The 57328-nt window shown below is 62.5% G+C and carries 51 protein-coding genes and 1 tRNA gene (2 of these 52 running past the window's edge); 21 read left to right on the top strand and 31 right to left on the bottom strand.

Annotated features, from left to right (window positions below):
- The 6 genes from zwf to RT21_RS16115 all read left to right on the top strand — a co-directional run.
- A protein-coding gene (gene zwf, locus RT21_RS16140) for a glucose-6-phosphate dehydrogenase (protein ID WP_046163524.1) crosses the window boundary here: on the top strand, positions 1–398 show its end. It extends 1045 nt beyond the left edge of the window; the window shows 398 of its 1443 coding nt (coding positions 1046–1443); its start codon lies off the left edge, out of view; its stop codon occupies positions 396–398.
- Positions 399–1054: 656 nt separating this feature from the next.
- Positions 1055–1588, top strand: coding sequence for a diaminobutyrate acetyltransferase (ectA, locus tag RT21_RS16135; protein ID WP_046163523.1), 534 nt, complete (start codon positions 1055–1057; stop codon positions 1586–1588).
- Entirely contained in the window at positions 1585–2859 is a 1275-nt protein-coding gene (gene ectB, locus RT21_RS16130) for a diaminobutyrate--2-oxoglutarate transaminase (protein WP_046163522.1), read from the top strand. The genes ectA and ectB overlap by 4 nt, the downstream gene beginning before the upstream one ends.
- A gap of 10 nt (positions 2860–2869) precedes the next feature.
- Entirely contained in the window at positions 2870–3268 is a 399-nt protein-coding gene (locus RT21_RS16125) for an ectoine synthase (protein ID WP_046163521.1), read from the top strand.
- A 69-nt stretch (positions 3269–3337) separates the two neighbouring features.
- Complete coding sequence (gene thpD / locus RT21_RS16120; protein WP_046163584.1) at positions 3338–4246, top strand: ectoine hydroxylase; 909 nt, start codon at positions 3338–3340, stop codon at positions 4244–4246.
- Between the two features lie 98 nt (positions 4247–4344).
- Positions 4345–5775, top strand: coding sequence for an aspartate kinase (locus tag RT21_RS16115; RefSeq protein ID WP_046163520.1), 1431 nt, complete (start codon positions 4345–4347; stop codon positions 5773–5775).
- A gap of 32 nt (positions 5776–5807) precedes the next feature.
- Here the strand turns inward: RT21_RS16115 and RT21_RS16110 are convergent, their stop codons facing one another.
- A complete protein-coding gene (locus RT21_RS16110) occupies positions 5808–6620 on the bottom strand; it encodes a cytochrome c oxidase assembly protein (protein WP_052724757.1) in 813 nt (270 codons plus the stop codon).
- Positions 6621–6623: 3 nt separating this feature from the next.
- Positions 6624–7091 carry a DUF2243 domain-containing protein gene (locus RT21_RS16105; RefSeq protein WP_046163519.1) on the bottom strand — a complete coding sequence of 156 codons (468 nt, stop codon included), beginning with the start codon at positions 7089–7091 and terminating at the stop codon, positions 6624–6626.
- A gap of 186 nt (positions 7092–7277) precedes the next feature.
- Here RT21_RS16105 and yegQ point away from each other — a divergent pair, with 186 nt between their 5' ends.
- Positions 7278–8648: a prephenate-dependent tRNA uridine(34) hydroxylase TrhP gene (yegQ, locus tag RT21_RS16100; protein WP_046163518.1), complete on the top strand. Its 1371-nt coding sequence runs from the start codon at positions 7278–7280 to the stop codon at positions 8646–8648.
- 93 nt (positions 8649–8741) lie between these two features.
- On the opposite strand, the gene RT21_RS16095 is transcribed toward yegQ, so the two are convergent.
- Positions 8742–11582, bottom strand: a complete 2841-nt coding sequence (locus RT21_RS16095; protein WP_046163517.1) for a putative bifunctional diguanylate cyclase/phosphodiesterase — start codon at positions 11580–11582, stop codon at positions 8742–8744.
- Between the two features lie 286 nt (positions 11583–11868).
- Here RT21_RS16095 and uvrD point away from each other — a divergent pair, with 286 nt between their 5' ends.
- From uvrD to RT21_RS16065, 6 genes are all read left to right on the top strand, one after another.
- Entirely contained in the window at positions 11869–14058 is a 2190-nt protein-coding gene (gene uvrD, locus RT21_RS16090) for a DNA helicase II (protein ID WP_046163582.1), read from the top strand.
- A gap of 56 nt (positions 14059–14114) precedes the next feature.
- The gene (locus RT21_RS16085) at positions 14115–15224 is read left to right on the top strand and encodes a TRAP transporter substrate-binding protein (protein ID WP_046163516.1); all 1110 of its coding nucleotides are present in this window, start codon (positions 14115–14117) and stop codon (positions 15222–15224) included.
- A 134-nt stretch (positions 15225–15358) separates the two neighbouring features.
- On the top strand, positions 15359–16204 hold the full coding sequence (locus RT21_RS16080) for a Tim44 domain-containing protein (protein ID WP_046163515.1): 846 nt from the start codon (positions 15359–15361) through the stop codon (positions 16202–16204).
- Positions 16205–16595: 391 nt separating this feature from the next.
- On the top strand, positions 16596–18005 hold the full coding sequence (gene selA / locus RT21_RS16075) for an L-seryl-tRNA(Sec) selenium transferase (RefSeq protein ID WP_046163514.1): 1410 nt from the start codon (positions 16596–16598) through the stop codon (positions 18003–18005).
- Positions 18002–19918: a selenocysteine-specific translation elongation factor gene (gene selB, locus RT21_RS16070; protein ID WP_046163513.1), complete on the top strand. Its 1917-nt coding sequence runs from the start codon at positions 18002–18004 to the stop codon at positions 19916–19918. Before selA ends, selB begins: the two co-directional genes overlap by 4 nt.
- A 37-nt stretch (positions 19919–19955) precedes the next feature.
- Positions 19956–20051 (top strand) — tRNA-Sec (locus RT21_RS16065).
- A gap of 33 nt (positions 20052–20084) precedes the next feature.
- On the opposite strand, the gene RT21_RS16060 is transcribed toward RT21_RS16065, so the two are convergent.
- The gene (locus RT21_RS16060) at positions 20085–20297 is read right to left on the bottom strand and encodes a DUF6434 domain-containing protein (RefSeq protein ID WP_046163512.1); all 213 of its coding nucleotides are present in this window, start codon (positions 20295–20297) and stop codon (positions 20085–20087) included.
- A 267-nt stretch (positions 20298–20564) separates the two neighbouring features.
- Between RT21_RS16060 and cfaB the strand changes: the two genes are divergently transcribed.
- Entirely contained in the window at positions 20565–21746 is a 1182-nt protein-coding gene (gene cfaB / locus RT21_RS16055; protein WP_046163511.1) for a C17 cyclopropane fatty acid synthase CfaB, read from the top strand.
- Between the two features lie 210 nt (positions 21747–21956).
- On the opposite strand, the gene RT21_RS16050 is transcribed toward cfaB, so the two are convergent.
- From RT21_RS16050 to RT21_RS16040, 3 genes are all read right to left on the bottom strand, one after another.
- Complete coding sequence (locus RT21_RS16050) at positions 21957–22808, bottom strand: universal stress protein (RefSeq protein WP_046163510.1); 852 nt, start codon at positions 22806–22808, stop codon at positions 21957–21959.
- A 14-nt stretch (positions 22809–22822) separates the two neighbouring features.
- Entirely contained in the window at positions 22823–24310 is a 1488-nt protein-coding gene (locus RT21_RS16045) for a SulP family inorganic anion transporter (RefSeq protein ID WP_046163509.1), read from the bottom strand.
- A gap of 373 nt (positions 24311–24683) precedes the next feature.
- The gene (locus RT21_RS16040) at positions 24684–25883 is read right to left on the bottom strand and encodes an HD-GYP domain-containing protein (protein WP_082082168.1); all 1200 of its coding nucleotides are present in this window, start codon (positions 25881–25883) and stop codon (positions 24684–24686) included.
- Between the two features lie 207 nt (positions 25884–26090).
- Between RT21_RS16040 and RT21_RS16035 the strand changes: the two genes are divergently transcribed.
- Complete coding sequence (locus RT21_RS16035) at positions 26091–27854, top strand: sensor histidine kinase (protein ID WP_046163580.1); 1764 nt, start codon at positions 26091–26093, stop codon at positions 27852–27854.
- Between the two features lie 27 nt (positions 27855–27881).
- Entirely contained in the window at positions 27882–29237 is a 1356-nt protein-coding gene (locus tag RT21_RS16030) for a sigma-54-dependent transcriptional regulator (RefSeq protein ID WP_046163508.1), read from the top strand.
- Positions 29238–29802: 565 nt separating this feature from the next.
- On the opposite strand, the gene RT21_RS16020 is transcribed toward RT21_RS16030, so the two are convergent.
- The 6 genes from RT21_RS16020 to RT21_RS15995 all read right to left on the bottom strand — a co-directional run bounded on the left by RT21_RS16020 (position 29803) and on the right by RT21_RS15995 (position 36449).
- On the bottom strand, positions 29803–31092 hold the full coding sequence (locus RT21_RS16020) for an RNA polymerase sigma factor (RefSeq protein WP_046163506.1): 1290 nt from the start codon (positions 31090–31092) through the stop codon (positions 29803–29805).
- 3 nt (positions 31093–31095) lie between these two features.
- A complete protein-coding gene (locus RT21_RS16015) occupies positions 31096–31452 on the bottom strand; it encodes a YciI family protein (protein WP_046163505.1) in 357 nt (118 codons plus the stop codon).
- 62 nt (positions 31453–31514) lie between these two features.
- Positions 31515–31982 carry a YybH family protein gene (locus tag RT21_RS16010; RefSeq protein WP_046163504.1) on the bottom strand — a complete coding sequence of 156 codons (468 nt, stop codon included), beginning with the start codon at positions 31980–31982 and terminating at the stop codon, positions 31515–31517.
- A 49-nt stretch (positions 31983–32031) separates the two neighbouring features.
- Complete coding sequence (locus RT21_RS16005; protein WP_046163503.1) at positions 32032–32388, bottom strand: YciI family protein; 357 nt, start codon at positions 32386–32388, stop codon at positions 32032–32034.
- A 78-nt stretch (positions 32389–32466) separates the two neighbouring features.
- Entirely contained in the window at positions 32467–35226 is a 2760-nt protein-coding gene (locus RT21_RS16000; RefSeq protein WP_046163579.1) for a response regulator, read from the bottom strand.
- Positions 35227–35294: 68 nt separating this feature from the next.
- Positions 35295–36449 (bottom strand): acyl-CoA dehydrogenase family protein, encoded by a 1155-nt coding sequence (locus RT21_RS15995; protein ID WP_046163502.1) that lies wholly within the window; start codon positions 36447–36449, stop codon positions 35295–35297.
- A gap of 243 nt (positions 36450–36692) precedes the next feature.
- On the opposite strand from RT21_RS15995, the gene RT21_RS15990 reads away from it, so the two are divergent.
- Positions 36693–37871 (top strand): lactonase family protein, encoded by a 1179-nt coding sequence (locus RT21_RS15990; RefSeq protein WP_046163501.1) that lies wholly within the window; start codon positions 36693–36695, stop codon positions 37869–37871.
- A 26-nt stretch (positions 37872–37897) separates the two neighbouring features.
- Here the strand turns inward: RT21_RS15990 and RT21_RS15985 are convergent, their stop codons facing one another.
- The 12 genes from RT21_RS15985 to flgB form a co-directional block, all read right to left on the bottom strand.
- Entirely contained in the window at positions 37898–38929 is a 1032-nt protein-coding gene (locus RT21_RS15985; RefSeq protein WP_045422627.1) for a hypothetical protein, read from the bottom strand.
- 14 nt (positions 38930–38943) lie between these two features.
- Positions 38944–39858, bottom strand: coding sequence for a flagellar hook-associated protein FlgL (gene flgL / locus RT21_RS15980; RefSeq protein ID WP_046163500.1), 915 nt, complete (start codon positions 39856–39858; stop codon positions 38944–38946).
- A 37-nt stretch (positions 39859–39895) separates the two neighbouring features.
- Positions 39896–41263: a flagellar hook-associated protein FlgK gene (gene flgK / locus RT21_RS15975; protein ID WP_046163499.1), complete on the bottom strand. Its 1368-nt coding sequence runs from the start codon at positions 41261–41263 to the stop codon at positions 39896–39898.
- Positions 41260–42285, bottom strand: a complete 1026-nt coding sequence (locus RT21_RS15970) for a lytic transglycosylase domain-containing protein (protein WP_046163498.1) — start codon at positions 42283–42285, stop codon at positions 41260–41262. The genes flgK and RT21_RS15970 overlap by 4 nt, the downstream gene beginning before the upstream one ends.
- Before the next feature lie 62 nt (positions 42286–42347).
- Entirely contained in the window at positions 42348–43457 is a 1110-nt protein-coding gene (locus RT21_RS15965) for a flagellar basal body P-ring protein FlgI (RefSeq protein WP_371263617.1), read from the bottom strand.
- Between the two features lie 16 nt (positions 43458–43473).
- Positions 43474–44139, bottom strand: a complete 666-nt coding sequence (gene flgH, locus RT21_RS15960; protein ID WP_046163497.1) for a flagellar basal body L-ring protein FlgH — start codon at positions 44137–44139, stop codon at positions 43474–43476.
- Between the two features lie 5 nt (positions 44140–44144).
- Positions 44145–44930: a flagellar basal-body rod protein FlgG gene (gene flgG / locus RT21_RS15955; RefSeq protein WP_019340569.1), complete on the bottom strand. Its 786-nt coding sequence runs from the start codon at positions 44928–44930 to the stop codon at positions 44145–44147.
- Between the two features lie 14 nt (positions 44931–44944).
- On the bottom strand, positions 44945–45673 hold the full coding sequence (gene flgF, locus RT21_RS15950) for a flagellar basal-body rod protein FlgF (protein ID WP_046163496.1): 729 nt from the start codon (positions 45671–45673) through the stop codon (positions 44945–44947).
- Positions 45674–45682: 9 nt separating this feature from the next.
- Positions 45683–46870, bottom strand: coding sequence for a flagellar hook protein FlgE (gene flgE, locus RT21_RS15945; protein WP_046163495.1), 1188 nt, complete (start codon positions 46868–46870; stop codon positions 45683–45685).
- A 50-nt stretch (positions 46871–46920) separates the two neighbouring features.
- A complete protein-coding gene (locus tag RT21_RS15940) occupies positions 46921–47604 on the bottom strand; it encodes a flagellar hook capping FlgD N-terminal domain-containing protein (RefSeq protein WP_046163494.1) in 684 nt (227 codons plus the stop codon).
- Positions 47604–48032, bottom strand: coding sequence for a flagellar basal body rod protein FlgC (gene flgC / locus RT21_RS15935; protein WP_021209033.1), 429 nt, complete (start codon positions 48030–48032; stop codon positions 47604–47606). The genes RT21_RS15940 and flgC overlap by 1 nt, the downstream gene beginning before the upstream one ends.
- Positions 48033–48035: 3 nt before the next feature.
- Positions 48036–48401 carry a flagellar basal body rod protein FlgB gene (flgB, locus tag RT21_RS15930; protein WP_046163493.1) on the bottom strand — a complete coding sequence of 122 codons (366 nt, stop codon included), beginning with the start codon at positions 48399–48401 and terminating at the stop codon, positions 48036–48038.
- A gap of 236 nt (positions 48402–48637) precedes the next feature.
- On the opposite strand from flgB, the gene flgA reads away from it, so the two are divergent.
- The 4 genes from flgA to RT21_RS15910 all read left to right on the top strand — a co-directional run bounded on the left by flgA (position 48638) and on the right by RT21_RS15910 (position 52198).
- Complete coding sequence (gene flgA / locus RT21_RS15925; RefSeq protein WP_234463456.1) at positions 48638–49306, top strand: flagellar basal body P-ring formation chaperone FlgA; 669 nt, start codon at positions 48638–48640, stop codon at positions 49304–49306.
- A 275-nt stretch (positions 49307–49581) separates the two neighbouring features.
- Positions 49582–50493 (top strand): lateral flagellin LafA, encoded by a 912-nt coding sequence (lafA, locus tag RT21_RS15920; protein ID WP_046163491.1) that lies wholly within the window; start codon positions 49582–49584, stop codon positions 50491–50493.
- A 353-nt stretch (positions 50494–50846) separates the two neighbouring features.
- A complete protein-coding gene (locus RT21_RS15915; RefSeq protein ID WP_046163578.1) occupies positions 50847–51719 on the top strand; it encodes a transcriptional regulator in 873 nt (290 codons plus the stop codon).
- Entirely contained in the window at positions 51716–52198 is a 483-nt protein-coding gene (locus RT21_RS15910; protein ID WP_046163490.1) for a hypothetical protein, read from the top strand. The genes RT21_RS15915 and RT21_RS15910 overlap by 4 nt, the downstream gene beginning before the upstream one ends.
- Before the next feature lie 639 nt (positions 52199–52837).
- On the opposite strand, the gene RT21_RS15905 is transcribed toward RT21_RS15910, so the two are convergent.
- Positions 52838–53752 carry an OmpA family protein gene (locus RT21_RS15905; RefSeq protein WP_046163489.1) on the bottom strand — a complete coding sequence of 305 codons (915 nt, stop codon included), beginning with the start codon at positions 53750–53752 and terminating at the stop codon, positions 52838–52840.
- On the bottom strand, positions 53749–54621 hold the full coding sequence (gene motA, locus RT21_RS15900) for a flagellar motor stator protein MotA (RefSeq protein WP_046163488.1): 873 nt from the start codon (positions 54619–54621) through the stop codon (positions 53749–53751). Before motA ends, RT21_RS15905 begins: the two co-directional genes overlap by 4 nt.
- A 240-nt stretch (positions 54622–54861) precedes the next feature.
- Positions 54862–55641, bottom strand: a complete 780-nt coding sequence (locus RT21_RS15895; RefSeq protein ID WP_046163487.1) for a FliA/WhiG family RNA polymerase sigma factor — start codon at positions 55639–55641, stop codon at positions 54862–54864.
- A gap of 10 nt (positions 55642–55651) precedes the next feature.
- Positions 55652–56113, bottom strand: a complete 462-nt coding sequence (gene fliL / locus RT21_RS15890) for a flagellar basal body-associated FliL family protein (protein WP_046163486.1) — start codon at positions 56111–56113, stop codon at positions 55652–55654.
- Positions 56114–56149: 36 nt separating this feature from the next.
- Positions 56150–57328, bottom strand: coding sequence for a flagellar hook-length control protein FliK (locus tag RT21_RS15885; RefSeq protein ID WP_046163485.1), 1179 nt, complete (start codon positions 57326–57328; stop codon positions 56150–56152).
- Position 57328, bottom strand: partial view of a hypothetical protein gene (locus RT21_RS15880; protein WP_046163484.1) — a 1-nt sliver only. It continues 320 nt past the right edge of the window; only 1 of the gene's 321 nt is visible here; its start codon lies off the right edge, out of view; only part of the stop codon is in view: it crosses the right edge, with 1 base visible at position 57328. The genes RT21_RS15885 and RT21_RS15880 overlap by 1 nt, the downstream gene beginning before the upstream one ends.

Here is a 57328-nt window from a genome sequence, read left to right as displayed (position 1 = left end):
TCAAACAGGTGCCGCACATGCTGTTCACCAAAGGCGAGGTCAACCGCCTGGTGATCCGCCTGCAGCCGGAGGAGAGCATCAGCCTGCAGCTCATGGCCAAGGCACCCGGTAAAGGGATGCAACTGGAGCCCGTTGAGCTCGATCTGAATCTGGCCCATGCATTCAGCAGCACACGCCGCTGGGAGGCGTACGAGCGGCTGTTGCTGGACGTGATCGAAGGCGACTCGACACTGTTCATGCGCCGCGATGAGGTCGAAGCGGCCTGGAACTGGGTCGATCCGATCCTCTGCGGCTGGCAAAGTCACTACCGCAAGCCCAGGCCCTATCCGGCCGGGACGGACGGTCCTGAGCAAGCACACCAACTGATTGAGCATCAGGGTCGGCAATGGTGGCGCTGAGCCAGCCGACGCACCCAAGTGGCCGCACTGCAAAGTCGCTTCCAGCCTCGAGCTAGAGCGGTCCAATGTAAGTAGCGGCAACTAACAAACCGGGTGCTTGGCAACTATTGATTGAACTTTCAAGCATCATCAACTTGTCGCGCTGACAAAAAAAATTAACAGAACGCGACGAAGTCGCCATCTCCGCCGAGCAGATCGCCGATATCTAGGCATGATATCGGCGACTGAACTCGCTCGCTCTAGCCCGTCGAGCCGGGCTTAATCCAGCCGTAACTCCGGCTAGTTCTAGCCAGACTAATGCGCACGTTATCCACAACCAAACCGCTATCACCACGACCGGCTAAACGCCTTGTTTTGCGCGGGCTCTGTCAAATTTCGTAAGCACTGTGACGTACTCTTCTGCCGCGCCCGAAACAGGCCGCTCTATTCGCCCAGCAAATGGGCCAAATCCGACGCTCATATTTGGCTGTATATACACTCCAGATTTAGCCCCGTGACGGCGACTGACCGGCAAGTTCAACTTTCGCGATAAACGGCGAACTTCGGAGATATCAGCGGCGAATCACCGCCCATGATCGGCGACTGAGGTTGAGATTAATTTTTTGATGTGTTTATTCTAAAAAAGGATTTCAATCAGCAACCCCAAAGGTCTTGTTTTGAGTGTTCCTACCGTAACGCTCCGTCGCCCAACCGACGGCGACGGTTTTCCCCTCCATGAGCTGGTAGCACGCTGCCAACCTCTGGACACAAATTCGGCGTACTGCAACCTCCTGCAATGCTCCGATTTCGCCGACACCTCCATTGCCGCCACAGACGCGGATGGCCAATTGGTAGGTTTCATTTCCGGTTACTGCCCCCCTGCTCGCCCAGACACTTTGTTCGTCTGGCAGGTCGCGGTCGACGCTTCGATGCGCGGTCAGGGCCTAGCGCTGCGCATGTTGATGGCACTGGTCGCACGAGTCGCCAGAGAGCAGGGCGTCGCCAACCTGGAAACCACCATCTCGCCGGACAACGGGGCATCCCAGGCGCTGTTTAAAAAGGCCTTCGCCAAACTTGGCGTCGACTACAGCACCCGCACCCTGTTCTCCCGCGCCGAACACTTTGCCGGCAAGCATGAAGACGAAGTGCTCTACCGCGCCGGCCCGTTCGCCGCACCCAATTCAGAAGAAGAACTAGAGGAAAACGCATGAAAACTTTCGAACTGCACGAATCTGGCGTTCGCAGCTACTGCCGCTCCTTTCCAGTGGTCTTCAAGCAAGCCCGCGGCGCTGAACTCACCACCCGCGAAGGCAAGACGTACATCGACTTTCTCGCCGGTGCTGGCACGCTGAACTACGGCCACAACCATCCCGTGCTCAAGCAGGCGCTGCTCGATTACATCGAAGCCGACGGCATCACGCACGGCCTGGACATGTATTCCGAAGCGAAGGAGACCTTCCTCTCCACCTTCGATCGCCTGATCCTCAAGCCGCGCAACATGGACTACGTGATGCAGTTCACCGGCCCGACCGGCACCAACGCGGTGGAAGCCGCGCTGAAGCTGGCGCGCAAGGTGACCGGCCGCAACAACATCATCAGCTTCACCAACGGCTTCCATGGCTGCAGCATCGGCGCGCTCGCCGCGACCGGCAACAAGCATCACCGCGGTGCTGCCGGCGTTCCGCTGACCGACGTCAGCCGCATGCCCTATGCCAACTATTTCGGTGACAAAGTAAACACCATCGCGATGATGGACAAGCTGCTGACCGACCCGTCCAGCGGTGTCGACAAGCCGGCTGCGGTGATTGTCGAAGTGGTTCAGGGCGAAGGCGGCCTCAACGCCGCATCGGCTGAATGGGTCCGCAAGCTGGAAAAACTCTGCCGCAAGCACGAGATGCTGTTGATCATCGACGACATCCAGGCCGGTTGCGGCCGGACCGGCACCTTCTTCAGCTTTGAAGAGATGGGCATCAAGCCGGACATGATCACCCTGTCCAAGTCGCTGTCGGGCTATGGCCTACCATTCGCCATGGTGCTGCTGCGCAAGGAGCTGGACCAGTGGAAGCCGGGCGAGCACAACGGCACCTTCCGCGGTAATAACCACGCGTTCGTCACTGCTGCTGCTGCCATCGAACACTTCTGGAAGGACGACGAGTTCGCCAATAGCGTCAAGGCCAAGGGCAAGCGCATTGCCGACGGCATGAACAAAATCGTCCGCCGCTACGGCCCGGATTCACTGTTCGTCAAAGGCCGCGGCATGATGATCGGCATCAGCTGCCCGGACGGCGACACCGCCGCCGCGATTTGCCGCCATGCCTTCGAAAACGGCCTGGTCGTCGAAACCAGCGGCGCCCACAGTGAAGTGGTCAAGTGTCTCTGCCCGCTGATCATCAGCGAAGAGCAGATCGACAAGGCCATGAGCATCCTGGACAAGGCGTTCGCCGCCGTAATGTCCGATCAAGCCGCCAACCAAGCTTCTTGAGGATTGAAGAATGATCGTACGTACCCTGGCTGAATGCGAGCAGTCCAACCGCAAGATCAAGACCGATACCTGGGACAGCACGCGGATGCTGCTCAAGGACGACCAGATGGGCTTCTCGTTCCACATCACCACCATCTACGCCAACACCGAGACGCACATCCACTACCAGAACCATCTGGAGTCGGTGTACTGCATGAGCGGCAATGGCGAGATCGAGACCATCGCTGACGGCAAGATCTACAAGATCGAGCCCGGCACGCTGTACATCCTCGACAAGCACGACGAGCACCTGCTCCGTGGCGGCAGCGAGGAAATGAAGTTGGCGTGCGTGTTCAACCCGCCACTCAACGGCAAAGAAGTGCATGACGAAAGCGGTGTGTATCCGCTTGAGGCCGAAACCGTAGTCTGATGCGACTCCGCAGGGCGGCTGCACCCCGCCCTGCGACACCCGTTTCAAGGAGAGTTTAAAGTGAACCCCGTGCAAGCCGACCTGTACCCTTCGCGCCAGCACGACGAACCTAGCTGGCAAGAGCGTATGGACCCGGTCGTCTACCGCAGTGACCTGGCCAACGCCCCGATCGCACCAGAGATGATCGAACGCTTCGAGCGTGACGGCTATCTGGTCATCCCCAATCTGTTCAGCGCCGAGGAAGTCGCGGTATTCCGCGAAGAACTCGACCGCATGCGTCAGGACCCGGCCGTTGCCGAGTCCGGCAAGACCATCAAGGAACCCGACAGCGGCGCAATCCGCTCGGTGTTCGCCATCCACGCCGACAATCCGTTGTTTGCCCGTGTCGCCAGCGACGAGCGCATTGCCGCTATCGCCAGCTTCATCCTCGGTGGTGACATTTATGTGCACCAGTCGCGGATGAACTTCAAACCCGGCTTCACCGGCAAGGAGTTCTACTGGCACTCCGATTTCGAAACCTGGCACGTCGAAGACGGCCTGCCGCGCATGCGCACCCTGAGCTGCTCGATCCTGCTCACCGACAATGAGCCGCACAACGGCCCGCTGATGCTGGTGCCGGGATCACACAAGCACTACATCCGCTGCGTTGGTGCGACACCGGAGAACCACTACCAGAAGTCCCTGCGCAAGCAGGAGTTCGGTGTACCGGATCACGACAGCCTGACCCAGCTGGCGGACCGTTATGGCATCGAGACCGCTACAGGCCCGGCGGGCAGCGTGGTGTTCTTCGATTGCAACACCATGCATGGCTCCAACAGCAACATTACACCCAGCGCGCGCAGCAACCTGTTCTATGTCTACAACCATGTAGATAATGCCGCGCAGGCGCCGTTCTGCGGCCTCTCGCCACGTCCGGCCTTCGTCGGTGAACGCGAGAATTTCGAGCCCTTGCAGATCCAGAAGCAAAAGTATCTCTGACGTACCCGATCAGGCCCGACTACCGGGCCTGTTCTTTGTTGGCGGCCGAGAGGCGGCCCAGGGATGAAAATTCACCCCCAAGACGGGAAGTTGAATCGATGCATACCGTAGAAAAAATCGGCGGCACATCCATGAGCCGCTTTGACGAGCTACTGGACAATATCTTTATCGGCGGACGCGAAGGCGACGAGCTCTATCAGCGCGTCTTCGTCGTTTCGGCCTACAGCGGCATGACCAACCTGCTGCTGGAACACAAGAAGACTGGCGAACCCGGCGTCTACCAACGCTTCGCCGACGCTCGCAACGAGGGCGCCTGGCTCGATGCACTGGACATCGTCCGCGAGCGCATGCTCGGCAAGAACGCTGAGCTGTTCGCCAGCGACTTCGAGCTGCGTGCCGCCAACCAGTTCATCAACTCGCGCATCGACGATGCCCGCGAGTGCATGAGCAGTCTTCAGCGCCTCTGTGCCTACGGCCATTTCCAGCTCGACGAGCACTTGATGAAGGTGCGCGAGATGCTCGCCTCCCTCGGTGAAGCGCACAGCGCCTTCAACTCGGTGCTGGCGCTCAAGCACCGCGGCATCAATGCGAAGATGGTCGACCTCACCGGCTGGCACCGCGATGCACCGCTGCCCTTCGATGAGATGGTGCGCCACAGCTTCGAAGATGTGGACCTGTCCCGCGAACTGGTGGTTGCCACAGGCTACACGCACTGCAGCGAAGGCCTGATGAACACCTTCGACCGCGGCTACAGCGAGATCACCTTTGCGCAGATTGCCGCTGCTACCGGCGCCCGTGAAGCGATCATCCACAAGGAATTCCACCTCTCCAGCGCCGACCCGAACCTGGTCGGAGCGGACAAGGTGGTCACCATCGGCCGTACCAACTATGACGTAGCCGACCAGTTGTCGAACCTGGGCATGGAAGCGATCCATCCACGTGCCGCCAAGACACTGCGCCGCGCCGGCATCGAGCTGCGCATCAAGAACGCCTTCGAGCCGGAACACGCCGGTACGCTCATCAGCCAGGACTACAAGAGCGAGCGGCCCTGCGTCGAGATCATCGCCGGGCGCAAGGACGTCTTCGGTATCGAGGTGTTCGATCAGGACATGCTCGGGGACGTGGGCTACGACATCGAGATCAGCAAGCTGCTCAAGCAGCTGCGCCTCTACGTGGTGAACAAGGACTCCGACGCCAACAGCATCACCTACTACGCGTCGGGCTCGCGCAAGCTGATCAACCGCGCCGCGCGACTGATCGAGGAGAAGTATCCGGCTGCGGAAGTTACCGTGCACAACGTCGCCATCGTCTCGGCGATCGGCTCCGACCTCAAGGTCAAAGGCATCCTCGCCAAGACCGTTGCGGCCCTGGCCGGTGCCGGTATCAGCATCCAGGCGGTGCATCAGTCGATCCGCCAGGTCGAGATGCAGTGTGTGGTCAACGAGGAAGACTACGACGACGCCGTCGCGGCCCTGCACCGCGCGCTGATCGAGCCGGAAAACCACGGTGATGTGATCGCCGCAGCCTAAGCTACGGCTGCACCTGACCGCCGGCCTTGGCTCTAGCCAGGGTCGGCGGTTTGCTGTCCGCCGTCGCTGGCAGACCCGGCCAGCTTGCGCCGCCGATACCAGGTGGCGAAAAACACCAATGCCAGCAACAGCTCGGCGAAATCGCCGCCGTAATACATCAATTGTGCAGCCGCTTCGATTTCCGCCAGGTCGTGGCCGGCGTCGCGCGGAAAGCCGTAGGCATACATGAGCTTGCCCAGCACGGCATGAGCGGCAATGGCCACGAACAATACGATCAGCCGCAACCACATGCCGGGACGATGCGGCGCGGGGTCCGGCCCGGCAATCGACCAGCTGAAAAGATAGCCCGCCAGTACGAAGTGCAGGTGCAACCATACATGCAGGACGGGTTCGCTAAAGCTCAGCTGGTACAGCGGCGTGAGATAGAGGATGTACAGCGCGCCGACATTCAACATCAGTGCGGTCACCGGATGGCTCAGGCAGCGCACCGGCACGCTGCCCGCAAACTCGGTAATCCGCCGGGCGGTCACGACCGGCACACTGCGCAACAGCAGCGTGCCCGGCGAGCCGAGCATCATCGCAATGGGCGCGAACATGCCGAGCAGAAGATGCTGCGCCATGTGCCCGCGCAGGTCTGCATGGCCCCACTCGACCATAAACGGCGAAAACGCGGCCACCAGAAGCCCGCACCCCAGACTGAAACTGACGGTGCGCCAGCAATGCCAAGTCTTTCGACGCCGCCGTTGCGCGCGTACACCGAGAACATACGCAAACCAGAGGGCCAGCGTCAGCAAGACCAGCAGCGAGGTGCCAGCCAGGGTGAGTAGATGAGTATCGTGGGCCACCGGCTACCGGCCCCCTTGCAACGAGGCAAGGGATGACCGAGCTGTCCGCCAGATCATGAAGCCTATCGCCAGCAGCAGCGCGCCAAAGGCATTCCACGCCAGGTCGTAGAGCAGAAGGTTGTCCACGTAGCGCACCTGATGAAGCCGCAGAATCTTGTGATCGACGATCCCATCGAACAGCTGAAAGCCGCCTGCGCCAAGAAACAAACCGGCCCAGGCGTGCAAGCGCGACACCGCGCGGCGGCTGCTCAGCTGCACGAACAGGTAAAAGCCGGCGGCCAGCATCAGCAGCTCGGCTGAATGCAACAGACCGTCAGATATCAGCCCGACGGTTTGTGTGGATCGGTCGAAGAAATGGTGCCAGGCGAGGATCTGGTGAAAGACGATCTCGTCGATGGCGGCCATCAAACCAATCCCGAAAAAGCTCGTCGCGATCAGACTACCTCTGGCATCGACGGGGTGTTTGCTCACGATGGGCCTCCGGCTGATAACGGGTTGGCTTGCATCGGAACTCGGTACGCTCGACTCAAGCCCTGTCTATGAGTGACTGGGGTCAGCCTCAGGAGTTCTCCATCGGCTTGATCTGACGGGGCGAAAAGCGCCGGCCAACTCAGTAGAATCCGCACACTTTCTGCTGGTATACAGAGCCACCGCACCATGACCCACCCTCGCACCGAACTGCTGTCCCCCGCCGGCACCCTGAAATCCATGCGCTACGCCTTTGCCTACGGCGCCGACGCGGTCTACGCCGGGCAGCCGCGCTACAGCCTGCGCGTGCGCAACAACGAATTCGACCACGCTAACCTGCGCCTGGGCATCGACGAGGCGCATGCCCAGGGCAAGCAGTTCTATGTGGTGGTCAACATCGCGCCGCACAACGCCAAGCTGCGCACCTTCATCAAGGATCTCGAGCCGGTGGTCGCCATGGGGCCGGATGCGCTGATCATGTCCGACCCCGGTCTGATCATGCTGGTTCGCCAGCACTTCCCCCAGATGACCATTCACCTGTCGGTACAGGCCAACGCGGTGAACTGGGCCAGCGTCGAGTTCTGGCGTCAGCAGGGCCTCACCCGCGCCATCCTCTCGCGCGAGCTGTCGCTGGAAGAGATCGGCGAGATCCGTGAAAAGGTGCCGGGCATGGAGCTGGAGGTCTTCGTTCACGGCGCGCTGTGCATGGCCTATTCCGGGCGCTGCCTGCTCTCCGGCTACATCAACAAGCGCGACCCCAACCAGGGTTCCTGCACCAACGCCTGCCGCTGGGAATACAAGGCGCACGAAGGCAAGGAAGACGAGCTGGGCAATATCGTCCAGCAGTATCAGCCGATCCCCGTGCAGCAGCTTGGAGCAGGCGCCATCCAGCCGACCCTGGGTGCCGGCGCGCCGACCGATCAGGTCTTCCTGCTCGAAGACAGCAGCCGTCCTGGCGAAATGATGGAAGCATTCGAGGACGAGCACGGCACCTACATCATGAATTCCAAGGACTTGCGCGCCGTCCAGCATGTCGAGCGGCTGGTGCAGATGGGCGTGCATTCGCTGAAGATCGAAGGCCGGACCAAATCCCACTATTACGTGGCGCGCACCGCCCAGGTCTATCGCAAGACCATCGACGATGCGGTCGCAGGCAGACCCTTCGACAAGTCACTGATGGACACCTTGGAATCGCTCGCGCACCGCGGCTACACCGAAGGCTTCCTGCGTCGTCACGTGCATGACGAATACCAGAACTATGAGCGAGGCTTTTCGCTGTCGGAGCGCCAGCAGTTCGTCGGCGAGCTGACCGGCGAACGGCGCAACGGGCTGGCCGAAGTGATCGTCAAGAACCGCTTCGCCGTCGGCGATCGCCTGGAGTTGATGACGCCGCAGGGCAACCTGAATTTCCGCCTGGAGGCACTGGAAAACAAGCGCGGCGAACGTGTCGATGTGGCGCCCGGAGACGGTCACGTACTCCACCTGCCGGTGCCGGAACATGTCGACCTTCAGCATGCATTGCTGATGCGCGAACTGGAAGGCACCACCACCCGCGGCTAACAGCTAGATCCTTGTAGGGTGGGCTTCAGCCCACCGCTTGGGCTACGCCACCCTAACCGCTGGTGGGCTGAAGCCCACCCTACGAAGCAGTCCTCAGACCAATAGCTTCACGAACTCATCTGCCGGCACCGGGCGGCTGATCAGGTAGCCCTGCATCTCGTCGCAACCGTGGGCCTTGAGGAAATCCGCCTGTGCCTGGGTTTCGACGCCCTCGGCGACGACCTTCAGCTCCAGGCTATGGACCATGGCGATGATGGCCCGGACGATGGCTGAATCTTCTCCGACCTGATCCAGTTCGGAAATGAACGAGCGATCGATCTTCACGTAATCCACCGGGAAGCGCTTGAGGTAGCTGAGCGAGGAGTAGCCGGTGCCGAAGTCATCGATTGCCAGCTTCACGCCCAGCGCGCGTAATTGGCGGCTGATGTTGATCGCGTTGTCGATATCATCGAGCAGCTGACTTTCGGTCAGTTCCAGCTCGAGCCGGTCGGCGGGCAACCCGGTCTCCTCCAGTACCTGTCGCACCAGGCTGACGAAATTGCCTTGGCGCAACTGTTTGACGGACAGGTTCACCGACACCCGAATGGCGGCCAGTCCATCGAGTTGCCACTGACGCGCCTGCCGGCAGGCTTCGCGCAGAACAAACTCACCCAGCGGGATGATCAGCCCGGTTTCTTCGGCCAGGGGAATGAAAAAGCCTGGCGCGATCAGGCCTTTCTGCGGATGCCGCCAGCGCACCAGTGCTTCGGCCGCATCCAGGCTGTCTTCCGCCACGTTCAGTCGCGGTTGATAGAAGACTTCCAGCTGGCCTTCCTCGAGTGCGCGACGCAGTTGGTTCTCCAGCTTGAGATTTTCCAGGCTCGACACCTGCAAGCGCTCGGTGAAGAACTGCAGGGTGTTGCCGCCGAGATGTTTGGCATGTTGCATGGCCATATTCGCCTGCAACAGCAGCGAGGTCGCCTCGCGCGAGTTGTCTGGCATCAAGCTGACGCCGATGGACGCGGTGATGACCAGTTCCTGATCGTCGAGCCGAATGGGTTTGCTGATGCGCGACAGCAAGCGGCTGCCGCTGTGCGCCAGGCTGGCAAGGCTGCCGTAACCTTCGAGCACCACCACGAACTCGTCACCGGACAAACGGGCAATGGTGTCGGCGTCCGACAGCGTGTGGGACAGACGGCGGGAGACCTCACGCAACAGCTGATCAGCCGCCTCGTGCCCAAGGCTTTCATTGAGCGTCTTGAAACGGTCCAAATCGATATACAAAACCGCCAGCCCGCGATTGCTGCAACGGCTACGCTCGCAGGCGCTGTGCAGACGCTCCTTGAGCAAGCTGCGATTGGCCAGCCCGGTGAGCTCGTCGAAGTGGGTCAGGTAACGCAGACGTTCCTCGACCTGGCGTCTGACGCTGAGATCGGAAACGAACGCGACCACGTTGGTGACATTGCCGTGCCGGTCGTGCACCACTCGCATCTGTGCCCATTGCGGGTAGACCTCGCCATTCTTGCGGGTCTCGATCAGCTCGCCTTGCCAGATACCGTGCTGTGTCAGGCTTTCGCGAATAGCCGAATATTGCTGGCGGCTGTCCTCGGAACTCGCCAGCAGGGCGACACTTCTTCCGATCAGTTCTTCTCGGCTGAAACCGGACAATGTGCAGCAGGCCTGGTTGACTGCCAGCAGGTGGAATTCAGGATCCATGATCGCCATGCCCTCACCTGCCGCCTCGAACACCGTGGCCGCTAACCGCAATTGTTCGGCCTGACGATGGCTCTCGCTGATGTCTCGCCGGGTGCCGATCATGCGTAAGGCCCGGCCGTTAGCATCGCGCTCGGTGACACGCCCGCGGTCTTCGATCCAAATCGAACTGCCGTCGTTGAGCATGGCCCGGTATTGCACGGCATAGCTTTCGGTCTTGCCCTTCAGGTGGTCGATCATATCCTGGCGTACACGCGGGCCGTCTTCGGGATGCACTTCGGGACGCTGCTGCTCGGCCAGCAGCAGTCGATCACTCAGGCCGACACCAAAAACCACGTCCATCCTCGAGTGATGGACCTCGCCGTTGGCCATGTCCCAGTCCCACATGCCCAGCTCACTGGCTTCCAGCGCCAGGCTCAAGCGAGCCTCGCTTTCACGCAGCGCGGCAGTGCGCTCAATCACCCGCCGTTCGAGCCCGTCGAAGGCTTCTCGCATCCGGCCCTCGGCATGGCGCCGCTGCTCGACCTCACGGGCCAGCTCGCCATTCAGCTCGGTGGCTTCACCCCGCATGCGTTGCAATCGCCGTATCAGCAACTGGTTGTGCAGGCGTTGCGCCAGGCTGGCCGTCACCAGTCGGTTCATTTGCCAGGCAATCATGCTCAGCGTCAGCAGCACGATTGCCGCCAGCAGCCCCCAACCCTGCAGATGGGGCTCGCCGCTGCTTAACAGCACCGCCGCAGCGGGAAGCAGCCCTGGGATGGCAAAGGCGCCGAACGCGCGGAGCGATACGCCGCAGGCCACGCAGCCGGCAAAAAACACCGAGGCAAGCGAACCGAGCAGTACCGTTTGTTGCAGGAACGGCCCGTCTAGGGCCAGCTCGATGATGGCGTAGTCCAGGGTCACCGCGCTGGCGACACTGGCCATCAGGAAGGATCGATACCAGCGGGGATGCTGCTGCTCCTCGGCGCTAGCCTTGGCGAAGCTGCGCGTCTGCTGCAGCCTCAGCAGGGCGATTGCAAAGGTCACACCCGACCAAATCGCCAATTGCAGCTTCGGTCCTTCCGCCCAGAGTACGGCGGGGAATACCAGGCTGGTGATGATCATCAGCAGCAGTGCGAGCCGCGAGCCCTCATAGAGCAGCCGCGTGCGCTCGGCCCGCTGATCAGTCTCTGCAAGGTTGAAAGCGGCGTGGTCCTCCATGGCCATTGACGCCGACGGATTGGCTTGTGCGGAATCGGTCATCGGGTTGTTCTTGTAATGGATGTCTGGAGCGATAGGTGTGCATTTAGCACGCCTCGATAATGGCACGACGCTAGCGTCTGGTCATCGTCTCTCCGACCAAAGACCGTGGATGACGATACGCTGGTATCGATCAGGTGGATTTTCAACAGGTCGATGACACAACCCGCCCCGGCTCCCGGCGCGGTTTCTGTCCTCCCCCAACCAAGCCCTCTGTCTGCCCATGGCTTGACTGGCGCCCGTCCGTTGCACGAGCGGGTCGGCCGGATTTCCGGCTAGAATGGCGCCCATGCATGACGATCTCTCTCTCCTCCTGAACTCCCTCAACGATGCCCAGCGCCAGGCCGTGGCCGCGCCGCTGGGTCGTCAATTGGTCCTTGCCGGTGCCGGCTCGGGCAAGACCCGCGTATTGGTGCACCGCATCGCCTGGCTGCACCAGGTCGAGCGCGCATCTTTGCACTCGATCCTTTCAGTTACCTTTACCAACAAGGCTGCGGCCGAGATGCGCCAGCGCATCGAGCAGCTGATGAAGGTCAACCCGCAGGGCATGTGGGTCGGCACCTTCCACGGCCTTGCGCACCGCTTGCTGCGTGCTCACTGGCAGGAAGCGAAGCTGGCGCAGAACTTCCAGATCCTCGATTCGGACGACCAGCAACGCCTGGTCAAGCGTGTGATCCGCGAGCTCGGTCTCGACGAGCAGCGCTGGCCGGCTCGCCAGGCCCAGTGGTGGATCAACGGACAGAAGGACGAAGGTCTGCGGCCCAAGCACATCCAGCCCAGCGGCGACCTGTTTCTGGCGACGATGCTGAGCATCTACCAGGCCTACGAAGAAGCCTGCGCCCGCGCCGGCGTCATCGATTTTTCCGAGCTGCTGTTGCGCGCGCTGGATCTGTGGCGCGACAACCCAGGCCTGCTCGATCATTACCAGCGCCGCTTCCGCCACATCCTGGTGGACGAGTTCCAAGACACCAACGCCGTTCAGTACGCCTGGTTGCGTTTGCTGGCAAAGGGCGGCGACAGCCTGATGGTGGTCGGCGACGATGACCAGTCGATCTACGGCTGGCGCGGCGCACGGGTCGAAAACCTGCACCAGTTCAGCGAAGACTTCCAGGACGCCGTAACCATCCGCCTGGAACAGAACTACCGCTCCACCGCCTGCATCCTCAAGGCCGCCAACGCGCTGATCGCCAACAACCAAGGCCGTCTGGGCAAGGAACTGTGGACCGAAGGCTGCGAAGGCGAGCCGATCAGCCTGTATGCCGCGTTCAACGAGCACGACGAAGCGCGCTACGTGGTCGAGAGCATCGAGAAAGCGATCCGCGACGGCATGAGCCGCAGCGAGATCGCCATCCTCTATCGCTCCAACGCCCAGTCGCGGGTACTCGAAGAAGCCTTGCTGCGTGAACGCATCCCCTACCGCATCTATGGCGGCCAGCGCTTCTTCGAGCGCGCCGAGATCAAGAACGCCATGGCCTACCTGCGCCTGATTCAGGCACGGGACAACGATGCGGCGCTGGAGCGGGTAATCAACGTGCCGGCCCGTGGCATCGGCGAGAAGACTGTCGAATGCCTTCGCCAGCTGGCCCGGCAGCAGGAAAGCTCGATGTGGGCCGCGCTGCATCAGGCGGTCGGCACCAAGGTGGTGTCGGGCCGTGCGGCGAGCGCGCTGAACGGCTTTGTCGAGTTGATCGACACCCTCGCCCTTAAAGTCGAGGGCATGCAGCTGCACAACATGGCGCAGCTGGTCATCGAGCAGTCCGGGCTGCTGGCCTACCATCGTGACGAAAAAGGCGAGAAGGCTCAGGCACGAGTGGAGAACCTCGAAGAACTGGTCTCCGCTGCGCGTGCTTTCGACAATTACAGCGAAGATCAGGAAGACGAGCAAACCCCGCTCGCCGCCTTCCTCGATCACGCCTCGCTGGAGGCCGGCGAACAGCAGGCCGGCGACCACGAAGACAGCGTGCAGCTGATGACCCTGCACAGCGCCAAGGGCCTGGAGTTTCCGTTGGTGTTCCTGGTCGGCATGGAAGAAGGCCTGTTCCCGCACAAGATGAGCCTGGAAGAACCGGGCCGCTTGGAAGAGGAGCGCCGCCTGGCCTACGTCGGCATCACCCGCGCCATGCAGCAGCTGATCGTCACCTACGCAGAAACCCGTCGGCTCTACGGGAGCGAGACCTACAATAAAATCTCGCGCTTCATCCGCGAATTGCCGCCAGCGCTGATCAGCGAAGTCCGTCTGAGCAATACAGTCAGCCGCAGCTTCAACACACGCGGCATGGGTGGCGGCTCGCTGTTCGACGGCGCCAATGTGCCGGATACCCCGTTCAACCTCGGTCAGCGCGTCCGCCATTCGCTGTTTGGCGAAGGCACCATCCTCAACTTCGAAGGCTCCGGCGCCCAAGCGCGGGTGCAGGTGAATTTCGAAAGTGAAGGAAGCAAGTGGTTGATGCTCAGTTATGCCAAACTGGAACCGCTATGACGTTTACGTCAACCTATACCGATACTAATAAAATTCGCCAAAGGAAATAGCCATTCATGAAACGCCGTCACTTGTTTGGTGCCGCCGCTGCCCTGCTTGCCTCCCTCAGCCTCGCAGGCTGCAACGACGAAAAGAAAGTCGAACCCTCCGCCGAGCCGAAGGCCGCCGCCAGCGAAGCACCCGAGACCTACAACTGGAAAATGGTCACCGCCTGGCCGAAGAACTACCCGGGCCTGGGCACTGCCGCCCAGCGCCTGGCCGACCGCGTCAACACCATGAGCGACGGCCGGTTGACCATCAAGGTCTACGCTGGCGGTGAGCTGGTCCCTCCGCTCGAAGTGTTCGATGCCGTCTCGCGCGGTACCGCCGAGCTAGGCCATGGCGCGGCCTACTACTGGAAGGGCAAGGTGCCCACCGCGCAATTCTTCACCTCGGTACCGTTCGGCCTGTCGACCAGCGAAATGAACGCCTGGCTGACCCGCGGCGGCGGCCAGGCGTTCTGGGACGAAGCCTACGCACCCTACGGCGTCAAGCCGATGGTCGTGGGTAACACCGGCATGCAGATGGGCGGTTGGTTCAACAAGGAAATCAACTCGCTGCAGGACCTGCAGGGCCTGAAGATCCGCACCCCAGGCCTGGGCGGCGAAGTGCTGACCCGTCTCGGCGCGACCACCGTCAACATGCCTGGCGGCGAAGTGTTCACCGCGCTACAAACCGGCGCGATCGATGCCACCGACTGGGTCAGCCCGTACAACGACCTCGCCTTTGGTCTGCACAAGGCCGCCAAGTACTACTACTACCCCGGCTGGCAGGAACCCCAGGCTGTGCTGGAGCTGTTGATCAACCAGAAGGCGCTCGAGACCCTGCCGGACGACTTGCGCGCCATCCTCACCGAGGCGGCCGGTGCCGCCAGCCGCGACATGATCGACGATTACGTTTATAACAACGCCATGGCGCTCGAGCAGCTCAAGCAACAAGGTACGCAACTCAAGCGCTTCCCTGACGAGGTGCTGAACGCCATGCGCGAGCAGTCCGACGTCGTCCTCGGCGAACTGGCCGCACAAAGCGAGCTGAATGGCCGCATCTGGGCCTCGATGAAGGCCTTCCAGGCGCAGGTCAAGCCGATGCATGAAATCTCCGAGAAAGAGCTGTACAACTGGCGTTGAGTCAGACGATCCGTTGCGCTTGTCGGTGAGCCGGCAAGCGCAACGAAGCAAAAGCCCGAAACACTCTACAACTGGCGCGCCCGCGCCGGGCCGTGCACCATCCGCTCAGTTTGTTCATTACTCAGGAATACCAAATGCAACGTGTGCTCAGCATATTCATGGCGCTGTGTATCAGCCTGACCTTCAGCCTTGACGTCCACGCCAAGCGCTTCGGCGGCGGCAAGAGCTTCGGCTCGGCGCCCAGCCATCAGACTCGCCAGGCACCCCAACAAACTCAAGCGGCGCCCAACCAGGCTGGCCGTCAAACTCCCGCAGCTGCCAGTGGCGCGTCGCGTTGGCTCGGCCCGCTGGCCGGTCTCGCCGCAGGTGGCCTGTTGGCTTCGATGTTCATGGGAGATGGCTTCGAAGGCATCCAGTTCATGGACATCCTGATCTTCGGCGGCATCGCCTTCCTGTTGTTCCGATTCCTTGCGGCGCGTCGTCGCCAGCAGCAACCGGCCATGGCTGGACACGGAAACGCACCGATGCAGCGCGAAATGCCTGCCCAGCAATCGATTTTCGGCGGCGCCAGCGCTGCACGTCCGGCTGCCGCACCGGTGATCAACGCGCCGGCCTGGTTCAACGAGCAGAACTTCGTGGCGGCCGCTCGCGAACATTTCCTCTCGCTGCAGCAGCACTGGGATGCCAACGAGATGGACAAGATCAGCGAGTTCGTCACGCCGCAGCTGTTCGAATTCCTCCAGCGCGAACGTGCCGAGATCGGCGACGCCTATCAATCCACCTACGTTGACGACCTGCAGATTCAGCTCGATGGCGTGGATGATCAGGCCGACAAGACCGTCGCCACCCTGACCTTCGTAGGCGTGTCGAAGAACTCACGCTTCGACCAGGGCGAGCCGTTCAGCGAAAGCTGGCGCATGGAGCGTGCACAGGGCGAGAACCAGCCTTGGCTGGTGGCCGGTATTCGCCAGAACGCCTGAGCTGAGGTTTGACGCGACTCCGCTGCGCACAGAGTCGTTTGATAAAAGCCCCGCCGCACTGGCGGGGCTTTTTATTGCGCGCTTGCTTTGCTTCCTGAGCGCAACGAACCGGCAGGCGTCGAGCAGCCCTCCCCGACCGCGCCCATGGCTGAATAGAGCCGGCCCTACAGCGCCTGTCAGCACACCCACCCAACACACCCCCACCGGTTCCAACCCTTGCCCATCCTGGCGAGGCCATCTGAACCCTGCCAGCAAATGGACGTCTATGCTGTTCGCATAACAGCAATAGTCGAGAGGTCCTGCGTGTCAGGCAGCATCGAAATAAGGGTTGGCGCCACTGCTGTAGCCAGGGCGGTGTGTTCACCGCACGCCAGTACTGGGTACACCCACGATGAATAGCGTTCGCCTACCTTCCGTCGACAAACTGCTGCGCGCTCCCGCCTGTGCGCCACTGCAACAGCGTTATGGCCGCGACGCCCTGCTCGGCACCCTGCGCGATCTGCTCGATGAATTGCGGGAACCGGCCCGCCACGGTCAGCTGGCGGCGCTGGAGCTGTCCGAAGCAGTGCTTGCAGGCCGCGCGGGCGAACGGCTCGCCAATCAGCACCGCAGCCGAGTGCGCCGCGTCTTTAACCTGACTGGCACGGTGCTGCATACCAACCTCGGCCGCGCGCTGCTGCCGGATGAAGCCATCGAGGCGATCGCTCTGGCGGCGCGCTATCCGCTGAACCTGGAGTTCGACCTGGCGACGGGCAAGCGCGGCGACCGCGACGACCTCATCGAAGGCCTGATCTGCGACTTGACCGGCGCTGAAGCCGTCACCGTGGTGAACAACAACGCCGCCGCCGTGCTGCTTGCGCTGAACAGCCTTGGCGCACGCAAGGAAGGCATCATTTCCCGCGGCGAGCTGATCGAGATCGGCGGCGCCTTTCGCATCCCCGACATCATGGCCCGCGCCGGGGTAAAGCTGCACGAAGTGGGCACCACCAACCGCACCCACGCCAAGGATTACGAAGCCGCGATTAACCCCCGCAGTGGGTTGCTGATGCGCGTGCACACCAGCAATTACAGCGTGCAGGGCTTCACCGCCAGCGTCGCTACCGCCGAGCTGGCGCAGATTGCCCATGCGCACGGTCTGCCGCTACTAGAAGACCTCGGCAGCGGCAGCCTGGTCGACCTTTCGCGCTGGGGCCTGCCCAAGGAGCCCACCGTGCAGGACGCCCTGCGCGACGGTGCCGACATCGTCACCTTCAGCGGCGACAAGTTGCTCGGCGGCCCGCAATCAGGGCTGATCGTCGGCAGCCGCGAGCTGATCCAGAAGATCAAGAAAAATCCGCTCAAACGCGCCCTGCGCGTCGACAAGCTGACCCTTGCCGCACTGGAAGCGGTGCTCAACCTCTATCGCGATCCGGATCGCCTCGGTGAACGACTGACCAGCCTGCGCCTGCTCAGCCGTCCGCAGCCGGACATCCGCAGCCAGGCCGAACGCCTGGCACCGGCGCTGACCGGCGCCTTGGGCGAGTCCTGGCAGGTCGCGGTTGAAGACGCCCTCGGCATGATCGGCAGTGGTGCACAACCCGTGGCGCGCCTGCCAAGCGCCGCCTTGTGCATTCGCCCGCAACAACCCAGGCGTCTGCGTGGCCGCAACCTGCGGATGTTAGAAGAGGCACTGCGTGACCTGCCAATCCCGATTCTGGGTCGAGTCGCCGACGACGCGCTCTGGCTCGACTTGCGCCAGCTGGATGACGAGCCGGCATTTCTCAGACAACTGCCGCACCTCGAGCAGGCGCTGGCATCATGATCATCGGCACCGCGGGACACATCGACCACGGCAAGACGGCCCTGCTCCAGGCGTTGACCGGGCAGGCCGGCGACCGGCGCCAGGAAGAACGTCTGCGCGGCATTACCATTGATCTCGGCTACCTCTACGCCTCACTGGGCGAACCCGACCTGACCGGTTTCATCGACGTACCCGGTCACGAACGCTTCGTGCATAACATGCTTGCCGGGGCCTGCGGTATCGACTGCGTGCTGCTGGTCGTCGCCGCAGATGACGGCGTGATGCCGCAGACCCGCGAGCACCTAGCCATCGTCGAGCTGCTGGGCATCCGCCGGGCACTGGTGGCACTGACCAAAATCGACCGGGTCGAGCCATCGCGCATCGCCGAAGTGCAGCTGCAAGTCGAAGCACTGCTGGAGGCTGGGCCGCTCTGCGGCGCGCCGATCCTTCCGGTGTCCAGCGTGTCCGGCGAAGGCGTTGACGCGCTTCGCGCCCAGTTGCTTGAGCAGGCCAGCGAAGTGCGCGCGCGCCGCGAAGACGGGCATTTCCGCCTCTCCATCGACCGGGCGTTCAGCGTGACTGGCGCTGGCGTGGTCGTGACCGGCACCGCCTTCGCAGGTCGCGTCAAGGTGGGTGACGAACTGAGTCTGGGGCCATCCGGCCGCAGGGTCCGCGTCCGCGGGCTGCATGCGCAGAGTCAGAAGGCCCACGAGGCTAAGGCTGGTCAGCGCGTCGCCCTCAACCTCAGCGGTGAGCGGCTCTCGGTGGCTGATATCAGGCGCGGCGATTGGCTGGTGACGCCCGAACTGCACGCCGGCAGCCAGCGTATCGACATCGAATTCACGCTCCTTCCCAGCGAAACCCGTGAGCTGCGCCACTGGACACCGGTACACGTCCACCTTGGTGCCCAGGACGTTACCGGCCGTATCGCCCTGCTAGAAGGCGAATGTCTGGCTCCCGGTGGGCACGTGCATGCGCAGTTGCTGCTCAATGCACCCGCGCACGCCGTGCATGGCGACCGCGTGGTGCTGCGCGATCAATCCGCCCAGCGCACCCTTGGCGGCGGCCGCGTCCTCGACCCGTCCGCACCGCCACGCAATCGACACCGTCAGGCGCGCCTTGCGGTGCTGCGCGCGCTGGCTGGCGACACTCTCGAAGACATTTTGCCGGGGCTGCTGCCAAGCGCCCTCAACGGTTTGGACCCCGCCTTGCTGGAGCGGCAATTCAATCGCCCCCGGCAGACCTGGCAACTGCCAGACGATGCGCTGGAGATTGATACGCGGCTGGGCCCGAGGCTGTTCGAACGCGGCACCTGGGATTACCTCGGTCAAAGCCTGGTAGCGGCTCTGCAACGCTTTCACGAAACCCAACCGGACGAGCTTGGGCCGGATCGTGATCGCCTGCGCCGCTACGCCCTACCTCAGCTTGAGCGACCGGCCTACCTGGCACTGCTGGAAAGCCTGCTGGCGGTTGGCACCATCGAAGCCAGCGGCCCGTGGCTGCACCTTCCCGGACACCGGGTTCGCCTGAGCGAGGAAGAAGAAGCCCTGAAGGCCCGACTCTGGCCATTGCTCGAAGCGGCGCGTTTCAACCCGCCCTGGGTCCGCGACCTGGCCAGCGCGCTGGATGTCGAGGAGGACCGCATCCGACATCTGCTGCGCAAGCTGTCGCGCATCGGCGAGTTGCAGCAGGTCGTCAAAGACCTCTTCTACCCCGATGCGACGATTCGCCAACTGGCCAGCCAGGTACTGGACATGGAGCGCCAGTCCGGCGTGATCCGCGCCGCCGCCTTCCGCGACCAGATCCAGCTGGGCCGTAAACGCAGCATTCAACTGCTCGAACATTTCGACCGCATCGGCCTTACCCGTCGGTTCGGCAACGAACGCAAGGTGCGACGCGACAGCGCCTTGGCCTCGGATACCGAGCTCAGGTAGGCTGTCGCACGCTTATGACCAACAGGTCAAACTTCTCGGAAGGTAATCGCACCCGGTGGTGCGGCCGGGCTTCAAACCCGGTTGGGGGCGGCAGCCGTTCCTGGGTGGGTTCGACTCCCACTGCCTTCCGCCATCTTCGAAGCAGCCTCGTTAACCGGGCAGCGCGTCAGCGCTCATGACGCCGCAGCCACTCGCAGGCCACCTGCCCCATGGTTTTGGATGTTCCATCCTTTATCCAGCCCATAAAATCCCGGTCGAACTTGAAATCGGGCCCGCAAGCCTCGGCCATGAACCTTCGTACGTTCTGCGTGTTTCTATAGCTAGCGTTCACCACTGTTTCGTTCGTTATCGAATCGCTATGCCAGTCGAAATCGGTCATCACTTGCCTTTTATTGTTCGCACGCCAAACAGGCCGTAGGTTCAACAGGAGTACACGAAACAAGTTTATCGCTGTCGCTATAGCGACAGGTTACCGCCTGCAAAGCCCACTGCATCTGGGGCGAAGGCTTTCGCAAACAGCCGTCACTCCTAACATTGCTCCAATCATTTCCGTCCATTTCCCGATAGCCGAAACCATCGGCCGATGGAGCGCAAGCGGAAAAAAGCTGGTCTAGGCTTCATGCACGCCAAATCCAGGAGAACGAGCATGTTGGCCACATTGCTTCCTACCTTGCGAGAATTGGAGTTGCCGTTGCGTCTGCGGCTCTGGGACGGCAACGAGCTCGATCTCGGGCCCGCCCCCAGCGTGACACTGGAGATCAAGGATCCCAATCTGATTCCGCAGCTGGCCCACCCCAGCCTGGCCTTGCTTGGCGGCGCTTACGTCGAAGGCAAAGTCGATCTCCACGGCCCGCTGGAAGAGGTGATCCGCATCGGCGACGAGATCAGCCGGGCACTGGGCGACCAACATTCGCAGCTGCCGGTGCGTGAAGCCCATGACAAGGCCACTGACGCCGAGGCGATTTCCTATCACTACGACCTGTCCAACGAGTTCTATCAGCTCTGGCTCGACCGCGACATGGTCTACTCCTGCGGCTATTTCGAGACGGGCAGCGAAGACCTCGATCAGGCGCAGCAGGCCAAGCTCCGGCACCTGTGTCGCAAGTTGCGCCTGCAGCCCGGCGATCGGTTGCTGGATGTCGGTTGTGGCTGGGGTGGGCTGGCGCGGTTTGCCGCTCGTGAATACGGGGCACAGGTGCTCGGCATAACGCTCAGCGCCGAACAGCTGAAGCTCGGCCGAGCGCGGGTCGCGGCCGAGGGGCTGGAAGATCGCGTCCAGATTGAGCTGATGGACTATCGAGACTTACCCCAGGAGGGACAGTTCGACAAGGTAGTCAGTGTCGGCATGTTCGAGCATGTCGGGCACGCCAATATGCCGCTGTATTGCCAACAGCTGTCCGCGGTGGTTCGCCCAGGCGGCTTGGTCCTCAACCATGGCATCACCTCACGGCACACCGATGGCCGGCCGGTTTCCCATGGCGCGGGCGAGTTCATCGACCAATACGTGTTCCCCCACGGCGAGCTGCCGCATTTGACGAGCATCGGTGCCTGCATCAGCGAATCAGGGCTTGAAATCGTCGATGTGGAGAGCCTGCGCCTGCATTACGCACGTACCCTGCAGTTCTGGAGCGAGCGGTTGGAATCGCGCTTGCAAGAGGCGCAGCGGATGGTTCCAGAACGCGCCTTGCGCATCTGGCGGGTGTATCTGGCAGGCTGTGCCTATGGCTTTCGCCGCAACTGGATCAACCTGCATCAGATCCTGGCGAGTAAACCCTTGCCTGATGGCGGACATGAATTGCCTTGGTCGCGGGCAGACATCTACCGTTAACGAATGCCCGCGCCGCGCCCTGGCCAACGAAAAAGCCCACCGAGCAACGGTGGGCTTCTTATTTCAGGCAAGTCGGTTGATTGCCCGCACGCTTCATCCGACAGCCAAACCCGGTTGCATCTACCTGTTCCGGCAACACACGGGTCAACGGGCGAAACGGGGCCTGCCCTGGCGGTAAGACGCTTGCTTTACTGGCAGCCTAACGCCAATTCAGCGCAACAGCAGCAGTGGCGTGGTGGTCGAGCGAATCATGCTGGTGGTCGTACTGCCAACGAGGAACTGGCGAATCCGTGAGTGCCCATAAGCGCCCATCACCAGCAGCCCGATGCCATGTTCGGCCTGGTAGGCATGCAAGGTCGGTCCTACTTCGCCGGCACGAATCGCGATGTGCACTTCGAAGCCTGCCGCCGTCAGCGCATCGCGCGCGGACTCCAACAGTGCGCGGCTGTCGCCGGTATCCTCACCGACCATCACCAGATGGATCGGTATGCCTTTGAACAGCGGACTGGAGGCCAGCATTTCTACGCCCTTGCGGGTGGTAGCGCTGCCATCGAACGCGAGCATGACGCTGTTGGGCACAGAGAAGCTCGCGGGGGTGACCAGGATCGGCCGGTGCAAGGTACGAATCACGCTTTCCAGCTGGCTGCCGATGAGCTGCAGGTCGGTGCCGCTGTCCTCACCCTGCTTGCCGATCACCAGCAGGCGCGTGTCGGACTCCAGCTCGCGCAGACTTTCCACTAAGTCGCCATGGCGCTGGCGGACGTCCGGTTGCATCACGCCGGCAGTCACGACGCGCTGCTTGGCTGAGTCGAGCATCATCCGGCCTTCCTCGAGCGCCAGCTTGCTGCGCTTCTCGTCCAGCGCGGCGAGTTCTTCGAGCAGGTACTCGCGGCTACCGAGGCCGATGATGCCGCTGAGGTTGCCGGCTGCCGGGTACTGCTGCTGGTCGAGCACATGCAGCAAGGTCAGCGGTGCATCCAGCTGCAGGCTGGCCCAGGCGGCGCAATCGCAGACGGCCGCAGCTTGTGGGGAACCGTCGATGCAAGCCAATACGTTGTTCATTGTTGTGCTCCTGGTCAGTGGCTCATCAGCTCGTCGATGGCTTCGGGTTTATCATGTACACCGAAGCGGTCGACGATGGTCGCGCTGGCTTCATTCAACCCCAGCACTTCGACCTCGGTACCTTCACGGCGAAGCTTGACGACGACCTTATCAAGCGCGGCAACCGCGGTGATGTCCCAGAAGTGCGCATGGGTCAGGTCGATGATGACGCGGGAAAGCGCCTCCTTGAAGTCGAACGCGGCGGTGAATTTGTCGGACGAGCTGAAGAACACCTGGCCCACCACCCGGTAGGTACGCTGGTTGCCGTCGGCGTCCAATTGCGAGTCGATATGCAGGTAATGGCCGACCTTGTTGGCGAAGAACAGCGCCGCTAGCAGCACGCCCGCCAGCACGCCGTACGCCAGGTTATGGGTGAAGACCACCACCACCACGGTTACCACCATCACGATGTTGGTCGACAGCGGGTAGCGTTTGAGGTTGCGCAGCGAATCCCAGCTGAAGGTGCCGATGGAGACCATGATCATCACGGCCACCAGCGCCGCCATGGGTATCTGGCCGACCCAGTCGCTCAAGAACACCACCATCAGCAGCAGCACGACGCCGGCGATCAGGGTCGACAGCCGGGTGCGACCGCCAGATTTCACGTTGATCACCGACTGGCCGATCATCGCGCAGCCGGCCATGCCACCGAACATGCCAGAGACGATATTGGCGACGCCCTGGCCTTTGCACTCGCGGTTCTTGTCGCTTCCGGTATCGGTCAGGTCGTCCACGATGGTCGCCGTCATCAGCGACTCCAGCAGGCCGACCACGGCCAGCGCGGCCGAGTACGGGAAGATGATCGCGAGGGTCTCGAAATTCAGCGGCACTTCGGGCCAGAGGAAAATCGGCAAGGTATCCGGCAGATCGCCCATGTCAGCCACGGTGCGGATATCCAGGCCGAGGTACATGGCCACGGCGGTCAGCGTCAGGATGCACACCAGCGGCGACGGAATGATCCGGCCGATCGTCGGTACGTAGGGGAACAGGTAGATGATGCCGAGCCCGGCGGCGGTCATGGCGTAGACGTGCCAGGTGACGTTCGTCAGTTCCGGCAGCTGCGCCATGAAGATCAGAATCGCCAGTGCGTTGACGAAGCCGGTGACTACCGAGCGCGAGACGAAGCGCATCAGCGAGCCGAGGCGCAGATAGCCCGCGCCAATCTGCAGCACACCACAGAGCAGCGTCGCCGCCAGCAGGTATTGCAGGCCGTGCTCGCGCACCAGCGTCACCATCAGCAGCGCCATCGCCCCGGTGGCGGCGGAAATCATGCCCGGACGGCCGCCCACAAAGGCAATCACCACGGCGATACAGAAGGAGGCATAGAGGCCGACGCGTGGGTCGACCCCGGCGATGATCGAGAAGGCGATCGCTTCTGGGATCAGCGCCAGCGCGACGACGAGACCGGCGAGCACGTCGCCACGAATGTTGCAGAACCAGTTTTGTTTGATCGAGTGAAGCATTGTGATTTCCAAAGCAAAGGCATCGCCGGCAGGCCGGAGGCGGCACGCGGTTGATACAAGGCTAGTTTCTGAATTCGATTAACGTGCGATTCGCGCACATGCGACGTGGCGCGCAGCCGTGTTCGCCCGCATCCGATTACAGGCGATCGCGGCGAGGCGGGGGCATTGCGCTAAGGCGGACTGGGCAGCCAGATCATGCGACAGAATTTACTCGGTGGCGGGCTTCGACAGCTCGAAGCCGCTGAAAACAGGCCGCGGATGATAGCGCAGCAAGCCGCCTGGCGCGACCCACAGCGGCCGTCCGAGCCTCCGCCGTCGCCCCCGACGCGCCCGGCGGGCCTGGTGGAGCGCCTCCAAGGCCGGCATGACCGGCCTACCGCCAGAAGTCATCCAGGTTGCCGAAGCCCCACTGAGCAGGATCTTCCCGGCCCACGATGCGGTCATTCGCACCCGGCCGAGAGAGGTTTAGGTCCAGCTGTTGGATTGGCGTCTTGGCCTTTACCGAGAAGAACACTCGCACCAGCGGTTCGGTGAGTTTTTCCGTGTGCTGGTCGATCACCACACCGAGCCGGCCGGATTCCAGCCGCACCAAGGAGCCGAGCGGATAGATGCCCACCGAGCGTACGAAGGCGTGAAACACCTGGGTATCGAAGTGGCCGGTCCATTGCGCCATGCGGGCCAGCGATTCCGCCGGGTTCCATGCCTTCTTATAAGGACGGTTGGAGGTAATGGCGTCGTATACATCGCAGACCGCACCCATCCGCGCGAACAAGCTGATGGCCTCGCCTTGCACGCGATGCGGATAGCCGCTGCCGTCGTATTTCTCATGATGGTGCAAACAGACGTCCAGTGCGGATGCGGGAATTGACCCTGCTGCCAGCAGCAGCGCATGCCCCCGCTCGGGATGGCTGCGCATCACGACGAATTCGGCATCGGTCAGGCTGCCGGGTTTGTTCAGTACCTCCACTGGCATGGCCATCTTGCCCACGTCGTGTAACAACCCCGCTAGCCCGGCCTCACGCACGAGGTCTTCGCTCAGACCGAGCTGCCGGGCCAGCGATACCATCAGGGCGCAAACGGCCACCGAGTGCATGTAGGTGTATTCGTCCTTGTGCTTGAGCCGCGCCAGACCGATCAGCGCCGAGCTGTTGCGCGCCAACGAGTCGCTGATCTCCGCCACCAACGGCAGGCAGCTTTCGACGTTGATCGCATTGCCCAGCCGTGCCTCGCTGAACAGTTCGGTGATCGCCTTCTTCGAACGGTTGAGCACACGGGCAGCACGCTGCAGTTCATCACGCGCACTGCAGCGCGCCACGACCGGAGCGGTCGGCGCTTCAGGCGGAGGAGCCGAGGCCGGCGTCGTGGACAGCACCACCGCCGGATCGACGACATCGAGGCCCTTGCTGGTATCGATCCAAACGGCCGTCAGCCCGCTCTGGCGCAGACGCTGCACATCTTCAGGATCGTCGAGGATGAACTTATTTTTCCAGAACGGATGCGAAAGCCAGCTGCCTTCGAATGCGTGGAGATACATGCCTAAACGCACCGCATCGGCAGGAATTTTCTTCAGCATGGGCGCCTCTAGACGACAGTACGCAACGGTAGGTAGAGCTGATCTCGCTGTAACCTGTCGTCCCTGCTAGCCGGTCAACATCTCGGACGACACGGCATTATCGTGCCACCATTCAACCAGGCCTGTACATTACCCAAAAGATGTACAGGTATTGGAATCCAACGTGTGCCGCGCTTTACCATGCGACTCCACTATCGCGAGCCGACCATGCCAGCCCAGACCAGCCGCTACCGCGTCGCCCTGATCACCTCGCTTATTCTGGCCGGGCTACTGCTGAGCATGTATTGGGCCGGGCGCATCGCCGAGCAACGTGCCTGGACCGAGCGCAGCCAGGAGGCCGCTGGCCAGCTCGAGTTATATGCCCAAGCGATCCACACCCAGGTGCAACGCTTCCGCTCGGTGCCCGCGCTGCTGGCGCTCGACAGTGACATTCAGGCGCTGCTGAACAACCCCAGCGACCAAGCCCTGCGTGAGCAGCTCAATCATCGACTGGAGGAGCAGAATCAGGCCGCAGGCTCGTCGGTGCTGTACCTGCTCGACCGCCATGGCGAAACCCTGGCGGCCAGCAACTGGCGCGACTGGAGCAGCTTCGTCGGTAACAACTACGCCTTCCGGCCCTATTTCATCGATGCGGTGGCCAACGACTCGGGCCGCTACTTCGCCGTCGGCGTGACCACCGGCATCCCCGGCTATTTCCTCTCCAGCTCGGTCAAGAATGCCAACGGCGAAGTGATCGGCGTGCTGGTGGTCAAGCTCGAACTTGAAGACATGCAGCGCGAATGGGTCGGGCAGTCCGGCATCCTGCTGATCTCCGACTCGCTGGACATCGTCATCCTGACCAACCGTCCGGCCTGGCGCTTCCGTTACCTGCGCCCGCTCAGCGACGCCGTGCGCGACCGCCTCGTCGCGGTCCGCCGCTACGCCGAACAGAACCTGCAGCCGCTGGCCAGCCAAAGCCTGCAGCGTATCGCCGATAACAGCGAGCGGCGCCTGGTCGACGGGCCCGATGGCCGCCGCGACTACCTCTGGCAACGCTTGGCGCTGCCGGAGGAAGACTGGACCCTGCACCTGTTGCAGGAGCCGCAACTGGTGGCCGCCAACGTCCGCAGCTATCGCCTGGCCGCGGCGGGCGTCTGGATGACGCTCGCGTTTCTGCTCTTGTACCTGGCCCAGCGGCGCAAGACCCTGCGTGTGGAGCGCCGCAGCCGCAACGAGCTGGAGCGTTTGGTAGAGGAACGCACCCGCGAGCTGAACACGGCACAGGATGAACTGGTGCATGCCGCGCGCATGGCCGCGCTGGGGCAGATGTCAGCCGCCCTCGCCCACGAAATCAACCAGCCACTGACCGCCCTGCGCATGCAACTGGCCAGCCAGCGGTTGCTGCTGGACAGCGGCCGCACCGACGCCGTGCGCGAAGGCATCGGCCAGGTCGAAGGCCTGCTCGAACGCATGGCCGCGCTGACCAGTCACCTGAAGACCTTCGCGCGCAAGAGCCCCGCCGGGCTGCGCCAACAATTGAGCCTGGCCGAGGTACTGGACCAGGCGCTGCAATTGCTCGGCCCGCGCATTCGCAGCGAAGGCGTCGAGGTGATCTGTCAGGTGCCGTCAGAGGCCTGGGTCAATGGCGATGCAATTCGCCTGGAGCAGGTGCTGATCAACCTGCTGACCAACGCGCTGGACGCCATGTGCAATGCCGAGACCAAAACGCTGCGCATCCTCTGCCAGCCACAGGGCGACGGCTGGACGCTGAGTGTCGCCGACAGCGGTGGTGGCATCGCTGACGAGCATCTGGATCAGGTCTTCGAGCCGTTCTTCACCACCAAACCGGTCGGCCACGGGCTCGGCCTCGGCCTTGCCGTCTCCTACGGCATCGTGCGCGATCTTGGCGGCAGCCTCAGCGTGCACAACGATGCGCAGGGCGCGGTATTCGAGCTGCATCTGCCGGCGGCCGAATCGCACGGCGACGAGTAGACTGGCCACTCACAGGAGGAGTGAAGCATGAGCGGTCAGGTGATCTTCATCGATGACGAAGCGGCGATTCGCCAGGCGGTGCAGCAGTGGCTGGAGCTGTCGGGCTTCAGTGTGCGTACCTGCGCACGCGCCCAGGAAGCCCTGGCCATCGTCGACCGGGGCTTTCCCGGTGTGCTGATCAGCGATGTGCGCATGCCGGACCTGGACGGCCTTGGCCTGCTGGAGAAGCTGGTGGCGGTGGACCCGGAGCTGCCGGTGATCATGGTGACCGGCCACGGCGATGTGCCGATGGCGGTCCAGGCGCTGCGCCAGGGCGCCTACGACTTCATCGAGAAACCCTTCACCCCGGAGCGCCTGCTCGACAGTGTCCGTCGCGCCCAGGATAAGCGCCGGCTGGTCTGCGAGAACCGGCAGTTGCGGGAACAGTTCACCCGCAAAGGCCGCATCGAGTCGATGCTGCTGGGCGTCTCGCGGACCATGGAGAACCTTCGCCGCCAGGTGTTGGAGCTGGCGGGCACGGACGTCAACGTGCTGATTCGCGGCGACACCGGTAGCGGCAAGGAGCAGGTTGCGCGCTGCCTGCATGATTTCAGCCCGCGGGCGCGCAACCCCTTCGTCGCGCTCAATTGCGCGGCGATTCCGGAAACCATCTTCGAAAGCGAGCTATTCGGCCACGAGAGCGGCGCGTTCACCGGCGCCCAGGGCAAACGCATCGGCCGCATCGAGCACGCCCACGGCGGCACCCTGTTTCTCGACGAGATCGAGAGCATGCCGCTGGCCCAGCAGGTCAAGCTGCTGCGCGTCCTGCAGGAAAAAACGCTGGAACGGCTGGGCTCGAACCGCAGCATCGAGGTCGACCTGCGAGTGATCAGCGCGTCCAAGCCGGACCTGCTGGAAGAGGTGCGTGGTGGGCGCTTCCGTGAGGATCTGTTGTACCGCCTGAACGTCGCCGAACTGCACATCCCGCCGCTGCGTGATCGCCGCGAGGACATTCCCCTGTTGTTCGATCACTTTGCCACCCAGGCCGCACAACGCCACGGCCGCGATCCGGTCCCGGCCAGCCCGGCTGAACTGGCGCAGCTGCTGACCCACGACTGGCCAGGCAACGTGCGCGAACTGATCAACGCCGCCGAGCGCCACGCCCTGGGCCTGACGCCACCTCCACCCGCCACGCCCCCGACAGCCATCACCGGCACGTCACTGGCCGACCAGATGGAAGCCTTCGAAGCCCAGTGCCTGCACAGCGCCCTGCAACAGCACAAAGGCAACATCAGCGAAGTCATGGCGCAACTGCAGCTGCCCCGCCGCACCCTCAACGAAAAGATGCAACGCCACGGGCTGAGCCGCAGCGATTACCTGCCCGCCGGCGCTGCAGAGGGTTGAGCAGTTGCCAAGGGAACCGGGATCGGGGCCGATCAGCCTGCATGCTTTTGTAGAAGCCAAGGCACGCCGAGCCGTTGCTGGCCATCCCGTCGCACCGTGCAGCAGCGGATCGCGAGCAAAGCTCGCTCCTACGATAAGCGGGCCCTGAGGTGCAGCGACAGCAAGCGGAAAGCGATCAGTACAGGGCAGTTGATCGCGGCCATAACCTCGACTCCGCTGACTATCCCTACCCCGGAAACTGCCCTCACCTACACCCTGTACGGCAATTCGGGTCTCGTCGTGAAGGCCGGTGAAGCGACTAGACCCGAGGAAGGAGCTGAAGATGCGCTCTCCGGCAAGGTCACACCCGTAGAAGCGAGCTTGCTCGCGAATCCTTAGTACACCTTGGGGAGGCCCGCTTCGCCAGCAAGCTGGCTCCTACGAAAGCTTGTGCGAATGTGGCCTTGAGCCGGGTGCAGACATGCTTCGTGCGCTGCAACGGTACTCGCAGAAAGCCGTCGGGGTGACTAACTCCGCGCGGACGCGCAGCAATTCCTTGTAGGAGCGAGCTTGCTCGCGATCGCCTTCAAGCCTCCCGCGGCCCGATATCCAGCTCATTGAGCCGCTGCTGCAAAAAGCGCTTTTCCGGCTCCAGCTGAGCCAAGGCCAACGCGGTTCGGTAGGCCTCGCGGGCCTCGTCCAAGCGGCCCAGTTGGCGACAGAAGTCAGCGCGGGCGGCGTGCAGCAGGTGGTAGTCACGCAGTTCGCCGCGGGCCAGCAAGCTGTCGATCGCGGCCAGCCCGACCGCGGCACCGTCACGCATCGCCAGCGCCACCGCGCGGTTGAGCTCGATGACCGGCGACGGGCTGATGCGCAGCAACAGGTCATAGAGCCCGACAATCTGCGCCCAATCAGTCTCAGCAGAAGATGCGGCCTCGGCGTGTACGGCGACGATGGCGGCCTGCACGGTATAAGGGCCAAAGCGCCTGGAGGCGAGCGCTCGCTCAACCAGCGCGGCACCTTCGGCGATCTGCACCTGATTCCAGCGGCTGCGGTCCTGCTCGTCGAGGCGCACCAGCTCGCCGGCCTCATCGGTACGCGCGGCGCGACGCGAGTCGTGCAGCAGCATCAGCGCCAGCAACCCCATCAGCTCGGGGTCCGGCAACAGTTCGAGCAGCAGACGACCGAGACGAATGGCCTCCGCGCTGAGGTCTGCACGGGTCAGCTCGCTGCCGCTGGAGGCGGAATAGCCTTCGTTGAAGACCAGATAGATCACCCGCAACACGTTATCCAGCCGAGCCGGCAGCTCTTCGCGTGTGGGCACCCGGTAGGGAATGCCCGCATCGCGGATCTTTTGCTTGGCGCGGACGATGCGCTGGGCAATGGTGCTAGGTGAGGCGAAAAAGGCTCGGGCGATCTCTTCGGTCTTGAGATCGCAGACCTCACGCAGCGTCAGCGCCACCTGCGCATCGGCCGGTAACGCCGGGTGGCAGCAGGTGAAGATCAGTCGCAGGCGATCGTCTTCGAGGTCTTCACGCTCCCATTCGGGTTCTTCATGGCTGTCCAGCTGATCGGCCAGCAGGCTCAGCGATGCATCGAAACGTGCCCGCCGGCGCAGCCCGTCGATAGCCTTGAAGCGACCCGCCGAGACCAGCCAGGCACGGGGATTGGACGGCAAACCATCATGCGGCCACTGCTGCACCGCCGCGATAAAGGCGTCGTGCAAGGCTTCTTCGGCCAGTTCGAAATCACCCAACAAACGAATCAGCGTCGCCAACACCCGCCGCGATTGAGTGCGGTAAAGAATGTCGATTTCGGCCAGAGTCGGCCTGTTACCGACATGATCGGTTGGTGTCGGCCTGCCCCGCTCAGGCATCGATTAACGATCAGGTAACTGGCGCAACGGGCGAACTTCGATACTGCCCAGTTGCGCGGGCGGGATCTTTGCCGCCAAGCGCAGGGCCTCATCCAGGTCCTGCGCTTCGAGCAGATAGAAGCCCGCCAGCTGCTCGCGGGTTTCGGCGAACGGGCCGTCGACGACCGAAACCGCGCCCTCGCGGACCCGCACCGTTTTGGCGGTACGCACCGACTGCAAAGGCTCGCCCGCAATGAAGTGGCCGCTCTCTTTCAGGCGATCACCATTGGCAATGCATTGCTCGACCAGCGCCGCCCACTGCTCGTCAGTCATCGAATCCACGCGCTGCTCGTCGTAATAGACCAGACACAGGTATTTCATTTCATTCTCCGATGGCGCCCGTCGGCTGCCACCCTGGCAGCCGCGACGGAACGAAGGGTCGATCAGCCGGCTACGCCAGCCTGTGGTTCGGGTTCGATGCCGAAATTGACTTGGCCGCTGGCCATGTCGAATGGCATCGAGAAATGCTCATGGACGACCTTCCAGTCGCCCTCCTGACGACGCCAGCAGCGGCTGCCGCGCATCCATCCGGACTGCATGTCACCTTTTTCATCGGTGCCTCCGCAGTGGCTCAGGAAATGACTATAGGCCAGGTCGCCGCTGACGTTGATCTCGAGCTCACTGATGTCGAAAAAGCCTTCGCCTTGGCAAAAATCGAAGCAGCTTTGCCAGTGTTGGCGGTACGCCTCGGCGCTTTTGAATTGCAGCGGGCCAACCGCATCGAAGGCTCGTACGTCTGCGGCGTACTGGGCCATGATGGTGTCCAGATCCTTGCGCACGGTGGCCTGCTGGAAGGTTTCGGTGAGTTGGCGGATCCGGGCTTCGTCCTGCGTTTGGGTAAGGTTGTTCATGTCGTAATCCTCGGGGTCGATGGTTCGGGCCGATCACAGTCGTTGGCACTCAAGGCGGCGCTCGCGCCTCCAGCGCATGCACCTCGACGCAACCCAACCGCGCCGATGGCAGGCGGGATGCCAGACGGATCGCGCCGTTAAGGTCCTGGGTCTCGAACAGATAGATGGCCGCGGGCTGCTCGTACCCCTCGCGCACTGGCCCGTCGTGCAGAAGCAGGCGGTCGCCTTGTCGGCGCACCGTGGTGGTGCTCGACACCGGCTGCAGGGCTTCGCCGACGACCAGCTCGCCGCTGTGCCGCAGCTGCGCGTGGTACTCGCAACATTCGGCATCGAGCGCGGCGTAAACGCCTGGTGGCAGTGCCGCCACGGCGTCTTCGTTCAGGTAGACCAGGCACAGATAGCGCATCGCAGCTTCCTCGGGAGCGGCTTCTCTTGTGTACTGGTCGTCTGGCCGTGCCGGAAATCGACAGCTTGCTGAAAAAACTCAGCCCTTGAGGATCGCCTCGAGCTGCTCGAAGGTATAGGGCTTGCCCAACGAGCGTGCCGGAATGCCGGTTTCCACCGCACCTTCGCCAGAGAGCAACACGACCTGCAACTTCGGCTGTTCTTGCAAGGCGAGCCTGGCAAACTCGGGGCCGGACATGCCTGGGAGGTTCACGTCGACCAACAGGTACTCAAAGTGCTTCTCGCGCAGGGCTGGTAGTGCTGCTTCGGCCGAAGGAAAGCCCTCTGCGGTCAGCCCCAGCTCCTGAACCATCTCGCAGGTCAGGGCTAGCAACTGCAGCTGGTCTTCGACCACCAATACCGCTGGCCGCACCGCTTCGGGAGGTAGCGCCGGGGCCTGTCGAGATGCCAGCAATTGCCGCAGTTTGCGCGCCAGCTCTTCCTGCCGGTACGGCTTGCTCACCAGCTCGACGCCGGTATCGAGCTTGCCGCCGTGGACGATGGCGTTACGCGTGTAGCCGGAGGTAAAGAGAACAGCGATATCGGGCAGCAAGAGCTTGGCCTGTCGTGCCAGCTCAGTCGTGCTGAGCGCGCCGGGCATGACCACGTCGGTGAACAAAACATCGATGCGCAGGCCACTTTGCAGGATGCTCAGGGCACTCTGCGCGTCGCTGGCCCGCAGCACCTGATAGCCGAGCCCATTGAGCAGCTCGACTACTGTGCCCTGCACCGCCAGGTCATCCTCGACCACCAAAATGGTTTCGTCGCCACCCACAGCCGGCCCGACCGGCAGTGGCACGGCTAAGAATTCCGGCTGTTCGGTTCGCGGCAGATACAGCTTTACTGTGGTGCCGCTGCCGGGCTCGCTGTAGATCCGTATGTGCCCGCCACTCTGCTTGGCAAACCCGTAAGCCATGCTGAGGCCGAGGCCGGTGCCCTCGCCCTCGGGCTTGGTGGTGTAGAAGGGTTCGAACGCATGCTCGAGGGTTTGCGCCGACATGCCCGAACCGGTATCGGACACGGCCAGCAGCACGTACTGTCCGGGCTCGACATCGATTTGGGTCTGGGTATACAGCTCGTCAAGCATCGCGTTGCTCAGTTCCAGCGTCAGCTTGCCGCTGGCCTGCATCGCATCGCGCGCGTTGATCGCCAGGTTGAGCACGACGTTTTCAAGCTGGTGCGGGTCCACCATGGTGGTCCACAGCCCGCCGGAAATGACCGTCTCGATCTCGATCGCCTCGCCAAGTGCCTGGCGCAGCAGTGCATCCATGTTGCGCAACAGACGGGCCAGATGCGTGGGCACCGGACGCAAAGGCTGTTTGCGGGCAAAGGCAAGCAACTCCGCCGCCAGCTTGGCACCCCGGTCGACTGCGCCGGTCGCTGCATCGAGCCGACCGGTACCAAGGCGATTGCCGCTCAGCAGCGGACGCAACAGCTGTAGATTGCCGCTGACGACCTGAAGCACGTTATTGAAATCATGGGCCACACCCCCGGTCAGCTTGCCGATAGCTTCCAATTTCTGTGACTGGTAGAGCGCGTGACGGCTCTGCTCCAGCTCCCGGGTCCGTTCGTCCACCAGCGCTTGCAGGTCCTCTTGTGAGCGCTGCAGCGCCAGCTGCGCCAGTACCTGCTGAGTTACATCATGGCCCTGACAGAAAACGCCAGTGAGCTGATCCTGCTCGGACAGCACCGGCTGGAAGACGAAATCGACATAGCCTCTGCGCGGCTGCTCTTCGCCAGCACGAGTGACCAATATTGGCGTGCCGCGACCCACGTAGGGCCGCCTGGTGATGTAGACCCGTTGCAACAGGCTGCCAACGTCCTGTCCCTCAATCTGAGGAAACACGACTGCAGCGGGCAGGCCGATCACGTCACGTAACCCAACGAGCTGGTGAAACGAGCGATTGGCGATTTCAACAACGTGCTGCGGACCCTGAGTGATGGCGATGAAGCCGGGCGCCTGTTCAAACAGCCGATGCAGGTGCTGGCGCTCCTCGCTCAGCTGACGCCCCCGCTCTGCGTTGGCGCGGCGTTCCGCGGCCAGTGCCGTAATGTCGCGGATAGTCAGGGACGCGCCCACGGCCAAACCATCGCCACCACTCACTGCCGAGACGTTGACCTCGAGGGCCAGCTCGACTTCCCCGACTACGCAGCTGCATTCATGGCTTTGCGTACCGCTACCCGACAACACCTGGCGCACCGCGGTTACCAGCACTTCCGACCAGAACGGCAGCTGCTCGGCCTGCCGCCCGACCGTGTCACGAGCAGAGAGCCGGAACAACTCGCAAGCGCCAGCGCTCCAGTACAACACCTCAAGCGTGGTATCTAGCCCGACAATGGCATCACGGGCGGCGTCGATGATGTTGTGCACGTAGTAATCGGCGTTTAGCCGACGCTGCGATATGCCTTCGAACTCCGTACGGATTTTTGCAATCGTCGCATTGGCACGGTCCAGCGTGGTTCGCAGCTTGCTACGCCGCCGCCCCGCGTTCAGCGAGCGAGCCACCTCACGGGCGAGCTGGTCACGCTCCATCTCGGCGATGGACCAGTGCGTCCCAATGAGCGGTGCGATACCGAACGACTGACGAAGCGTATCGACGCCGCCCGGCAGGCAGAGAAAAATCAGCTCGCATTGCGGCCATCGCTTGCGCACCGCGCGGGCCAGCGACAACGTCTTGCCAAGCCCAGGTGCCAGAAGCACCAGCGAGGGTTCATCTTCTGTCTGGAGCCGCTCGCTTAATGATGATTGGTCAAGGATATCCAGCCGTAATTGCTGCGCTACCGCAATGTCTTCAAGCATGCGGCGCGGTGCTTCCTGATTTGCCACGGCGGTGAGCAAGAGCAGCGATTGCACGGCCTCGGTCCTCTTCAAAGCAGTGGCAGGCCGAGCAAGCTACGGCCTGCCCAGAGTTTCAACAAATCGGTCGTAGGACTCATGATGTGAGCGGCACGGGCGTCACGCAGCATTTGGCCGATGCGGCTGTTCTCCCGGTACGCAGCTCCACCACAGAGCGTCATCGCCTCATTGGTGACTCGCACCACCGTGTCACCGGCGTCAGCCTTGCAGGAGAGGATGAACGGCAGCGCCTCGGGATGGTTCATGTCGCCGCGCCGACTCGCCTCGCGAATCAGCGCACGGGTCTTCTCAACCGCCATCCACATTTCGGCGTAACGCGTCTGCATCGATTCGATATCGCGCAGCGACTCGCCCGAATGGGTATAGCGCCGCGCCCGCAAGTGCTCACCGGTAACGTCGAGCGCAGCCTGAGCCAGGCCGAGATAGGTGCCGGCCATGGCCATCAGAAAGAACGGCGCGACTACCTCAAAGACATACCAGACCTGGTCGCCCTCTTCTCCGAGCAGATTTTCGTGCCTCACCTGCACCCGATCCAGATGCAGCGGACGCGATGAGTTGCCGCGCATGCCGAAACCCCGCCAGGGATCGAGCCAGTTCATGCCAGCGCTGTCGGAATCGACGATCAGGCAGCTGAAGTCGCCAGCATCACTGTCCGAACTCGCGACCGAGGAAACAACATAAGAGTCGGCGTGTCCGCCATTGGTGACGAACTGCTTGGTGCCGTCGACGAGAAAATGCTGGCCGGTATCCTCGATTCGGGTCTGGGGTACGTAGAAATGCGCACCGGAACCATGCTCGGACAGCGCCAGCGTGGTGATGTGACGCCCTTCAGCGATGGCCCGCAGATAGTGCTCCTGCTGGAACTCGGTAGCCTTGGCGGCGATAACCGCCGTGCCCACGCAATGCATGCCGAAACATAGCGCAGACGACGGACAAGCCCGCCCGATGGCTTCGGTAATCACGCTCAGCCCCAGTAGTCCTTGGCCATGGCCGCCGAGCGCGGCTGGAACCATCAGCCCCAGCAGCCCTGCTTCGCCAAGCGCCTTCATCGAATGGGCTGGCCACTGCGCGGCTTGGTCCACCTGAGAAGAGCGCGGCGCGGTTTCGGCTTCAACGACGGCGGCCGTGCGTTCCTGGAGCGACTGAAGGTAAGCAGGTAGTTCCATGAGAGATAAGCCACGCTGATGAGAGTCAGTGCCCGGAAGGGTTCGGGATGAAGTCTGGTGGGATTGGCCCTTTCATAATGCCCGAGCTTTTCTCTTGGGCAATGGTCTAGTCAGAGAAATGACACAGATCGCCCTACGCAGTTCGGCAGAGAGCTTCACAACGTACCGCCAGTAAGTTGGTCAAAGACGATCCACAGGCAAGAACGGCTCCCAGCCACGCGCCGCCATCAAAAGGATGCAGGCATGCACGAACCACGCACCTTTCGCCACGGCATAGCCGCGGCACTCCTAGCCATTTGTACCAGCGGAGCAGCGGCCCCCATGCATCAGATGTTGATCGGTAGCTACACCAGCGAAGGAAACAGCGAAGGAATTTATCGCATGCAGTTCGATGCCGAAAGCGGCCAGATCGAACCGCAACCGCTACAGGTCGTACGGACCCACAACCCGTCCTGGTTGACGCTGGATCTCAACCGCAACCGGCTCTACGCGGTGAACGAGAACGGGCCGGGCCATCCTGATCCGGTGGGTCGGGTCAGCGCATTCATCCTGGCGCCGACCAGTGGCAAGCTGTCGGTTCTGGAGCAGCAGATCACCCTGGGCGACGAACCCACCCACCTGAGCCAGAGCCGCGACGGGCGTTATCTATTCGTCTCCAACTACGGGTCGCGCGCAAATCCGGGTGGCAGCCTCGCGGTGGTCCCGCTAGCCAAGGATGGGACGCTTTTGCCGGTCACCCAGATCGCGACCCACAAGGCCAGCGAAGTGCACCCGGAACGCCAGCAATCGCCTCACGTACACTCTGCGGTGATGTCGCCCAACGGCAAGACGCTGTTCGTCAGCGACCTGGGCGCCGACAAGATCTTCGTCTATCGCTACGACCCGACCAACGCCGAGCGCCCGTTGTCGCCAGCCGACCCGGCCTTCATCAGCCTGCCGGACGGCAGCGGCCCGCGTCACCTGGTGTTCAGCCCGGATGGCAGCCAGGCCTACGCGACGCTGGAGCTGAGCGCTCAGATTGCGCGCTTCGATCATGTCGATGGCAGCCTGGTGCAGCGTCAACTGGTCGATCTAGCCGCTGGGGGCGATGTCAGCCTGCACTCGCCCGGCGCCATTCATCCTTCACCGGACGGTCGCTTTCTCTACGTCAGTGACCGCGCCGAAAAGAACCGCATCATGGTTTACGCCATCGAGGAGAACGACAATCTGCGCGAGATCCAGCAGCGCGACAGTGAGGGCCGCGAGCCGCGGGAGTTCGCCATCGATCCGAGCGGCCAGTTCATGATCATTGCCAACCAGAAGAGTGATGCACTGGTGATCGTCCAGCGCGACCCCGACAGCGGCAAGCTGGGCGATACCGTGCAGACGTTGCCGATGGGGCGACCTTCGGATGTGAAATTCATCGATCGAACCGAGCCGTAAGCAAGGCAGGCTCGGCGCAGGATCGATCAGGAGAGCAGACTGACCACCGCGAAGCGGCTGATGGTCGCCTGGGCCACCACCGTCTGGGTGACCGCCGCGTAGCTGGAGGGGCTGCGCTGCATCAGGTTGAACACTGAGCGGGAGAAGTCCATCGCCCACTGCTTCTCGTCGGCATGAGCCTGACGGGCGAGAAACTCGCGAATTTCCTGCTGGCGGTTGCTCAGCTGCTCGCGCAGCGAGGTGACCTTGTCGAGCCCGGCCACCACCGAGTCAAGCAGGCGGCGCAGTTCGCGGAAGGAATCGAGCTGCAGCTCTTCAGGGAAGCTCAGCAGCTGCTCGTCCTCGCTCTGCACGCGGACGTATCGGCCTTTGTCGAACAGCTTGCCTTCGCCCTGCACCGCCAGCTGGTCCTTGAGCTTTTGCCAGTCGCCTTCGCGGGCGGAAAACTTCAGCTCGCCGTTCTGATCCAGTTCGGCGCGGATACCGGCCTGGCCCAGGCTGCCATTGAAGCGGCGCAGAATCTGCTCGTCGCTCATCTCATCGTCGAGCACCACGGCCACCGGCTCGGCCAGTTGGCGACCGCCGCTGAACAGCAGTGTCTCGCGGCCTGACTGGCGAATCTTTTCCAGCGACTCCAGCCCTTGCAAGCTGAAGCGGCTGCGCACCGGCTCGGTCAGGCGCAGTTTGAGATTGGCGTCCAGAGAATTGCCGGAGCGTTTGCTGCGCTCTTTGAGCAACTCACCCACCTGCTGCACGGTCTGGCGAATGCTTTCCTCGCCGTTGGGCTGCGGCGAGCTGATCTGGCGACTGAGGTTCAGCTTGAGCTGCGACAGACGCGTCTGCAGATCGCCCAGGTAGCTGTCGGCCGACTGCATCGAGGACAGTTGCTGATTGAGCTGCAGGCTGAAGCTGGTGTTCTTGCTGGGGGCCGTCTCGGTGTGCGGCGTGTCAACCGGCGTACCGGCCCGCAGCGGCGCAGGCGCATCCCGCAGCAGCGCCTCGCGGCGTTCCTGTGGGTTGATTGCGGAAACAGCGGGGAGCTGCTTGCCAATCTTCATTCACGCTACCTCGGTCAGAGCATGCCGAACAGCGACAGCCCGTTGATCTTCAAATAGGTTTTCTGCGTCGCCTGCAGCGACAGCTGATAGTTGTTCAGGTCGATGCTGGCCGAGGCGTAGTCAAGCTGCGACAGCTCGCCATCGATTTTCTGGTTCACCAACGAGACATCCTCGTTGCTGCTTGAGAGCAACGTCAGGGTGTTCTGCCGCCCGCCCAACTCCGAGACCGCACCGAGCAGGTCGCCGTGAGTCTTGTCGAGGCTGTTGAGCGTAGCGCTGATCGAAGCCTGTACTGCCGGATCGTTGGCATCCAGTGCCGGGTCGGCGAGCATTTTGACCAGCGCGTTGAGGTCGTTGAGCATGCCGACGCCGCCACCGAAGACCTGCGCGGCGGTGACATTCTCCTCGACCAGTACGCCATTGGCGACTGCCGCCTGGCGGTATTGATCGTTGCCGGTCAGCTGGTAGCTCTGGGTGGCGGCATCGAAGGTAATGGCCGGCCGGTCGCTGAGGGTGCCGGAGAACAGATAACGACCTTCCTCGTCGCGCACGTTGGCGAAGCTGACGATGGTCCGTTCCAGATTGCCCATCTCATTGGCGATGGCGGCCAGGTCTTCGCTGGTGTTGCTGCCGTTGGCGGCCCACAGCAGCAGGTCGCGCACGTTGAGCATGGTGTCAGACGCTGCCTTGAGGTTGGCTTCCTGCTTGGACAGGTTGCCGGACACGTTGGCAATGTTGGTGCGGTACTGGGTCAGCGTCGCTTCCTCGCGCTGGATGCGCAGCACGCGCACGGCGGAGATCGGGTCATCCGAGGGCATCAGCATGCGCTCGCCGGTGGCCATCTGCTGCATCAGCTTGCCGAGCTTCTCGGAGCTGGTGTTCATCGAGCCGTGCATCATGGCGGTGATTTGGGCGTTGGAGATGCGCATGGTGTCTTTCTCGTCAGTCGAGTCGGCTTGCGCCAGCTCAGAACATCGCCAGTACGGCGTTGAACAGATCGTTGGATGTGCTGATGACTTTCATGTTGGCTTGGTAGGCCTGCTCGTAGGCCATGAGGTTGACGGCCTCCTCGTCCAGGTTGACCGCACTGACGCTGTCGCGCTGGGCCTGAGCCTGCTCGGCTACCGTGGTCGCGGCGCGCAAATCCGCCTGGTTCTGCCGGCTGGCACTGGCAACGCGGCCAACCAGGCCGGCGTAGGCGTCGTTGAGCGGTACGGTGTTGCCGGCGACCGTGACACCCGCTGATTTGAGTTCAAGCATGGTGAGCAGGGTCTTGTTGTTACCCACCTCGCCTGCCGTGCCGGAAAACGCCAGTTCCGAGGCGCCCAGCGCGTTGACCGCCAGCATCCCGCTGGTGCTGCCCGCGTTGTAGCTGAACAGCGGCTGGCCCGGGTTGCCGTTGAGGTCGAAGCCACCGGCGAGGGCGTCGTTGACCATGGTCGCCACGGCCGAGGCCATGTCGTGCAAATCCTGCTGGGCCGGGCGCAGCGCGCCGTATTCCATGTCGTAGAGACCGCCGAGCGAGCCGCCGATACCCTGCTGGTTGAGCGGAAAGGTGGTCTTGGCAAAGACCAGCGTCATCTCCTGCTCACCGGCGAGGTTGGCATTGACCTTCAACTGCCCCGCCGTCGCACCGGCAACCAGTGGCTGACCGTTAGCCAGCGAGACATTCAGAGTGCCATCAGCGGCTTCTTGCACGCGGATGCCGGCGTATTGGCTAAGGTCCTTGACCAGGTTGTCGCGGTAATCCCGCAGGGTCGCGGTATCACGGCCCGAGGATTCCATCTCACGGATCTGTGCGTTCAACTCGGCGATGTTGCCGGACAGCCCGTTGATTTCGCTGGTCATGGCCACGCGCTGGCCCTGCAGGGCGTTGAGCTGGGTGCCGATGTTGCTGTTCAGCCCGTTGAAGCGCTGCGCCAACTGCTTCGACTCGCCGATGATCTGCTGGCGCAGGGCGATGGATTCGGGGGTGGAACTGGCTTCGCTGAGGGCGGCGAAGAAGTTGTCCAGGCCAACGCTGACGCTCGAGCCTTCGCTGTCGATCAGGCCTTCGAGAGCGGTGAGGTATTGCTGGCTGGTGTTGAAGTAGTTCTCGTCGGTGCCGGCGCGCCAGAGCTGCTGATTCTGGAAGTCGTTGGACAGACGCCGGATGCTGCTGACCTGTACGCCACCACCGATGCTGACCGAGGTCTGCCCGCCCACCGACTTCATGTCTGGCGTCAGACGGCTGAAGCCCGGCGTGTTGACGTTGGCGATGTTCTGCCCGGTCGCCGAGAGGGCGATCTGCGAGGCGCGAACGCCGCTGTAGCCAATTTGACCAAGAATACTCACGACACGACTTCCTTCGGCTCGATCCGGATCGGTTGCGCGAACGCCACCGAGAGGCGGGCGCCAGCAACAACACTGTGCCCAGTAGAAAGAGCGACCGAATCGCCAGCGGAATTAAGCGGCGACGGCACAACAGGCGGAACGGCTTGCAGCTGCGCACGCGGTTCGGCCTGCCGAGGCGCGGCGGCGCTCAGATCGTTGAGGATGTTGCGGGTGTAGTTACGGGTCTCTGCAAAAGGGATCTTCTGCACCCAGGCGCCGGTGCCGATCTCGCCCTTGCGGGGGTCGCCGTGGCTCTTCAGCCACTCGTCTACCCGCCCGGGACCGGCGTTATAGGCGGCCAGCGCCAGCGCCTGATGGCCGTCGTAGCGGTCGAGCATCTTGTTCAGGTAGGCGCTGCCGAGGCGCTTGTTGTATTCCGCATCGGTGGTCAGCCGCGCTTCACTGAACGGCAAGCCCAACTCGGCCGCCATGTCCCGTGCGGTGCCGGGCATCAACTGCATCAGGCCACGCGCGCCCTTGGGCGAGACGGCAGCGATGTTGCCGCTGGACTCATGCTTGATCACGCTGTCGACCAGCGACTTGAAGCCGGCCTTGCCGCTTTCCCAAGCACTGTCCAGCGCATCGACGCCTCGCTGCCAGGTGCCACGCAGCGCATGCAAGCCGCCACCCTGCAAACCGCTGCCAGCGTGACCGGCCAGGGCAGTCGGCGCGGGCGCGCTGCCGGCTTCACCACTCAGCTGCTGCACCAGCATGTCGGCGATCCCCGTCTGGCGCTTGCCGGCCAGGGTGTCGGCGAGCACTTCGTCATAGAAGTCGCGCATGGTATCCAGCTCGCGGCTGCGCATCGGGTTGCCGGCACCGAGCACGTCGCCGGCCTTGCGCATCTGCTTGAGGATCTGCTGCAGGAACATCGCCTCGAACTGTTCGGCAACGACTTCCAGCTGCTGGCGCCGGGCCGCGGTCGGGCCGTCCTGGCGGTTGCGCAGGGTGTTGAGGTGCTGGGGGAGGGATACGATGCTCATCCGACAAAAAACCTATTCAATCTGCTGCGCGTCAGGCCTGCTTCATCAGAAGCAGGCGCTTGTTACATCACGATCAATTCAGCGTTCAGTGCGCCGGCACGTTCCAGCGACTGCAGGATGCTCATCACGTCGTCGGGTGTGGCGCCAAGACTGTTGATGGTGCTGATGATGCTTTCCAGGCTGGCACCCTCGGGCCACTTGAACATGGCCTTGCGGTCCTGCTCGATGGCGACGTCCGACTGCGGCGTAACCACGGTTTCGCCGCCCGCGAATGCGTTTGGCTGGCTGACCTGGGGATTCTCGCTGATGGTCACGGTCAGGCTGCCGTGGGCCACCGCCGCGGCTTTGACCCGCACACCCTGACCGACCACGACAGTGCCGGTGCGGCTGTTGAAGACCACTTTCGGCCGGGTGCGGCCCTCTTCCACTTCAAGGCGTTCGAGCATGGCCATGAAGCTCATGCGCTGGGTGCTGGTAAGGGGCGCACGGATCGACACCTTGGTAGCGTTGAGCGCCGTGGCGGTGCCTTTACCGAAATAGGCATCCACCGCGTCGACCACACGGGTGACGGTCTGGAAGCTCGGCTGGCGGACGTTGAGCATCACTTCCGGGCGTTCGGTGAAGTCGCTGGGAATCATCCGCTCGACCGTCGCACCGTTGGGGATCAGGCCGCTGTTGGAGGTGTTGATGGAAACCTTGGAGCCGTCTGCACCTTCGGCGTTGACGCCCCCGACGATTACCGCACCCTGAGCCAGGGCATAGATCTCACCGTCGACGCCCTGCAGCGGGGTCATCAGCAGTTGGCCGCCGCGCAGGCTCTTGGCGTCGCCCAGCGAGGAGACGGTGACATCCACCGTCTGGCCGGCGCTGTAGGACGGCGGGACCGTCGCGGTGATGGTCACCGCGGCGACGTTCTTCAGCTTCGGGTCGACGTTCGGCGGCAGGTTCACGCCGAACTGCTTGATCATGTTCGTCACCGACTGGCTGGTGAATTTGACCTGATTCTTGTCGCCGGTACCGTCGAGGCCCACGACCAGGCCGTAGCCGATCAGCTGGTTGCCACGAATGCCCTCGACATCCACCAGGTCCATCAACGGCACGGCCTGGGCCGGCAGTTGCCACAGCGCGACGGCGGCGAGGAACAGCTTGAGTGGTCGCATGAGGCTAGTCATGTAGAGATCGGCTCGCTTAAAGGGGGAACAGCGGCGACGCGAAGAACCGCGTCAGCCAGCCGGCCGAGTTGCTGTCGTTGAGCACGCCGCGCCCGGCGTAGGAAATCTTGGCGTTGGCCACGCTTTGCGAGGACACCTGGTTGTAGCGGTTGATGTCGTCGATACGCACCAGGCCGGTGAGGCGGATGTATTCGTCGCCCTGATTCAGCCGCAGGGCCTTCTCACCCTTGATCAGCAAGGTGCCATTGGGCAGCACGCGGTGCACGCTGACGGCGATGGAGCCGCGTAGGGTGTTCTGCTGCGAGCTCTTGGCCGAGCCCTTGAACTCGCGTTCGCCGGAGGCTGAGGTTTCAACGTCCGGGTAGGTCTTGCCGAGAATGGTCGGCACGCCGATGCCGACGCTCGATTCCTTGCCGAAGCTGGTACCGGCGCTCTTGCTCGACTGCGTGGATTCGTCCAGCACCACCGTGAGGATGTCGCCGACCCGCACCGCGCGCCTGTCGCTGATCAGCGAACCGGTGTAACCGGAGCGGAACAGGCCGCCACCGGTGGTCGGCGGCAGACTGTAGTCCAGCTCCAGCGGTTCGTACTCGGTGGAGGGCTCTTCCGGCAGCATTTCGTTGAAGCTGGCGCAGCCGCCGAGCAAGGCCAGAGCGACGAGCAGAATGGGCGTACGCATCATGATTCTCAGACGGTCTGGTTGAGGAACTGCTGCATGCCGCTAGCGGCATCGAGGACCTTGGCGTTGGCCTCGTAGGCGCGCTGGATGGCGATCATCGCCACCATCGCCTCGACCACCTGCACGTTGGAGCCTTCCAGTACGCCCTGCTTGAGCTGGCCGAGGCCCTCTTCGCCCGGCACGCCTTCCACCGCTTCGCCGCTGGCGACGCTTTCGCGATAGAGGTTGCCGCCCAGCGCTTCCAGGCCACCCGGATTGGTGAAGTTGACCAGGGTGATCTGACCCAGCTCGGACGGCAGTGTGTCACCGGGCAGAACGGCCGTAACGATGCCATCGGCGCCCACGGTAAAGCCGGTGCTGCCCTGCGGCACTTCGATGGCAGGCGTCAGCGGCAAGCCCTGGGCATTGACCATCACGCCTTCGGCGTTGAGCTGGAACTGGCCGTTCTCGGTGTAGAGGATGTCGCCGTTGGGCGACTCGACCTGAAAGAAGCCGCGGCCGACGATCGCCAGGTCCATCGGCTGGCCGGTGGTCTGGATGCTGCCCTCGGTGAATACCTTCTGGGTGCCGGCGACACGCACGCCGCTGCCCAGCTGGATGCCGGACGGCACGGTGTTGATCTCGTCCGCCTGAGCGCCGGGCTGCTTTTCGATGCTGTAGAACAGATCTTCGAAGACCGCGCGGTCGGCCTTGAAGCCGTTGGTGTTGACGTTGGCCAGGTTGTTGGCGACCGTCGCCATGGCGGTGTCTTGTGCAGCCAGGCCGGTTTTGCTGACCCAAAGTGCGGAATTCATGCGTTATCTCCCGATCAGCTGCCGCGGATCATTCGGTTGCCGGCGTCGGAGAGGTCCTCGGCGGCTTTCATCATCTTTACCTGAGTCTCGAACAGGCGGTTCAGGCTCATGGTCGAGGCCAGCTCGTCGATGGCCGAGACGTTGCTCGACTCGAGGAAACCACTGGCCAGGCGCACGTCTTCGCTGGGCGCAGCGGGCTCGCCGTTGCGCGTGACCAGCAAGCCAGCTTCGTTCTTCATCAGGTCCGCAGCCGGTACGTCGACCAGGCGGATGCGGTCCACTTCGGCCATCATCCAGTCGCCCGGCGCCATGATCGACACGGTGCCGTCATTGCCAATCTCAACCCGCTCATGCTCGGGCAGCTCGATCGGCCCGCCCTCGCCCATGACCGCGCGGCCATTGAGCGTCAGGCGACCTTCGGCATCGATCTGCATGCTGCCCTGGCGCGTATAGGCCTCGCCTTCGCCGTCCTGCAGGACGATCAGGCCGGTGCCCTTGACGGCGAAATCCAGCTCGCGGCCGGTGGCGACCATCGGACCGGCGGCCAGGCTGACACCGTTGTTCTCGACCACCGCCATGTGGCGGCTGTCATAGCCGTAGCCTTCCACGGCGACGGCCTGAGCGCGCTCAAGGTCGGCGCGAAAGCCCGGTGTGTTGACGTTGGCGAGGTTGTTGGAGCGCACCTGCAGCGACATCATCGTGCGGCTCGCAGCGGTCATCGCCGTGTATCCCAAACGATCCATGGATCAGCCTCAGAGTGCGCTAAACAGAACCTGGGTCAGTTCCTTGTTGGTGGAAATGACCTGGGTATTGGCCTGGTAGTTACGCTGGCCTTCCATCAGGCCTACCAGCTGCTGGGTAAGGTCGACGTTGGAGCTTTCCAGCGCGCCGCTGGCCAGGTTGCCGTACTGGCCGACACCCGGCGCACCGAGCATGGCCGCGCCGGACGCCGCGGTTTCGGTCCAGGCGGTGCCACTGATGTTCTTCAGGCCTTCGGCATTGACGAAGTTCGCCAGCACCACCTGGCCTTGCAGCAGGCGCTCGCCGTTGGAGTAGCTGGCGTAGACCTTGCCGTCCTTCTCGACACTCATGCCGGTCTGCTCGCCGGCCGAGTAGCCGGTGGCGCGGTTGCTGGTGACGCTGAATTCCGAGCCGTACTGGCTGGTGCCGCTGTAGTCGAGCTGGATGGCCAGCGGATCGACGCCGCCGGTCAGAGCGGCATTGATCGCAACCTTGCCAATCGGGGCCGACAGCGTGCCCGCGCCATCGAAGGTCAACGCCTGAGGTCCGGCAACGGCTGCACCGTCTACGTAGTAATGGGCGTTCCAGCTGTTATCAGCGGTCTTGGCGAAGTACTGGGTCAGGGTGTGTTCCTTGCCCTGGGAGTCGTACAGCTTGGTGGTGTAGGTGGAGTTGTAGCTGTCGGCGACCAGCGGATCGAAAGCGACCGCAGGGACTTCCTGGTTCGCGTCGAGGTTGGCAACGAAGCTCAGCGCATCGGTGGCTTTGGCGGGCAGACCACCGGCTTTCATTTGCAGATCACCGACCACACCTGTCTGCAGGTTACCGGTGGCATCGGCCGGGTAGCCCTGCAAACGCTGACCAAGGCTGTTGGTCAGGTAGCTGTCCTTGTCCGTGCCGAACACGCCGGCACGGGTGTAGGCCACGTCGCCATTGCTTGCGCGGGTGACGAAGAAACCACCACCGGAAATAGCCAGGTCGAGGTTACGGTTGGTCGTGGTCAACGCACCGCCCTGGCTGATGCTCTGGCTGGTGCCGGTGACTTCAACGCCCATGGCTTGGCTCTCGGCATAAAGGCTGCCGAAGTTGGTGCGGGACGACTTGAAACCGACGGTGCCGGCGTTGGCGATGTTGTTACCGATGGTGTTGAGTTGTTCGTTGACGGCGGACAGGCCGGTCAGGGCGATGTTGAAGCTCATGGGCTGATCTCGATACTTAAAGGGAAATGAAGACTGGCGAGCCCTGGGGCTCAGCCGCCGAGCAGCCCGGCATCGGCCTGGGCAAATTCGAGGATGTTGTAGAAAGGCACCGCACCGACGCCGTTGACCTGAAGCACCGGACCTTCAGCGCTGACGCGCACGTTCGAGACCTGACCGGCGACTTCCACCTGTGGGAATTCGCCGTTCTCCGACTCGATGCTCACGCTGTATTTGCCATCGCGCAGGCCGTGTTTGGCCGGATCAATGACGAAGGGCACCTTGCCAGCAGACTGCGCGCCCAGCTCGATGCGGGTCTGGGTGCCGTTGGAATCGGTCAGGAGGACTGCGGTGCGGGTCGAGGCATGGCTTAAATCGAAGCCTCCGCTGATGGCCTGCCCACTGAGATCCAGCGACTCAACGGCGACGCTCACCTGCTGGCCGACCAGGCCAGCGGCGGTGAGGGTCTGCAGGTTGTCAGTCAGCACCAGGTTGTTCTGCGCCAGGGTCGCCAGGTTCTCCATGCTCTTGACCTGCGACATCGCCGAGAACTGATTGAGGAACTCGGTGCTGTCGACCGGCTTAGTCGGATCCTGGTACTTGATCTGCGCGACCATCAGGCTGATGAAGTTGTTCTCCATCTGCGTGGCATCGCTGACGTTCACTGCCTGCTTCGGCAGGTCACTTGCAGCAGTGCCGGACAGGCCACTGCCCTTTAGATTATTGGTCACCGCCATCAGGATTCTCCCAACCGCAGCAGGCTCTGCTGCATGCTTTTGACGCGGTTGAGCACCTCGACACCGGTCTCGAAGCTGCGTGTGGCCGACATCATGTCGGTCATTTCTTCGATTTCGTTGATGTCGGGGTAATAGACGTAGCCATCGCCATCGGCCAGCGGATTGCCCGGCTCATAGCGACGCTTGGGCTCGGCGCCGGAGGTGACTACGTCGAGCACCTGTACATGGGCACCACCGAGACCGACGCCGCGGGTCAGCGAGTTGTTCTCATACACGGCGGCAAACATCGGCTTGCGCGCCTGGTAGACATCGGCCGCGTTGTTGGCGGCCGAGTCGGTGTTGGCCAGGTTGCTCGCCACGGTATTAAGGCGCACGGTCTGGGCATTCATCGCCGAGCCGGCGATGCGGTAGATAGAATCGAACGACATGGCTTAACGGCCCTCGATGGCTTGTTTCAAGCCACGAAATTTCATCGTGACGAAGGTCAGGCTGGTCTGGAAATCCATGGAATTACGCGAGAACTGCGCCTGCTCGGTCGACAGCTCGACGGTGTTGCCGTCCTGCGACGCCTGACTCGGCACGCGAAACAGCAGACGCGGATCGGTACCGGCCATGCTGGCGCGCGACGAGGTACTGCTGTCGAGCCGCTGCATTTCCTTGCTGAAATTGATGTCCCGCGCCTGGAAGCCCGGAGTGTCTTCGTTGGCCAGATTTGCCGCGAGAATCTCGCTGCGCTGCATGCGCAGACCGAGGGCGCGCTCGTGAACGCCCAGCGCATCATCAATCCGTATACTCATTTGCCGATACCCTTTGCAGCCTGTGCAGGCCGAACCCAGCCCACCGCTTTGCTGTTGCTTTTTGCAGAAAGCGTGCCGAACCTACAGATACTGGTAATCAATTGATTTTCATAGCAAAAAAAGAGAACAGAGCAGAGCGCAGCGAGCGTTTTTTTCCGCTTGGCGAGAAGCGGCCATGCGGAAGCGGAAAAGCGCCTTCCGCATGGTGGCTCGTCACCTTTCTCCTGATGGGTGTCATGCCCCAGGCGCAGGCGGACGCCACGACACAGGTTCAGCAGGCCGTGGAAAATCACCTGCGGCTGATGCTCGAACAGCAGGCCACGCGTCAGGGCTGGCAAGGCATGCAACTGCGCTACGACATCAGCGTGCCGGCCAGCGCGGCCAATCCGCCGCGCTGCTCCGAAGCGCTCCAGGTCCGGGCGACGGGCGAGGCGCCGTCGGCCATGGAGCGGCAGAATCTGCAGCTTCGCTGCGTTGACACACCCGGCTGGTCAACGAACGCCACAGGCCAAGCCCATGTGTTCCTTCCGGCCGTCCACGCCGAAGGCATCATCGACCGCGGCCAGACCCTGACCGCCAACGACCTCAAACTGCAACGCATCAACGTCGCCAAGGCCCGGCGCGGCTACTACAACCGCATCGAAGAGGTGGTCGGCCTGGCGGCCAAACGCCGCATCCGCGCCGGCCAGACCATCACCCCCGCCCTGCTGGAACAAGCCATGGCGGTCAAACGCGGCCAGCCGGTGAAGATCGTCGCCAACAACGAAGGCATCGAAGCCTCCACCTCCGGCGAAGCCCTGGCCGACGGTCAGCCAGGCGACGTCATCCGCGTGCGCAACGTCGGTAGCGGCAAGGTGATCGACGCGAAGGTCGTGGAAGCAGGGGTCGTCACCAGCACTTTCTAAGCTGTTTGCGGGCCAGCCCCTACAAAGAAGCGTGGATCATCGTCCCCTTCTGTAGGAGCCAGCTTGCTGGCGATCCGAGCCGCACGAAGCGCTGAAGACGAGGCTTAACCCTGCAGCCCAGCCGCGACCAAACCGACGCCCCTATCCGGCGTGCCGAACGATTTCAAAAAAAATTTGACGTCAGGATTTAATCCTTCGCTTGGTGCTGTCGCCTTACCTTTTCAGCAGGCAGTCAAGCCAGCTCCTAACAGCCCAACGCACGAAGGATGATCACCATGGCCCTGTCCATTCACACGAACTACTCCGCACTGACCACCAACACTGCACTGAACAAGTCGAACAGCGCTCTGAGCACCAACCAGCAGCGTCTGGGTACTGGTCTGCGCATCAACTCCGCTGCCGACGATGCCGCCGGCCTGCAGATCGCCACTCGCCTGAACGCCCAGAGCCGCGGCATGGGCGTTGCCATGCGCAACACGGGTGATGCGACCTCGATGCTGCAGACCGCAGAAGGCGCCTTCAGCGAGATGACTGACATCGTTCAGCGCATGAAGGACCTCACCACACAAGGTGCCAACGGAACCAACAGCGGCAGCGACCTGATCTCTCTTCAAGCAGAGTTCGACGAACTTGGCAAAGAGCTGGCCAACATCGTCAAGAACACTCGCTATGCTGGCGAAACACTGTTCAGTAACGGCACAACCGTAGACGGTACCCTGGGTAAATTCTCCGCAGCGGTTAACTTCCAGATCGGCGCAAGCGAAGCCGAAACTCTTAATTTCACCGCCACCGCCGCTCTCACCAAAGTGACTGCGTCCCTGACCGCAGCAGCCGATACCTACAGCGTTCCGGGCACGCCTGGTACCGAGATCGCAAGCACTCAGGATCCAGCAACGGCCGTGAACACCACCGCTGGTGCAACTATCACGCTGCTTGAGACTGCACTGGACGACCTCGGCTCAATGCGCGCTCAGTTCGGTTCGACCATCAACCGCCTGAACCACGTCAACAACAACCTGGCGAACATGAAGGACAACACCGAGATGGCCAAGGGCCGGATCATGGACGCCGACTTCGCCATCGAAAGCGCCAACATGAGCAAGAACTCCATGCTCATGCAGTCGGGCATCTCCATGCTCAAGCAAGCTGGCCAGATGCCAGGCATGGTCATGGGCCTGCTGGGCTAAGCCGCACGCAGTATTGCTGGTCGCAAAGACCGGATCAAAAAGCCCCGACTGGTTCGGGGCTTTTTGATTTTTCCAGCCCAGTCCCACGGAAGCTCCGACAAACGGCCGCTATTTCTTGCCAGATGTCCATACACTAGATATGCCCAATTAATCCCAGATTTCAGCCGTAAAAACGCCATATCTACCCTCCAACGGCACCTGTTCGGAGCGCTCGACCCCTCGCCTCTCAGCGCTTTTAGTGGTCTACCCGCTTGCCCTATCAAAAAAACGACGCCAATATGCCGGCATCTCGTTTTGCCAAGGTCATCACACCGGTAAAACCATTAATCCGCAAAACCCGAACTCAGGCGCTCATGACCTCATCTCTGACCCCACCGGCCACCGATGCCTTCATCTGTCACCTGTTGAAAACCGGGCGCGACGGTTGCATGGCTCGCTTCGACCGCGCGCTCTTCCAGCTCGTGCTGACCCATGATGAACACGAAGAAACGCTCGATCTGGGGTTTTCCGGTAGCCGAGTGCTCGAGCGCCTGCTGCAGGGGCCAGGAGAGGTGGTGTCCCGCGAGGAGCTGATCACCTATGCCTGGGAGGGTCGGGTAGTTGGCCAAGGCAGCCTCAATCAGCAGATCTACACGCTGCGCCAGGCCCTGTTCGATGCGGGTAACCAGATCATCCAGACGTTGCCGCGCCGCGGCTACCTGTTCAATCCGCAGTATTTGAAAGTCGATCAGGCGCAGCCCTCAATCAAAGCCGCGCCGTTGACGGTCATTGCTGAAAAGCATGGCGCGGTGGTGATGGACCTGCCGGCGCCAAGCGCTTTGCGAAAGACCGAGCAGCCTAAAGCCGCACGCCGCTACCGTTCGTGGCAAAGCATGGCGCTCGCCGGCTCGGGAATGATGGTGCTGCTGGGCCTGGCGACCCTCGGCTTTCGCCTGGCCAGCAGCTCTGCGCCGTCGTTTACTCAAACGGTCGATGTCGGGGCGCTTGAGGTGCTGTACGTGGAAAAGAGCCAACACCTGCTCGATTCGCTGATTAAGGAAACAGGGTTGCTGGTCGATACGATGAGCAACATGAGTGCCGAGCCGGCGCGGTTGATCGTCAACATGTCCCCGGGCTTCTACGAGATTCGTTGCCTGCAGGGTGACGGCCGGGTCAATTGGCTCAAGGTACACAAGAGCCGCGTCCAGACCATTTCCAGCGATCATTTACAAGAGTGCCTGCAATGAATAGCCAGAACGAAACCGGCGCAGTCGGCAAACGCATGCTGCGGGTGATGGCGCCTGCTGCGCTGCTGCTATGGGCGTTCGTGGCAATGGGCACCACTGGCACGGCTTCGTCGGGTCTCGACGGTCATTACAGTTCCAGCGGACATGTCTTGCTGAGCGACGGTACGACCCTTAAGGTCAGTCAGAGCCTGGTCTTCAACAAGGGCCGTTTCTACTCGATGACACGCAACGCGCCGGCCATCGTCGAGGCGTCCGGTCGCCTGGAAACAGATCTGCTCGGGCGGGCATCGCTGGTGGTGGAAGAAGGTCAGGTGCACGGCCTGGGGCCTAAAGACCAGATGGACGATGAGCTGGTATTCAACCTGTTCTACGGCTCCCACAAGGGCGCACGCATCACCCTCGAACAGGTCGGCGCCTGTCTGTACGGCGTCGAGACCCGCCAGGTCTATTGCGCAGACGACCACCCTAATCGCGGCTGAAATACATACCCGCTAGCGGTCGCGATGCGCCTGATAGAGGCGCCTATCGGAATCGCGATATAGGCGCTGCAATCCATCCCATGCCTAGCAGTGAACAGCGGAGCCTGAGCCAGTAACGGCGCCCGCGTGATCCAGCACCGATACGGCCCATCGCCAGCAAGCTGGCTCCTACGAACGGCATATCTGCTAGATCCAAACCCGACATGTTGGTCCGAATGCCGGGCCTGCCGTCAGCCAATTCTGTAGGAGCGAGCTCGCTCGCGATCAATGCACAGCGAGCTCCAAGGAGCCGGTCTCTACAAATGCCCAATCGCCAGCAAGCTGGCTCCTACGAACGGCATATCTGCTAGATCCAACCCGACATATTGTTCCGGATGTCGGGCCTGCCGTTGGCAGATTCTGTAGGAGCGAGCTTGCTCGCGATCAAGGTGCAGCGAACTACAATGAGCCGGTCTGCAGATAACTAATCGCCAGCAAGCTGGCTCCTACGAACGGCCTATCTGCTAAATCCAAACCCGACATGTTGGTCCGAATGCCGGGCCTGCCGTCAGCCAATTCTGTAGGAGCGAGCTTGCCCGCGATCCAAGCTTAAGTGCTCGCTCCATAGGCAGTCATTCGCGCCAAACGCCCCCAAGCTGGTTAATCCGCGGACGCTCCGCTATAGCTCGCCCCGCTTTCGGAAAAGCGCACCTTGCCGTAGCTGTCGCCGAACAATTCCTTGTACAGCGCCTCGGCCGAGGCGGTGAGCAACAGAATTTCCACCCGGCGGTTGGCGCCGCTCTGTGGGTCTTCGGGGTGCAGCGGCATGACGTCCGCCTGAGCCGTTACCTGCAGCACCGAGCCTTCGCCCAGGCCTGAGTCGACCAGTGCATTGCGGGCGCGCAAGGCGCGATCCCCGGAGAGGTTCCAGTTGTTGTAGCCCTTCTTCTGCCGGTACGGCGTGGCGTCAGTGTGACCGCTGATGATCAGCTTGTTGTCGACCTTGGCCAGCACGCCGGCGAGCACGCCTAGCAGCTTCTGGAAATGCGGATTGAGCGTCGCGCTGCCACGCTGGAACATGAAGCGCTGCTGGTCGTCCTTGATCAGAATGCGCAGCCCCTGCGGGACTACGTCTACTTCCAGGTTGGCCAAAGCATCGACTTCGCTGGCAACCTCGCGCATCAGCTCGGCGAGTTTCTTCAGCTCTTCGGTCGAGCCGTAGTTATGGCTGCCGTCCTGATCGCCTTTCCCTTCCTTGCGGTCGGTGTCGTCAGCCTGCGGTGGGCGCACCGGCACGCCGTCGAGCTCCAGCGGCGAGGTGCTGGTGCCATCGAAGATTCCGGCTCCGCCATCAACCAACGGGTTGCTTTCCATCTCACCATAGGAGGGGTTGGTCTGATTCATCTGCGGCTGGATGATCCAGAGCACCATGAACAGCGCCATCATCGCCAGGGTGAAGTCGGCAAAGGCCACCTTCCAGGCACCACCATGTTCGTCGCCATGGCCCTTCTTGCTGCGGCGCTTGATGATGATCTCGTGCTCGCCGCCGCCCTTGCTCTTGTCCCGGCTCCTCATGCGGCGTCCCTTTCTTCCTCATACTGGGTCACCCATTTTTCCAGCTGACGGAAAGCGGGTTTCACGTCCTGCTCGATCAACTTGCGACCGGCGTCCACCGCCAGCAGCGTGGGCTTGCCGGCCACATGGGCGACCAGCGTGGTGCGCACGCATTCCAGCGCCGACAGCTCGGTCTTGATGCGCTGACTCATGGCGTTCGACAGTGGGTCCATCAGGCAGTAGCAGAAGAAGATGCCGAGGAAAGTACCCACCAGCGCTGCGGCCACGTGGGCACCGATTTCCGCGACGCTGCCGCCGATGCTGCCCATGGTGATGATGATGCCCATGATCGCCGCGAGAATGCCGAAGCCCGGCATGGCTTCGCCGATCTTGTGCAGCGAGCGCGCCGGCTGCAGGAGGGCGTGCTCCATGGCTTCGAGCTCTTGTTCGAGAAAGCCTTCCAGCTCGTGCGCGGTGATCTTGCCCATGGCCATCAGACGGAAATTGTCAGCGATGAAGGCCATCAGGTTCTTTTCTTGGAGGATCAGGGGATAGCGCACGAACAGGTCGCTCTGCTCCGGCTCTTCGATATGCGAGTCGAGAACCTTCAGGCCACCCACGTCGACCATCTCCAGCAATTCATAGAGCAGCATCAGCAACTGACGCTGAAATTCCTCGCCACGGCGCTGGTAGGCAAAGACGCCCTTGATCTGATGCAGCATCTCGATCAGGACTTCCTTGGGGTTACCGACCACCAGACTGCCGAGCGCGGCGCCGAGGATGATCACCACCTCGGCTGGCTGCCAGAGCATGCGCATATCGCCATTGGCCATGGCGTAGCCGCCCAGCACGCAACCGATGATGATGAAGGCACCTAATACTTTCTGCATGACTACTGACTTCTCTCGGTTAAGGGGCTGCTGACGCTTCGGCGCGAGCCGCGTTGCTGCGCCAAATGACGGCAGGCCGGGCGGCGCTCCGCAAGGCGCGGGACGCCGGTAATGGTTATTCCCTTGCCAAGTCCCGCAACGCCGCATGGCGTCATTTGCCGCGCAACCCGAAGGGCCGGGGCTGTTTTTGCGCGGTTCAGCGTTATTCGTCGTTCATTTGGAGTAACCAAACTTCTCTCCTCATGCCTTGCCCCGCGCAAAAACAGGCTCCGGCGCGGCCGCGATCGAAGCGTCAGAAGCCCCTAAAAACCGACAGGCCTTGCCGATCGCCTGCTTGCTTAGCTGACAAACCCGGGCATCGCTGACTTCCAGCACCAGGGCAATTTCCTTCAGGCTCAGTTCGTGCTGGTAATACAGTGTCAGCACCAGGCGTTCGCGCTCGTCCAGTCGCGCCAGCGCTTGCGCCAGCACGCGCTCCTTGATCAGGCGCTCCTCGAATAGCTCGGTGGTGTCAGGGAAGTGCTCGTGGCCGCTCTGCAACAACTCATCGAGGCTTTCAATCGCTTCGGATGAGTCAGCACAGAGGAATTCCTGGTATTCCTTTTCATCGAGGCCGGTGTGGGCCTTGATCTCTTCATCGCTGGGTTCATGGCCCAGTTGACGTGACAGATCGCGAATCGCATCGCGGACTTTGTGGGCTTGCTGGCGGACCTGGCGCGGGCGCCAGTCCTGGCGGCGCAGCTCATCAAGAATGGCGCCACGGATTCGCAGGGACGCGAACTTGCCGAAGCCTTCGTCCGGCTCGCCGTAGCGGCGCAGGCCTTCGAGCAGCCCCATCATGCCTATCTGTTCCATGTCCTCGCGGTCAAGCACCTGGTTGGCCTGCAGTGACAGCTGGCGAACGATGCGTTTGACCAGCGGCAGGTACTGCATCAGCCAGCGCTGTTCGACCCCCGGTGCGAACACCGAGGGACCGGCCGGCGTAGCGCCGTAATAGTCGATGGGGCAAGTGGCACTCATGGCGCGGCCTTTACTGCACGATCAGCTTGTTGACCAGCACGTGCTTGAAGGGCACCGCTGCATTCTTGGCTGCAAAATCGGCGAACAGGGCTGTTTCCAGACGCTCCTGCAACTCACCGATCTTCAGCCCACGCAATTCATCGAACGGAAGGGACGACAGGTAGCCCACCACCGAGTTACGCACGATGGGTTCGGCTTGCTCGAACTTAGGCGGCTCTTTTGACGCATCTGCCTGCAGCGCCAGATCCAGCACGAAGTAATGCTCACGGCCGTCGCCACGGACGCTGACGATCACTTTGTCCACCGGAAAGAACACGTACTCCGAAGGCTCGACCGGCTCAGCCTGCGCGACTTCACCCGAGCTGGCCCCTTCCAGGCCGGGCTTGAGCAGCCAGTAACTGGCACCCACGCCACCGGCAACGGTCAGGACGTTGAGCAACAGCATCAGCAGGACAATACGGGACGTCGACATAACTCACTCACAAATGGCTAATTAGGTTGAAACGGGTCAAACCGTTACCAGGACGTCCCGGGCGCGGCCGCTTTCACGTTGCTGTTCCTGCTCCTGCGGCCGGGCCGCCAGAGGTGCCTCTTCCCCTGCAAGCACTGGCCGTTGACGCGGCTGACCCTGCTGGCCGCCGCTGTCGGCGCCGACTTGCACGTTGACCTGGACGAAGTGCTGGCCCACCAGTTCATGGCGCAGACGCTCGCTGGTCTGCTGCAGCAGACGCGCCACGTCGGCGTTCGCGGCAGACAGGTGCACGTTGAGCCGGCCCGACTCGTGGCTGAGCAGGATTTCCATGCTGCCCAGTTCCGGCGGATCGAGGCGGATGGTGGCGCTCTGGATCTTCTGCTGGATTTGCAGATCTACGTTTTCGCGCAAGGCGTGGAGCATCTGCTCGCCCCACTTGGCCTCAGGTGCCTGCAACTTCAGCGCACGGTCCGCAGACTGCAGCGGCGCGCTCTGCCCGCGCTCGACCGTCGCGGTCAGCGGGTCGCCTGCTTCCAGTGGCTCAGCGACGTCCAGAAGCGGGTCCAGCGATGCGGACGGCATGGCATCGGCCGGCGTGACGGAGGCGGCCAGGGATTGGCCGACGCTCATCTCGACGATGGGCTTGGGCATGGCCGTCGCCACCGGGTTCAGCTCGACGGTGCGGCCCTGAATAGCCATCTTCACGATGTTCAGCGAATCGTCCGTCACGGCGTCGAGCGGGGCGTTGGCAAGCTGGGCCTGCCCCGGCAATAGGCTGAGCAGGTCGTCGCTGGTCGGTGTGGCGGTTTGCGACAGTGTCTGTGGCACAGGTGCGGCGCCAACTTGTGCCGCATCGCGCGCCTGAATTTCGGCCAGCTGCTGGTCGATCATGCCCAACAACCATTGCTCAGGGGTCAGCTCTTGGGGCGCTTCATTGCCCTGGCTGGAATTGCCGCCAGCCTGCATCACCTGGCCCTGCTCGGCTGCCAGCTCAGGCAGCGCACCTTGCAACAGGGCGGCGGAGAACTCAGAGGGCTGATCATCAGCTGTGGTCGACGCCCGCTGCATGCGCTCAGCAAAGCCTCGCAGGGCATCGGCTGCCATCGCTCGGCCGGCGCTGGCTTGCCCACCGTGGCTGGCGCGCGCAGCAACCGGCAATGCGGCTTCAGCACTTGCTGCGGCGGCACGCGTGGCGGAAATTGACTGGATGATCAT

It is taken from the genome of Pseudomonas sp. 10B238 (assembly GCF_000970615.1).
In the GTDB taxonomy this organism is placed as follows: Bacteria; Pseudomonadota; Gammaproteobacteria; order Pseudomonadales; family Pseudomonadaceae; genus Stutzerimonas.
Note: the sequence above shows the minus strand (reverse complement) of the source record. Positions and strands in the feature narration are given on the sequence as shown.

Bases quoted from the DNA above. Each gene is read 5' to 3' on its own strand.
- ectB (WP_046163522.1), top strand. From the start codon at position 1,585: ATGAAAACTTTCGAACTGCACGAATCTGGCGTTCGCAGCTACTGCCGC.
- RT21_RS16125 (WP_046163521.1), top strand. From the start codon at position 2,870: ATGATCGTACGTACCCTGGCTGAATGCGAGCAGTCCAACCGCAAGATC.
- RT21_RS16115 (WP_046163520.1), top strand. From the start codon at position 4,345: ATGCATACCGTAGAAAAAATCGGCGGCACATCCATGAGCCGCTTTGAC.
- yegQ (WP_046163518.1), top strand. From the start codon at position 7,278: ATGACCCACCCTCGCACCGAACTGCTGTCCCCCGCCGGCACCCTGAAA.
- RT21_RS16095 (WP_046163517.1), bottom strand. From the start codon at position 11,582: ATGACCGATTCCGCACAAGCCAATCCGTCGGCGTCAATGGCCATGGAG.
- uvrD (WP_046163582.1), top strand. From the start codon at position 11,869: ATGCATGACGATCTCTCTCTCCTCCTGAACTCCCTCAACGATGCCCAG.
- RT21_RS16085 (WP_046163516.1), top strand. From the start codon at position 14,115: ATGAAACGCCGTCACTTGTTTGGTGCCGCCGCTGCCCTGCTTGCCTCC.
- RT21_RS16080 (WP_046163515.1), top strand. From the start codon at position 15,359: ATGCAACGTGTGCTCAGCATATTCATGGCGCTGTGTATCAGCCTGACC.
- selA (WP_046163514.1), top strand. From the start codon at position 16,596: ATGAATAGCGTTCGCCTACCTTCCGTCGACAAACTGCTGCGCGCTCCC.
- selB (WP_046163513.1), top strand. From the start codon at position 18,002: ATGATCATCGGCACCGCGGGACACATCGACCACGGCAAGACGGCCCTG.
- RT21_RS16060 (WP_046163512.1), bottom strand. From the start codon at position 20,297: ATGACCGATTTCGACTGGCATAGCGATTCGATAACGAACGAAACAGTG.
- cfaB (WP_046163511.1), top strand. From the start codon at position 20,565: ATGTTGGCCACATTGCTTCCTACCTTGCGAGAATTGGAGTTGCCGTTG.
- RT21_RS16050 (WP_046163510.1), bottom strand. From the start codon at position 22,808: ATGAACAACGTATTGGCTTGCATCGACGGTTCCCCACAAGCTGCGGCC.
- RT21_RS16045 (WP_046163509.1), bottom strand. From the start codon at position 24,310: ATGCTTCACTCGATCAAACAAAACTGGTTCTGCAACATTCGTGGCGAC.
- RT21_RS16040 (WP_082082168.1), bottom strand. From the start codon at position 25,883: ATGCTGAAGAAAATTCCTGCCGATGCGGTGCGTTTAGGCATGTATCTC.
- RT21_RS16035 (WP_046163580.1), top strand. From the start codon at position 26,091: ATGCCAGCCCAGACCAGCCGCTACCGCGTCGCCCTGATCACCTCGCTT.
- RT21_RS16030 (WP_046163508.1), top strand. From the start codon at position 27,882: ATGAGCGGTCAGGTGATCTTCATCGATGACGAAGCGGCGATTCGCCAG.
- RT21_RS16020 (WP_046163506.1), bottom strand. From the start codon at position 31,092: ATGCCTGAGCGGGGCAGGCCGACACCAACCGATCATGTCGGTAACAGG.
- RT21_RS16015 (WP_046163505.1), bottom strand. From the start codon at position 31,452: ATGAAATACCTGTGTCTGGTCTATTACGACGAGCAGCGCGTGGATTCG.
- RT21_RS16010 (WP_046163504.1), bottom strand. From the start codon at position 31,982: ATGAACAACCTTACCCAAACGCAGGACGAAGCCCGGATCCGCCAACTC.
- RT21_RS16005 (WP_046163503.1), bottom strand. From the start codon at position 32,388: ATGCGCTATCTGTGCCTGGTCTACCTGAACGAAGACGCCGTGGCGGCA.
- RT21_RS16000 (WP_046163579.1), bottom strand. From the start codon at position 35,226: ATGCTTGAAGACATTGCGGTAGCGCAGCAATTACGGCTGGATATCCTT.
- RT21_RS15995 (WP_046163502.1), bottom strand. From the start codon at position 36,449: ATGGAACTACCTGCTTACCTTCAGTCGCTCCAGGAACGCACGGCCGCC.
- RT21_RS15990 (WP_046163501.1), top strand. From the start codon at position 36,693: ATGCACGAACCACGCACCTTTCGCCACGGCATAGCCGCGGCACTCCTA.
- RT21_RS15985 (WP_045422627.1), bottom strand. From the start codon at position 38,929: ATGAAGATTGGCAAGCAGCTCCCCGCTGTTTCCGCAATCAACCCACAG.
- flgL (WP_046163500.1), bottom strand. From the start codon at position 39,858: ATGCGCATCTCCAACGCCCAAATCACCGCCATGATGCACGGCTCGATG.
- RT21_RS15970 (WP_046163498.1), bottom strand. From the start codon at position 42,285: ATGAGCATCGTATCCCTCCCCCAGCACCTCAACACCCTGCGCAACCGC.
- RT21_RS15965 (WP_371263617.1), bottom strand. From the start codon at position 43,457: ATGACTAGCCTCATGCGACCACTCAAGCTGTTCCTCGCCGCCGTCGCG.
- flgH (WP_046163497.1), bottom strand. From the start codon at position 44,139: ATGATGCGTACGCCCATTCTGCTCGTCGCTCTGGCCTTGCTCGGCGGC.
- flgG (WP_019340569.1), bottom strand. From the start codon at position 44,930: ATGAATTCCGCACTTTGGGTCAGCAAAACCGGCCTGGCTGCACAAGAC.
- flgF (WP_046163496.1), bottom strand. From the start codon at position 45,673: ATGGATCGTTTGGGATACACGGCGATGACCGCTGCGAGCCGCACGATG.
- flgE (WP_046163495.1), bottom strand. From the start codon at position 46,870: ATGAGCTTCAACATCGCCCTGACCGGCCTGTCCGCCGTCAACGAACAA.
- RT21_RS15940 (WP_046163494.1), bottom strand. From the start codon at position 47,604: ATGGCGGTGACCAATAATCTAAAGGGCAGTGGCCTGTCCGGCACTGCT.
- flgC (WP_021209033.1), bottom strand. From the start codon at position 48,032: ATGTCGTTCGATTCTATCTACCGCATCGCCGGCTCGGCGATGAATGCC.
- flgB (WP_046163493.1), bottom strand. From the start codon at position 48,401: ATGAGTATACGGATTGATGATGCGCTGGGCGTTCACGAGCGCGCCCTC.
- flgA (WP_234463456.1), top strand. From the start codon at position 48,638: ATGCCCCAGGCGCAGGCGGACGCCACGACACAGGTTCAGCAGGCCGTG.
- lafA (WP_046163491.1), top strand. From the start codon at position 49,582: ATGGCCCTGTCCATTCACACGAACTACTCCGCACTGACCACCAACACT.
- RT21_RS15915 (WP_046163578.1), top strand. From the start codon at position 50,847: ATGACCTCATCTCTGACCCCACCGGCCACCGATGCCTTCATCTGTCAC.
- RT21_RS15910 (WP_046163490.1), top strand. From the start codon at position 51,716: ATGAATAGCCAGAACGAAACCGGCGCAGTCGGCAAACGCATGCTGCGG.
- RT21_RS15905 (WP_046163489.1), bottom strand. From the start codon at position 53,752: ATGAGGAGCCGGGACAAGAGCAAGGGCGGCGGCGAGCACGAGATCATC.
- motA (WP_046163488.1), bottom strand. From the start codon at position 54,621: ATGCAGAAAGTATTAGGTGCCTTCATCATCATCGGTTGCGTGCTGGGC.
- RT21_RS15895 (WP_046163487.1), bottom strand. From the start codon at position 55,641: ATGAGTGCCACTTGCCCCATCGACTATTACGGCGCTACGCCGGCCGGT.
- fliL (WP_046163486.1), bottom strand. From the start codon at position 56,113: ATGTCGACGTCCCGTATTGTCCTGCTGATGCTGTTGCTCAACGTCCTG.
- RT21_RS15885 (WP_046163485.1), bottom strand. From the start codon at position 57,328: ATGATCATCCAGTCAATTTCCGCCACGCGTGCCGCCGCAGCAAGTGCT.